Origin of the sequence: Micromonospora pattaloongensis (assembly GCF_900107255.1) — a bacterium.
In the GTDB taxonomy this organism is placed as follows: Bacteria; Actinomycetota; Actinomycetes; order Mycobacteriales; family Micromonosporaceae; genus Micromonospora_I; species Micromonospora_I pattaloongensis.
The window spans coordinates 1-42074 of record NZ_FNPH01000018.1 but is presented as its reverse complement, the minus strand read 5'-3'; the positions used below and the strand labels follow the sequence as shown (position 1 = coordinate 42074).

Sequence of the window (42074 nt, the reverse complement as noted above, 5' to 3'; positions counted from 1 at the left end):
TCATGGTCGTTACGGTCACCCAGGTGACCCAGGTTATCCAGCTTCGACTCCTGCAGCGACGTCGCGATCGCGATCACCCACGCCCGCGGCGGCAGATTCATCTGCTTACCCGCCTCAATGATCGCCTTCGCATTCGCCATCCGCTCCGGCGTCATCTCATACGTCGACTGATCAGCCGGCACACCGTTGGTCATCAACTGCTCCACCGACGGCGCCGCCTCCTTGTGCTCGGCCGGCTTGTCGGCCCGGGCCACGATCTGCTCGGCGGCCGCGGTGGTGCGGGCCGTCGGGTTGTCGAGCTGGGCGCTGGCAGCGGCCGCCGGGCTGGCGCCGGCGAGCGCGCCGAAGACGGCGAGGCTGGACACGGCCAGCGCGACGCGGTTCTTGTTCTCGATGACGTTCGGAATCCACTGCTTGAAAAGCTCACTGTTGATACCCACGACAAATCCAATCTCTCGGGGGGTTGAAGAAAGTCATCACCGCGCGCCGATCAAACGGACATCAAGGCACACGGGGCCCGGGGCAACGACACCCGGAAGAAAGTCTGATATTCGGCGGCGGGGACCATGTACAACGACGGCGACCGGCCGGCAATTCCCCCGCCGTCGTGCGGCGGGACGTGGCACAACCACCGCCGCTGCCCGGCTATTCCATCCGCCGGAAACAACGACGCCGACCGTGGTACACAACGACGACGGCGGCTGTGCCATTCCGCGCGACTCCGGGGTTCGAGAGCATTCGCCGTCGCCACGTCTGCGTCCGCCATGTCCCGGCACGGGCGAAATGCGAGGGCCCCACCCGCGGAATCCGCCTTTCCGCTGCGGGCTCATCGCTCGTCATCTATCGTTCGATCGACACGCCATGTGCGACGCGGGAGGCGGCATGCGCGACGAATACGGGCCTGTTTCGCGACGGCGGTTACTGGCCGGCGCCGGCGCCATCGGTCTGCTGTGGACGCCGGTCGGCGCCGTCGGCGTCGACCACGCCGATCCCGGGTGCCCCGTTCCACCGGGGTTTCCGGGCACCGTCCCGCTGTTGCGCCGCGTGTACGAGAACTGGTCGGGCGAGACGCGCGTGGATCCGGTGTGGACGTGCGTGCCGGCGACGCCGGCCGACGTGGTGACGGTCGCGAACTGGGCGCGCGCGCACGGGTACACGCTGCGCGCGCAGGGGTACCGGCACGGGTGGTCGCCGCTCACCGTCACGCCCGCGACGTCGTGCGCCAGCCGGGTCGTGCTCGTCGACACCACCCGGCACCTCACCGCGATGTCGATGGCGCCGGGCGACGCCCCGGCGGTCCGGGTGCAGAGCGGCGCGGCGCTGGAGGCGCTGCTGGAGTACCTGGGCACCGCCGGCTACGGCGTGACCGCGACCCCGGCGCCGGGGGACCTGTCGGTCGGCGGCGCGCTCGCGATCGGCGCGCACGGCACCGCCGTGCCGGCCGCCGGCGAGCGGCGGTTGCGGGGCGCCACGTACGGCTCGCTGAGCAACCTCGTCGTCTCCTGCACCGCCGTGGTCTGGGACGCCGAACGCGACGGCTACACGCTGCGCACGTTCCACCGCTCGGAACCGGAGGCCGCGGCGTTCCTGGTGCAGCTCGGGCGCGCGTTTCTCACCGAGGTGACGCTGCGCGTCGCGCCCGATCGCCCGCTGCGCTGTCTGAGCCGGGTCGACATCCCAGCGGCCGAGCTCTTCGCGCCGCCCGGCGCGCCGGGACGCACCGTCGAGCGCTTCCTCGACGACAGCGGGCGGGTGGAGGTGATCTGGTTCGCCTTCACCGACAAGCCCTGGCTGAAGATCTGGAGCGTCAACCCGGTCCGGCCGGCGACGAGCCGTCCGGTGACCGGCCCGTACAACTATCCGTTCTCCGACAACGTCCCGGAGCCGGTGGCGGAGCTCGCCGGGCGGATCGTCGCCGGCGAGCACTACCTCGCGCCGCTGCTGGGCCAGGCCCAGTACGCCGCGACCGCCGCCGGGCTCACCGCGACCGTCTCGGCCGATATCTGGGGCGCCTCCCGCAACGTCCTGCTCTACATCCGGCCCACCACGTTGCGGGTGCACGCCAACGGGTACGCGGTGCTGTGCCGGCGCGCCGACGTGCAGCGGGTGGTGCACGGCTTCACGCGGTTCTACGGCGAGCTGCTGGCGGGCTACGCGGCGCGGGGGCGTTACCCGGTGAACGGGTCGGTCGAGATCCGGGTGACGGGGCTCGACGAGCCGGGCGACGTGGCGGTGGCCGGGGCGGCGCCGGCGGCGCTGTCCGCGGTGCGACCGCGCGACGACCGTCCGGAATGGGACGTCGCGGTCTGGCTCGACGTGCTCACCCTCCCCGGCACCCCGGACGCCGCCGCCTTCTACGCCGAACTCGAGGCGTTCATCTTCGGCACGTACGACGGGTCATGGGCGGCCGCCCGCGTGGAGTGGTCGAAGGGCTGGGCGTACGGCCCGGCCGGCGCCTGGTCCGACCCGACGGTGCTCGACGAGACGGTACGGGCGTCGTTCCCGAGCGGCGGGGCGGGTTCCTTCAGCGCCGCCGCCGCGACGCTGGCGCGCTTCGACCCGCACCGGGTGTTCACCAACCCGTTCCTGGACCGGCTGCTGGACTGACCCGCACGAGGTCGGCGGGAATCTCGGCGATGCGCGCGCGGCCGCGTACCCGTCGACCGGTTCCACATCGCGGCACGCGTCGGCGGCGGCCCGGCTGCGGCGTCCGCAATTTTCGGTCTCGCCCCGGCGCGTGATCGACCCGTGCCGGGCCTGCGAACTCGGAGAACGTCCGATAAGTGCGCTTCGCTCCGCGACATCCGGTCCCCCGGTGTCGCGTTCGGGCTCGACTCCGACGCAGATTTCCGGAAACATATCGGAAGTAGCGCGAGTCCGCGGCGCGACGGGTGCGCCGTGCTGCGCCGCTGCCGCCCACCCCCGCAACACCGAGGACAGGAGGCTGCCTGTGAGCAGCAACGGCCACGCGTCCCTCGACCGGCCCGACACCGGCCCCGGTCAGGTCGCCGCGGTGCACGAGGCACCCGCCGTGGCCGGACCGGCCGCGCGCGACGGCAGCGGCGGGGCGCCGGCGCCCGGACGCGCGCCCTGGCAGGACCCGTCGCTTCCGGCTGAGGAACGCGTCGAGGACCTGCTGGCCCGGCTCACGCTGGAAGAGAAGCTCGCCCAGCTGTCCGGAATGTGGCTCGGCGCGACCGCGACCGAACACGACATGGCGCCGCACCAGCACGACCTGGTCGACGAGACGCTGGACTGGACCGAGCTCACCCGGTCCGGGCTCGGTCAGCTCACCCGGCCGTTCGGCACCGCACCGGTGGATCCGGCGGCCGGCGCGGCGGCGCTGGCGCGCCGGCAGGCCGAGATCGTCGCGGCAGGCCGGTTCGGGATCCCGGCGCTCGCCCACGAGGAGTGCCTCGCGGGCGTCATGACCTGGGGCGCGACCGTTTATCCGACGCCGCTGGCCTGGGGCGCGTCCTTCGATCCGGCGCTGGTCGGGAGGATGGCCGCGCAGATCGGCGCCACGATGCGCCGGCTCGGCATCCATCAGGGGCTCGCCCCGGTGCTCGACGTGGTCCGCGACCCTCGGTGGGGCCGCACGGAGGAGACGATCGGCGAGGACCCGTACCTGGTCGGGACGATCGGGACGGCGTACGTCCGGGGCCTGGAGTCCGCCGGGATCGTCGCCACGCTCAAGCACTTCGCCGGTTACTCGGCCTCGCGCGCGGGGCGCAACTTCGGCCCGGTCGCGGTGGGCCCGCGCGAGCTCGCCGACACGCTGCTGCTCCCCTTCGAGATGGCGCTGCGCGACGGGGGCGCCCGCTCGGTGATGCACTCGTACGCCGAAATCGACGGTGTTCCCTGCGCCGCGGACGAGACGCTGCTCACCGGTCTGCTCCGCGACGCCTGGGGCTTCACCGGCACCGTCGTGGCCGACTACTTCGGGGTGTCGTTCCTGCAGTCGCTGCACGGGGTCGCGGCCACCCCCGCCGAGGCCGCGGCGCTGGCGCTCACCGCCGGCGTCGACGTGGAGCTTCCGGCCGTCCGCTGCTACGGGCCGCCCCTGCTGCGCGCGGTCCGCGCCGGAGCGGTGCCGGTCTCCCTGGTGGACCGCGCGGCGCGGCGGGTGCTGCGGCAGAAGTGCGAGCTGGGCCTGCTCGACCCGGACTGGCAGCCGACCCCGCCCGCGCTCGCCGGACCCGACGGCGCCGACGGGGGCGTGGACCTGGATCCGCCCGCGCACCGGGAGCTCGCGCGACAGCTCGCCGAGGAGTCGGTGGTGCTGCTGGCCAACGACGGGACGCTGCCGCTGCGCCCCGGCTCCCGCGTCGCGGTGGTCGGCCCGCTCGCCGACTCGCCGGCCGCGATGCTCAACTGCTACTCATTCCCGAGCCACGTCGCCGACGCGCACCCCGGCCTGTCCGGCGCCGTGGCGATCCCGACGCTGCTGGCGGCGCTCCGCACCGAGCTGGGAGCCGCCGGGCTCGCGCACGTGGCCGGCGGCACGCTCGACGAGCAGGAGATGCCGGAGATCGTGCGGGCCGCCGCGGCGGCGGCGAACGCCGACGTCTGCGTCGCGGTGCTCGGTGACCGGGCGGGCCTGTTCGGCGCCGGCACCTCCGGGGAGGGGTGCGACGCGGAGGATCTGGAGCTGCCGGGCCGGCAGGCGGAGCTGCTCGACGCGGTGCTGGCCACCGGCACCCCGGTCGTGCTGGTAATGCTCAGCGGACGCCCCTACGCGCTCGGCCGGTACGCCGACCGGCTCGCCGCGGTGGTCCAGGCGTTCTTCCCCGGCGAGGAGGGCGGGCCGGCGGTGGCCGGGGTGCTCAGCGGGCGGGTCTGCCCGTCCGGCCGGCTGCCGGTCGGCGTCCCGCGCCGCCCGGGCGGGCAGCCCGCCGGCTATCACGGCCCCGCGCTGGCGCACCGGACCGAGGTCAGCACCGTCGACCCGACCCCGTTGTTCCCCTTCGGGCACGGGCTGTCCTACACCGCGTTCGCCTGGGAGGACGTGCGGGTCGACGGAGCGCCGGTGCCGGGCCCGGTGGAGCTCGGCACGGACGGGGAGCTGACGCTGTCGCTCGCGGTACGCAACACCGGCCACCGGGCCGGCGCGGAGGTGGTGCAGCTGTACCTGCACGACCCGATCGCCCAGGTGACCCGGCCGGTGCAGCGCCTGACCGGGTACGCCCGCGTCGCGCTCGGGCCCGGCGAGGCGCGCCGGGTCGAGTTTCGGGTGCACGCCGACCTGTCCTGCTTCACCGGCCGCTCCGGGCACCGGATCGTGGAGCCGGGCGAGCTGGAGCTGCGGCTCTCGGCCTCCAGCGCCGACCACCGGCACACGGTCCTCGTCCGGCTGACCGGTCCGGAGCGGCGCGTCGATTACCGGCGGCGGCTGACCGCGGCGGTGACCGTCCACTGACCGCAATGATGAGGGGCCTGGCGGACGGGTCCGCCAAGCCCCTCATCGACCGTCGAACGGGCATGGAACCCGCGGCGGCGGGGCACATCGACGGCATGATTCTGGTCGGCACCTCGGGATGGCAGTACCGCGACTGGCGCGACCGGTTCTACGGCGGCCTGCCGCAGCGGTGCTGGCTCGAGCACTACGCCGCGCGCTTCGTCACCGTCGAGGTCAACAACGCGTTCTACCGGCTGCCCGAGCGGGACACGTTCGCCCAGTGGCGCGCGCGCACGCCCGACGACTTCTGCGTGGCGGTCAAGATGAGCCGCTTTCTGACGCACATCAAGCGGCTGCGGGAGCCCACCGAGCCGGTCGAGCGGTTCCTGAGCCGGGCGACCGCGCTCGGCGACCGGCTCGGGCCGGTGCTGCTGCAGCTGCCGCCCACCCTGCGCGCCGACGTTGGCGCGCTGGACGCCACGCTCGCGCTCTTCCCGCCCGAGGTGCGGGTCGCGGTCGAACCACGGCACCCCAGTTGGTGGACCGACGAGGTGCGGGAGACGCTGACGAAGCGGGGCGCGGCCCTGTGCTGGGCCGACCGCAGGGGGCGGCCCGTCACCCCGCTGTGGCGCACCGCGGACTTCGGCTACGTCCGGCTGCACGAGGGCGCCGCCAACCCCCGCCCGCGCTACGGCCGCGCCGCGCTGACCTCCTGGGTCGACCGCATCGCCACCACCTACGATGACGCCACCCCGGTCTACGTCTACTTCAACAACGACCCCGACGCCGCCGCCCTAACCGACGCGTCAGCCCTGGCCCGAATCGCCACCCACCGCACCCACCGCACCCACCGCGTCACCCGCACCCCCTAACCCCCCAGATCCGCGTGATCAGGGACCAGCTCGCGCGCGGCGTCGGCGTGTCGCGAGCACGGTCCCTGATCACCGGGATCGACGATCACCGGGATCGACGGCCACCGGGACCGACGGTCACCGGGATCGTCACGGGATGCCGGGGCGCATGCTCGTGGCGTGCGCGGTGCTCACCAGCCGGTCACCCTGCTGGCCGTCGGGGGCGTAGACCAGCGGTGTGTCGACCAGGTGCTCGGCGAGCATCCACGCCTGCATCTCGCCGGTCCGGACCACATCGGAGATCAGCAGGTCGTTCGTGCCGTCGTCGCCACAGTCCGCCGCCTCCTTCGCGATGCCACGGGCAGCGATCAGGATCATCTCGTGCGCCTGGAGCAGCCGGGAGAGCATCGACGGGATCTCCTCGACCCCGTTCGGCGCCCGCGGGATCTGGGTGATCTCGGCGACGTGCCGGGGGTCGCCCACCGCGATCCCGCCGAGCGTCTGTACCCGTTCGGCGATCTTGTCGACGATGGCCAGCTGCTGCTTGGCGTGCTCGTCGAGGAGCAGATGCAGCTGATAGAAGGTCACCCCGCGCATGAGCCAGTGGTGCTTCTTGTAGAGCGAGTACAGGATCTGGGTGTCGGCGAGGACCCGGTTCAACCGCTCGCACGAGCGCATGCGGGTCTCGAAGCCCAACGCGATCGGCAACTGTCGGACGGTGCCGAAGGGCTGGATCTCCTTGCCGTACGAGTGCAGCCAGGGCTGGCTGCCGCCTGGGGCTGTCATCTCGGCTCCCGATGGTGGTGTCGACCCGCGCGGGTCGAGGTGGAGCGCCCGCCGGCCCGACGTGGGCGGCCCGGTCGGGCTCGGTCAGCGCCGACGTCACGCCGGCAACATCGACATCAGTTCCTTCGGCATGCTGGACTTGACGTCCTGCCACTCGCCGTCGGTGATGTACGGGCGCAGCGCCGTCAGGACGGTCTGCACCAGCCGTTCGATCCCACCGTCGATCTCGAAGCGGAAGTCCTCCCGGACCCGCGCCAGGAACTCGCTGCGCCCCATCTTCTCCGGCGCCTTGTCCGGCTCCCAGCCGTCGTAGTAGATGCCGCGGATCAGCAGCGGCAGCTGCGCGGAGAGCTGGACCGCCTCGCCGACCGGGAGCCGGTCACGCAGGCAGTGCAGCACCGCCCGCAACGCCAGGTACGACTGGTTGCGGCGCTCCCGCGGCCAGCCGTAGGCCTGCTCGATGTCCTTGAGGACCCGGTTGGTCTTCTCCACGGTGCCGTCCAGGACAGCTACTTGGGAACTTGTCATCTCTGCGGCCCTTCTCGAGTCAGTAATGCGGGAGGCGGCGTGCGCGACCCGCACCACTCGCCACCTCGACGTAGCCCGAGCGTTCCGCGAAAACGGGTGAGGGCGCCTCACCCCGTCAAGATGAGAAAGTCGTCAGCCGGCGTCGGCCAGCAGGGCCGCCAGCGTCGCCGCGTTGCGCTGGGCGGCGTCGCGGACGCAGTTGTTCATCAGCACGTGCGTCCGCTCGGTCTGCTCGGCCAGCGCCCGCAGCTTCGGCGCCCACCGCCGCAACTCGTCGTCGGAGTAGCGGTAGCCGAACTTCTCGTGGATGTCCTTGCTCGTCCAGCGCTCGCTGTGGCCGTGGAACCGCATCACCGCCAGCTCCGCGGTCGCCGCCAGCACGGGCGGCACCGACGAGCGGTGTCCCTGGGGCATGTCGACGCAGACGTACGGCAGCGTGTGCGTGCGCAGGAACTCCAGGGTCTCGGCGCAGTTGTCCCCGGCGAACCAGGAGGCGTGGCGGAATTCGAACACCGCCCGCAGCGGCCGGCAGCGCTGCTCCACCTCCAGCAGGTACTGCTTGTTCGTCCGCGAGATCGCGAACCAGGGCGGAAACTGGAAGAGCAGCGCGCCGAGTTTGCCGGCCGCCACGAGCGGGTCGAGCGCGGAGAGGAACCGCGACCAGATCTCCTCGTACGTCTGGGCGCTGAGGTCGTCCGGGTAGATGTTCTTCTTGTCGGTGACCGGCCGGAGGTCCCGGTAGAGCGCGGAGACCCGGGTCGGGTGACCGGTGAGCAGGCTGAACGCCTTCACGTTGAACGTGAATCCGGGCGGCGTGCGCGCCGCCCAGAGCGCCGCGGTCTGTTCGGCCGGGGGCGAGTAGTAGGTCGCGTCGACCTCGACCAGCGGAAACTGGCTCGCGTAGTAGCCCAGCCGCTTCTCGGCGGTGTCCGCCGAGGGCGGATACCACCCCGACTCCAGCAGCGTGCGATCGGTCCAGGACGCCGTGCCGACCTTGATCTCGCCCATCGGCCCCGCGGTTACGCCGCCCGCCGCTCGCGCGCCTGCTTGCACGTCACGCAGGACGTGGCCGCCGGGAAGATCTCGAGCCGCTCCACCGGGATCGGGTCCGCGCAGCCTTCGCAGAAGCCGTACGCCCCCTCCGCCAGCCGCGCCAGCGCGTGCTCGAACTGCAGGCGCCGCTCCAGAATGGTCATGATCAGCGACTGCGCCGTGTCCCGTTCGGCCGTCTTCGTGCCGCTGTCCGCCTGGTCGTCCCCCGCCGTGTCGCTGCGCTCCACGAGCCGCAGCACCTGGTTGTCCGCCACCACCCGCTCGTATTCGGCGGTCAGCTCGTCGTAGCGCGCCTGCAGCGCCTGCCGCACCTGCACGGTGTCCGCCGCCGAGCGTCCCCGCCCGAACGCCACCTGCTCCTCGCCGACGGTCGCGACCTGCGACCCCGCGACGACCGCACCATTGACCAGCATGTTCTGCCCCTTCCGTGGGACGACGGTGGCGCTTTCGCGAGCAGCGGACCGGGTGATCCGTACGATGCGCCGTGCGCGCGGGCAGATACCCGCGCGCCGAACGCGTCAAACCGTCGCATCGCGCGCGGCTAGCGTTCCTCCACGATCGCCGGATGCCGGGGGTCGTCCAGCCGCACGACCACGTCCGCGAAGAGCGCCGGGCACACCTCCTCGGCGTACCGGGCGAAGGCCGGCAACGTCCACGCCAGTTCGGGCGGGGTACGCCGGGCGAGCGCGCCGGCGGAGAGCACGAGGTGGACGGTGACGTCGAACGGCAGCGCGCCGCCGAGCAGCAGCGCCCCGCTGACCAGGACGACCGCGCCCGGCGGCAGCTCCCGGTACGCCGCGCGGCTGGCCCGATCGGTCTCGGGGTTCCACAGCGACGGCAGGATGCGGCCGGCGCCGCCCGGGGCGGTCGGGTCCAGCACTTCCCGGCGCAGTCCCGGCTCGTCCAGCCAGCCGGCGTAGAAGGCGTCGGGGTTCGCGCGGCCGAACTCGTAGCGCAGCGAGGCGGGCCGGAGGAAGTCGTCGGCGGAGATCCGTACCGCGGGGCGGCCCCGCTCCCGCAACGGATCGACCAGCGCGTCGGCGAGCCGCTCCGGCGCCGCCGCCGGCGGCCCGTCGACGGCGACCCGCAGCCATTGCCCGGGCCGCTCCGCGACGAGTCGCTCGGTGAGCTCGTCGACGAGCCCCTCGGGGGTGATCGGTCGAACCTGCACGCCACCATCGTGCCCGGCGCCGGCGGGCGCCCGCCGCGGTGGTCAGGCGTGGTGGTCGATCGTGATCACCACGTCGTCGGCGAGCCGGTAACCCACCCCATAGACCGTGGTGATCAGAGGCATCCGGTCACCGACCTTGACCCGCAGCCGTCGAATGTGGACGTCAACGGTGCGCACTCCGGTGTGTTCGTAGCCCCAGACCGCGGTGAGCAGTTGCAACCGGGTGAAGACCCGCCGCGGATTCTGCACGAAGTGCAGCAGCAGGTCGAACTCGAGCCGGGTCAGTGGCAGCGGCTCGCCGTCGAGCAGGACCGAGCGGGAGGCGGCCAGGATGTGCAGGCCGGCCGGCTCGGACGGCGCCGGTGGGGCCGGCGGGGGCGGCGCGGGCGTGGAGGCGGGCGGCCGCCGGGGCGCCGGCACGTACGCGTGCTCGCCGTTGGCCGCGGTCACCGCCACGGCTCCCTCGCCACGCTCGATCATCTCTCTGGCCGCCTCGAGCAGTCGCCGCGCCGCCGGCGTCAGCGCCTCCTCGCAGGCGAGCGGGATGGAGAGCGTGACGGTCAACGTCGGGGAAGCGTGACCGGCGGGACGCCGGGACGCCACGGGCGGCCGTCCCGGCCCGGCGGGTTGGGAGGTGTGCCATCCAGCACGCGACGACGCGGGGCTGACGGACATGCTCCTCCTTGGCAGATGCGGACATCTCAGCACGCGCACCGATACGCGTGAGCGACTCCCCAGGAAGCACGGCACCGCGGCGGGAAAAAGACGGGGAGACGCCCGCTGGCACCGCACTGTGACGATGCTTCCGGGCGCTCGCGCTCCGGTCAATAGTCTCGGCGTTGCATAAATGTGACAATCGACAAACGCAACGTAGTCGATCCCTTGCGGATTCAGGCGAGCATGCGGGCGGGTCCGAAGGCGGGCAGTCCGGCGAGCCGCCACGCGACGAACCCGCCGACGACGTCGGTGGCGCGGTACAGCCCCAGGTCCTGCAGGGCGGCGGCCGCCAGTGACGAGGTGTAACCCTCCTGGCAGAAGACGATCACGGGTAGGTCGTACCGGTCCGCGATCGGCAGCCGGGAGCCGCTGCGGGGGTCGAAGCGCCACTCCAGGACGTTGCGCTCGACGATCAGCGCGCCGGGCACGGCGCCGGTGGCGCCGCGCTGGGCAGCCGGCCGGATGTCGACCAGGACCGCGCCGAGCCGGTGCGCGAGGTGCGCCGCCTCGGGGTCGAGGCGACACAGCCGGGCGCGGGCCCCGGCGAGGATCGCGTCGATGCTCCGGGAGCCGGCCGGCGGGCGGGGGCCGCGACAGCTCGACCGCGGCTGCCGGAACGGGATCACCACGCGACCCCCGCCCGCGCCACCTCGGCGACCCGCAGCACGCCCGCGTCCAGCCGGTAGCGCGTCATGCTGCGCAGCGCGGGGGCGTAGACGTGCAGGCTGATCGCCGGGTCGGTGCCGCGGTTGGCGACCCGGTGGATGTGGTGGGCGCCGAACCGGCGCCCCGCGCCGGTGGCGAGCTCGGCGCCGACCAGCGCCCCGCCCCGCACCGTCTCCTCCACAATGGTTCCGGCCAGCACGACGAACGCCCCGGCGGAGCCCCCGTGATCGTGCAGTTCGGTCCCCTGCCCCGGCAGCCAGGTCAGCAGCCAGGCCTCGTGATCGGGCCGCTCGGCGAGCCGGGCGTACCACCGGTCGAGGGGATCGAAGCGCGGGCGTACGGGCCACCGTGCGGGCGAAGCGGCATAGCGGCGGGCGATGGCGAGCAGATCAGCGCGGTCGGCACCGGAGACGGTCATCGGGGTTCCTCTTTTGGTCGGGTGTCCACTGCGACCCCACATTACCCCAGCAACCCTATCGGGTTAATAGGGATTAGCGTGGGATCGCGCCGGGCCACGGGCGAGGAAGCCCGCGCGGCACGGTCAGGACGGGCCCCAGACCGCCCCCACCCGGGCGGCGCACTCCTCGCCCTGCGTCATTCCGGCCGCCAGCGACGCGGCCGCCCGCGACGGATCGAGCACGTTCGGCCCGATCGCCTCCCGGGCCGCCGCGTCCGGCGACACCAGCACCGACCGCACCTCCCCCAGCTCCCGCAGTTCCGCCTCGGGCGAGGTGCGGAAGAGCCCGTCCACCGGCGCGATGACCACCACCGCCTCGGCGCCGACCGCCAGATCCGCGTTGGTCACCGAGCGCACGCCGCCGTCCATGTACCGGCCGCCGTTGATCTCGACCGGTGGAAAGACGCACGGCACGGCGCAGCTGGCGGCGACGGCCCGGACCAGCGGGACGCCGTCGGCGTCGTCCCACGCGGCCGGCTCGCCCGTCTCGGCGTTGACGACCGTGACGACCAGGCGCGGCTGGGCCGGCCAGTCGTGCACCGGCAGCAGCGCAGCGAAGCGCTCGACCTGCACGCGGTCCTCCCCGACCGGGGCGGTGAGCGCCAGCCGGCCGAGCCGGGCCCGTGCCTCGGCCGGGTCCAGTGTCGCGTCCGAGACGATCCCGAACGCCTGACCGATCAACGTCAGGTCCAGCTGGAACGACAACTCCGCCTCCCCGTCGAGGCCCGCGCTCCGCAGGACCGACACCGCCTGATCGAGGTCGACCGCGGTGGCGACCAGCGCCCCGACCACCGACCCCGCCGACGTGCCGACGATCAGATCCGTGGTGCTCAGGTCGACGCCCGCGTGGCGCAGCCCGGCCAGCACGCCCATCTCCCAGGCGATCCCGGTCACCCCGCCGCCACCGAGTACGAGCGCCCGCGCCATGTCCCCTCCTCCGTCGACACCCCGGGTCCATTCCTACCCATTCGGGCGCGACCGCGGACAGTTCCGGCCGGATTGCCGCGTTCACCGCCGCAGGCCGGCACGAGAGCCACGCCCGCGTCACAGGTCACTGATGTTCGCGCCCGGCGTGGCGGGGAAACCCGGGCGTTGAGCCCCGGTCGATCCGAGTGCTTGAATGTCCGCGGGAGCTCGGGCCGGTCCGTCAACACCCCATCGCACCGTGACAGGAGACGACCATGCTCCGCAGACCCGCCCTCGGGGCGGCGCTGACCGCGCTCGCCACACTGCTCGGGCTGCTCGCCGCCCCACCGGCTCAACCCGCCGCGGCCGCCCCCGTACGGATCATGCCGCTCGGCGACTCCATCACCGGCTCCCCCGGCTGCTGGCGCGCCCTGCTCTGGAACCGGCTGCAGAACACCGGCCACACCAACATCGATTTCGTCGGCACCCTCGCCCCGCCGGGCTGCGGGCAACCGTACGACGGGGACAACGAGGGCCACGGTGGCTACCTGGCGACCACCGTCGCCAACCAGAACCAGCTGCCCGGCTGGCTGTCGGCGACCCGGCCCGACATCGTGCTGATGCACTTCGGCACGAACGACGTCTGGAGCAACATCCCGCCGGCGACGATTCTCGACGCGTACGGCAGGCTGGTCGACCAGATGCGCGCCAGCAATCCCGGCATGAAGATCCTCGTCGCCCGGATCATCCCGATGGCGCCGACGAACTGCGCGGATTGCGCGCAGCGGGTCGTCGCGTTGAACAACGCGATCCCGGCGTGGGCGGCGGGCAAGACCACCGCGCAGTCACCGATCACGGTCGTGGACCAGTGGGCCGGGTTCAGCACCGGCGCCGACACGTACGACGGGGTGCACCCGAACGCGGCCGGCGACCAGAAGATCTCGGACAAGTGGTATCCGGCCCTGGTCGCGGCGCTCGGCGGGACCTCGCCGACCACACCCCCGACGACCACACCCCCGACGACCCCGCCGGGCCAGGGCGCCGGATGCACGGCCAGCTACCGGATCGCGAACCAGTGGCAGGGCGGGTTCCAGGGTGAGGTGACCGTCCGCAACACCGGCGCGGCGCCGCTCACCGGATGGACGGTGCGGTTCACCTTCGGCGGCGACCAGCGCATCGGGCAGGCCTGGAACGCCACGGTGAGCCAGAACGGCGCGGAGGTGACGGCCCGGAACGTGAGCTGGAACGGCAACCTCGCCCCCAACGCCAGCACCACGATCGGGTTCGTCGCCAGCATGACCGGGAGCAACGCGACGCCGAGTCCCAGCTGCGCCACCGGATGAGACGCGACGACGGCCGGGCGCCCCAGGGCGTCCGGCCCTCGTCGGGCTACGACAGCGGTACGGCGTAGCCGGGCACGGACGGCCACCGCACGGTGAGCACGACTGACTGCTGTTCGGCGTACCACGAGTGGTCGACGCCGGGGCCCCAGATCACGTAGTCGCCCTGCTCGGTCAGCAGCACGGTGCGGTCGGGCAGCTCGACGCGGAAGCGCCCACTGATCAGCACCAGCAGCGCCGTGCGGCGCTCCCCGCTCGTCCACTGCGCCCGCCGGTCGCCCGGCGGGTGCACGCCCCACTTGATCTCGACCTCGGTGCTGTGCCGCGCCGAGGCCGGCGGCATGAAGTGCCCGAGCAGCCAGCCCCGTTCCAGCGGGGCGTCCACCCCCGCGTTGCCGACATACACCGCGTCCGCCACGCCAGCCCTCCCGCCACGCAAGATCCGCAAAGGATACGCGCCCGGAAAAGCGACCGGCCCGGCCTCCCAACGGGAGACCGGGCCGGTCGGTGGTGCGTCAGAGGACTACCGGTTGCCCCAGTAGCCCGGCTGGGTCTGCGCGTTGAAGGTGTCGAAACGCACCGCGTGCGCGGTGGCGACCCGCCAGTCCCGCAGCTCCAGCACGTCCAGACCCTTCTGGATGTCGCTGGAGTAGATGTGGCCGTTGTACCAGTAGGTCGACCAGGCCCCACCGAGGATCAGCCGGTCGTTGGAGAGCGGGCCCCGCTCCCAGTAGGCGATCTCGACCGGGTTGGCCGAGTCGGTGAAGTCCCACACCGACACGCCACCCTGGTACCACGCCTGCACCATGATGTCCTTGCCGAGCACCGGGATCAGCGAGCCGTTGTGGGCGACGCAGTTCTCGTTGTTGGTGTTCGTCCGGGGGATCTTGTAGTAGCTCTTGAACACCAGCTTCCGGGCGTCACCCTTACCGGTGATGTCGTAGATGGCGTTCGCGCCGCGGGTCGCCCCGACGGTCGGGTTGCAGGTCGGCGCGCCACCGCCACCGAGCTCGTCGGTGAAGACGACCTTGGTGCCCTTGTTGTTGAAGGTGGCGGAGTGCCAGAACGCGAAGTTGGTGGTGTCGCGGACCTGGTGGATGATCCGCGGCGCCTCGCGGTTGGAGATGTCCATCAGGACGCCGTCGCCCATGCAGGCGCCCGCGGCCAGGTCCTTCTCCGGGTACGCGGTGATGTCGTGGCAGCCGGTGGTGGCGGAGCTGCCGTTGCTGCCGGGGTTGCCGCCGTCCGGGAAGAGGTTCGGCGTGGCCACCACGGCGGCCGCGGTCGGGTTCTTCACCGGCACCTTGACGATCGAGATCGAGTCGTGCGGCGGCGCGCAGTCGGGGAACGACGCGTTCGGCGAGTACGACGACACGTACAGGTAGACCGACTTATGGTCCTTGCCCGGCACCAGGGTGTGCGTGTGCGAACCACAGGCGGTCTCAACCGACTTGATGTACTTCGGGTTGGCCTTGTCGCTCACGTCGAAGATCTTGATGCCCTCCCAGGAGTCCTTGATGGACGCGGACTGGGAGACGCTGGCGCACGAGTCGTTGTTGCGCGACGAATCGGTCGACAGGAAGAGCAGGTCGCCGTGGATGCTGACGTCGTTCTGCGCACCCGGGCAGACCACCTGCGACACGATGGACGGCTTGCGCGGGTTCTTGATGTCGTAGATGACGAACCCGTCGTAGTTGCCCACGAACGCGTACCGGCCCTGGAACGCCATGTCGGTGCCGAACGCCGCCTCGGTGCCGAACGGCCCCTGCTTCGGGATGTTCGCGATCTGGCGGATGTTGCGGCTGCTGGCGATCTCGTCGACGCCGAGGTCGGCGTCGGCATCATTCATCGTCGTGAGTTGCTGCTCGGTGAGGCACAGCTCGGCGAAATTGTCGCCCGCGCCGCGCAGGGCGGCACAGTCGTCGGACGTCGCTTGCGCGCTGCTCGGCGTCGCCGCGGCGATGCTGGTGAGCAGGATTGCGGTCGCGGCCAATCCGACGGTCTTGAGCTGCCGCCCCCCTCGGGGGGATAGGTTGATCATTGACGGCACCCTTCGAACGAAAGGGATTGACGATTGGGCAGACCTTACATGTGAATCCCACGCCGTGATGTGATCTGGGTCACAGTGGGGAACTATCGGGTGACAGTTAGCATCGCGGCATCCCAACAGGAGCGTGCCCATGAATTCCAGCCATCGACGGATCCTCGTGATCGGCGCCGTCGCGGCCGCCGTGCTCGCCGGCGGGGCCGGCGCGTACGCCCTCACGTCGACGTCGTCACGCCCCGCGACGGCACCCACTGTGGAGGCCAGTCCCACTCCGACGTCCACCGCGCCGGTCATCCTCCCCGGTCGCCCGGGCGAGACGGCCACGGTGAAGCGCGGCGACGAGGTGGCGCCCGCCGCCAGCCCGCGCTACAACACGCTGGACGTCTGGTACCTGCGGATGATGATCCCGCACCACACCCAGGCACTGCAGATGGCCGCGCTCGCCCCCGACCGGGCCGCCGACCCGAAGGTCCTGGCGGTCGCGGAGCGGATCAAGGCCAGCCAGGCCCCCGAGATCCTGCAGATGCGCGCCTGGCTGGACGCGCGCGGGCTCACCCTCGATGATCCCAAGGGCGGCCACGACCACGGCACGATGCGCGGCATGCAGAGCCCGGAGCGGATGAAGGAGCTCGCCGCAGCCAAGGGCGCGGCCTTCGACCGGCTCTTCATCGCGATGATGACAGAGCACCACGAGGGCGCGATCGAGATGTCGACCAATGTGCTCAAGGTGGGTTGGGACATCACCATCCAGGAGCTGGCCAACTCGGTCGCAACCGAGCAGGCTGTCGAGATTGGACGCATGGGCGCGCTGCTCAAGCCCTGATCGCCGGCCGCCACGCGTGACCTACCCTGGTCCGCGTGGCTGAGGAACTGGACGACGAGACGCTGGCGTTCGCGCACCGGATGTTCGACCTGGCGCGCGGGGGCCAGACGGACGAATTGATCGCGAACGTCGACGCCGGACTGCCGGTGAACATGACGAACGACAAGGGCGACACGCTGCTCATCCTCGCGGCGTACCACTCGCATCCGGACACCGTGGCCGGGCTGCTCAGCCGGGGGGCCGACCCCGAACGGGTGAACGACCGCGGTCAGACAGCCCTGGCCGCCGCCACCTTCCGACGCTCCGCCGGGTCCGTCACCGCGCTGCTCGCCGCGGGGGCCGACCCGGCCCACGGCACCCCGTCCGCGCTGGACACCGCCCGATTCTTCAACCTGCCCGACATGACCGAGCTGCTCACCGGAAATCGGCCGACGCCGCCGGCTCCGTTTGACCGGCGGCAAGCCGGGTAGCCGCCCGGTATGGCGACGTCCCAGGAACCCGACGCCGTGCTCTCCGGCGGCCCACGGGACCAGACACCGTTCAACGCCGCGGCATCGGCGCTGGTGGAGCTCGAGATCGACGGGCTGATCCACCGCTACATCGGGACGCACCAACGACGCGACCTGGACGGTCGGTCGCTGGCCGTCTACCGGTACGACGGTGCGGTGCGCAAACCCGGCCACCCGAAGGGCGCCGAGCCGCGCGACGGCGGAGATCGGCCGGCGCCGGGGGCGCCGTCGTGGTGACGGCGGGGCGGGTCGCGGCCGAACGCGGCGAAAGCGTATACAGGTGACGTGGACGTCGAATCGGTACCGGCGCAGATGCGCGCCGCCGCGACCGCGCTGCTGGGCAGCCTCGACGACGACCGGCGAGCCCTAGCGCTGCACCCGTTCGGCGACGAGGCCGCGCGGCTCTGGCTGGAGTACCGGCCGCGGCCACGTCCCGGCGCCTGCCTCGCGGATTTCGACCGCGTCGCCCGCAAGGCGGCCCACCGGCTGCTGGCCACCGCGCTGAGCCCGCACGCGTACGCACAGGCGGCGACCGTGATGGCGCTGGAGGAGGTGCTCGACCGGCGCGAGGACTGGCGGCGCGGCCGGCACAGCGACGACTACTGGGTCGCGGTCTTCGGGGACCCGGCCCGCGACGACGAGTGGTCCTGGCGGTTCGAGGGGCACCACCTGTCAGTGACGATGACGATCGCGGGCGACCGCGTCACGCCGGCCCCACTCTTCATGGGCGCGAATCCCGCCCGGGTCAGCTACGCCGGCCGGCCGGTGTCCCGCCCGCTGGGGCCGGAGGAGGACCTGGCGCGGGCCCTGCTCGACGCGATGGGCAGCACCGGACGGTCGATGGCGGTGATCGCCGACGCCGCGCCGGCCGACATCCGCACCGCCACGCACCCGCGCGCCGAGTCGCGGATCGAGCCGCTGGGCGTGGGCCGCACCCGACTGGGCCCGACCGCCCGCGCCCTGCTCGACCAGTTGGTGGCGCTCTACCTCGACCGGCTCCCGACCGAACTGGCCGCGCACGAGGCCGCCCGGCTCGCCGGCGCGGAGCTGCACTTCGCCTGGGAGGGGCCGACCGGTCCTCAGCAGCGGCACTACTACCGGATCCAGGGGCCGGACCTGCTGATCGAGTACGACAACACCAGCGACGACGGCAACCACGTGCACAGCGTGCTGCGCCGGCCGGCCAGCGACTTCGGCGCCGACGTGCTCGCCGCGCACCGGGCCCGGGCTCACCAGCCCGCGGGCTGACGCCTCAGCGGACGAACTCGCGCCCCGATTTGTACACGAGCCGGCCGCCGCGCGCGGTCCGCAGCGGCGCCCGGGTCGCCTCCGGCGCGCGGGTCGCCTCCGGCGCGCCATCCGTGTCCAGCTGCCGCAGCAGCCGGGTACCGAGCCGCAGGCCGACGACCCCGACGACGAGCGCGGCCAGCTCGACCAGGAGCAGCGCGCCGGTTCCGGCGTGTTGCGGGTTGCCGGCGCGGGCGAGGCAGACGAGGACGAAGAGCGCCGCCATGCCGGTCGTGGCGAGGGTGAACGCCAGCAGCGTACGGCGCGGGCCCCGGATGGGCCGGTCCCAGAGGTCGACCAGTCCGGCGAGGGCGGTCAGTCCCGCGCCGGACAGCCCCGCGATGATCGTCCAGTACGCCACGTCGCCGAAGAGCCGCAGCGCCGGGCCGGCGGCGATCGCGCCGACGTCGAGCAGCACCGCCGAGACGAACAGCCCGAAGGGGAGCGGGACCAGCATCGGCTGGATCGGGTGTCCGGAGACGGTCAGTCGGCTCTCCATCGCGCTCACTTCCCCTGCTGCTGCCTGCATCGACGGTGCAGGGGTTACCCCCGGGTCGGTACGCGAGAAACGTCCGCGTCCCGATCGGGTTATTCGGCGCGGTCCCGATCGACCGAGGCCACGAGCCGCTCGGCGACGTCGGGCAGCGGGATCGACAGCGCCTCGGCGGCGGTGCGCAGCACCTCGAGCGCCTGCGCGGCCGCGCAGCGCCGCTGGGTCATCACGACGCCGATCGCCTGGCTGATCACGTCGCCGTAGGCGAGCGCCTCGTCGATCTCGGCGGTGAGCGCGGCCTGCCGGGCGCGGTCGCGGACCGCGCCGAGCAGCAGCGCCGCGTGCTCGGCGAGCAGCATCGCCGTCATCTGCTGGGCGCGGGTGAGCGCCCGCGGCCGGGGCGCGTAGAAGTTGATCGAGCCGATGACGTGGTCGTCGATGTCGACGGGCGCGGAGAGCACCGAGTGCACCCCGCGCGCGAGCGCCACCCGGCTCCACCGCGGCCACCGGGGCTCGACGGCGAGATCCTCGGAGACCACGATCTCCCGCTGACGGATCGCGGTCATCCCCGGGCCGTCCGCGCCGTACTGCAACGCGTCGAGCTCCTTGACCCAGGGATCGGAGCCGGCGACGGACGCGGGCTCGCCGGCGCGCAGCAGCGTCACGCTGGACCACGCGATGCCGGGCAGGCCGTGCCGGCTCGTCTGGGCCAGGTGGTCGAGGGCCTGCTCGAAGTCATCACTGGCGATCATGCCCGCGGTCAGCTCACGCAGCAGCGCAGCGGTCTCCAGCACTCCGAGGCTCGCCCCATCCGCCTGGGACGGCGTCGGGCTCACCGTTCGCGCTCCCCCTCGCCCGTCGTCCCCGGCGCCATGCCGGAGTCGTCCGTCGTGAGGCCGCTCTCCTGCGCCATCCTCGTGCTCTCCCCCCGCTTCGACCCGGCTTCATACCCCGGCCGAAGGGGCGCAAACGCCGGCACCGGGCCGGTCACGAACGACCGGCGGAGATCAGCCGGCGACCGACGGCGGCGATCAACCGGTCGAGCTCGGAGCCGAACGGGTTGTCGTGCACGAGGTACGTCCAGGTGGCGCTCGGCCGGACCAGGCGCGCCTCGTCCGGCTGCCAGTCGGCGTCGAACTCGGTCTCCTCGAACGTGGCGACGGTGCGCGTCTCGATCTCCGGGATGAGCCGGTTGAACGCCGGCACCGCGGCCCGGTGGAACTCGTCGAGCGGGTCGAGACGGCCGAGCGCGCGCAGGTGCACGCCCTCGCGCACCTCGGACAGCTCCGCGAGATGCTCGGCCCACAGCCGGTCCAGGTGGAAGAGGGCGATGGTCCGGGCCGCGCGGGACAGCACGTCGGGATCGATCTCCTCGCACCGCTCCGGGAACTTCTCCCGCAGCATCTCCGCCGCGATGTCGCTGGTCAGCAGCCGCTCCCGCCGCTCGGCGAGCGCCCTGCGCTGCTGCTCGATCACGACGCTGTAGCGCCAGGTGTTGCGGTGCAGCTCGTGGTTGACGCCCTCGGCGATGCGCTGGGCGTGCTCGACCGCGAAGTCGACCTGCTCGTCCGTGACCAGCCCGTCGGCGTTCATCCGGGGCGAGGGGGGGATCGCGTCCGGCGCGTGCCGCAGCACCAGCTCGTCCTCCAGGCTGACGAAGAACACCGAGGCGCCCGGGTCGCCCTGCCGGCCGGCGCGGCCGCGCAGCTGGTCGTCGACGCGCCGGCTGTCGTGGCGGCCGCTGCCGATCACGTACAGGCCGCCGAGCTCGGCGACGCGGTCGCGGTCGGTCTGGTCGCTGCCGCCGAGTCGGATGTCCACGCCGCGGCCGGCCATCTGGGTGGAGACCGTGACCGCCCCGTACGCGCCGGCCTCGGCGATGATCGCCGCCTCCTCCGCGTCGTTCTTGGCGTTGAGCACCGAGCACGGCACCCCGGCCGCGGCGAGGCCGGCGGCGAGCCCCTCGGACTCCTTGACGTCCAGGGTGCCGACCAGCACCGGGCGGCCCGCCCCGTGCGCGGCCGCGATCTCGGCGATCAGCGCCTCTTCCTTCTCGGCGCGGGTCGCGTAGATCCGGTCCGGTTCGTCGACCCGCACGCACGGGGTGTTCGACGGGATCACCGCGACCTCGAGCTTGAAGAACTCGCGCAGCTGGTCGCCGACGAGCACGGCGGTCGCCGTCATGCCGCAGACGGTCCGGTAGAGCGCCACGAAGGCCTGCACGGTGATCGTGCCGAGCACCTCGCCCTCCGCGGTGGCCGACAGTCCCTCCTTGGCCTCGACCGCGGCCTGCAGCCCGTCCGGCCACCGTCGCCGCTGCGCGACCCGGCCGCGCATCTCGTCGATCAGCTCGACGCCGCCGTTGCGGACGATGTAGTCGACGTCGCGGTGCAGCAGGGCGTGCGCGTGCAGCGCCACGTTGATCGCCGAGAGCTGGCCGATGTTCTCGTCGGCGTAGAGGTTGATGTCGCCGAGCTTCGCCTCCACCGCGGCCAGGCCGGCCGCCGTGAACGCCACGCTGCGACCGTCGTCGGCGACCTCGTAGTGCCGGCCCGCGCGCAGCCCGCGAACCAGGGCGTCGGCGGCGTGCACCGGGTCCTGCTCCCCCGCCACCGCGCCGGCGAGCACCATCGGGACCCGGGCCTCGTCGATCAGGATCGAGTCGGCCTCGTCGACGATCGCCGTGGTGAGCGTCGGCTGGACCCGGTCGGCGACGTCGGTGACGAGCTGGTCGCGCAGGAAGTCGAAGCCGGCCTCGCTCACCGACACGTAGGTGACGTCCCGGTCGTACGCCTCGCGCCGCTGCTCGGGGGTGGACGCCTCGGTGACCCAGCCGACGGTGAGCCCCAGCAGGCGGTAGACCGGCTCCATCCACTCGGCGTCGCGGCGGGCCAGGTAGTCGTTGACGGTGAGCACGTGCACCGGGCCGTTGCCGAGGCGCACGTGCCCGTACGCGGCGATCACCGCGGTGAGCGTCTTGCCCTCACCGGTGGCCATCTCGGTGACCTTGCCGGAGAGCAGCGCCATCGCGCCGAGCAGCTGGACGTCGTACGGCCGCTGGTCGAGCCCCCGCCGGGCGGCCTCGCGTCCGATCGCGCAGATGTCGACGTAGTCGTCCGCCCGCCCGGCCGCGTCGGTCAGCGCCGCGTCGTCGAGCTCCTTCAGCTCCTCCTCGCGCGCCGCGATGGCCGGCAGCCGCTTCTCCAGCGGGGCGAGGTCGACCGTGGTGCCGGGACGCTGGAGGAAACGCCGGAACCTGCTCTTCAACCGTTGCGACACACCCATGTCGGGCAACGCTACGCGATGCCCGACCGTACCGGCTGCCCCGCCCGGCCGCATCCGGTATGTCCGGGTGCGACCGCGTGCATATCCGAGCGGATCCCGGGTAGGTCGCCGTGCCCCACCGCGCGGGCGGGGTTCGGCGGCGAAGGAGGACGCATGAAGGCACTGGTGTACGAGGGCCCCCGGCGGGTCGCGGTCAAGGACGTACCGGACGCCCGGATCGAACGATCCACCGACGTGCTGGTGCGGATCACCAGCACCAACATCTGCGGGTCGGACCTGCACATGTACGAGGGGCGCACCGACATGCAGCCGGGTCGGGTACTCGGGCACGAGAACCTCGGCGAGGTGGTCGAGGTCGGCGACGGAGTGGACCAGGTCCAGGTCGGCGACATGGTCGTCATGCCGTTCAACGTCGCGTGCGGGTTCTGCGAGAACTGCGAGCAGGGCCTCACCGCGTTCTGCCTGCTGAGCAACCCGGACCCGAAGATCGGGGGCGCCGCCTTCGGCTTCGCCGACATGGGGCCGTACCAGGGGGGCCAGGCCGAGCTGCTGCGGGTGCCGTACGGCGACTTCAACTGTCTGAAGCTGCCCGAGGACGCTCGGGACGTGCGGAAACAGCGCGACTACGTGATGCTCGCCGACATCTTCCCCACCGGCTGGCACGCCACCCAACTCGCGTGCGTGCAGCCCGGCGACAACGTCGTCATCTACGGCGGCGGCCCGGTCGGGCAGATGGCCGCCCTCTCCTGCAAGATCAAAACCACCGCGCAGACCATGATCGTAGACCGGCATCCGGACCGGCTGGCGCTCGCCGAGAAGGTCGGCGCGATCCCGATCAACGACGCCGAATGCGACCCGGTCGAGAGGGTCATGGAGCTGACGAACGGGAAGGGCGCGGACCGGGGCTGCGAGTGCATCGGCTACCAGGCACACGACCCGCAGGGCCACGAGGACCCGAGCATGGCCCTGAACCGGCTGGTGAATTCCGTGCGCTTCGCGGGCACGATCGGGGTGGTCGGCGTCTACGTGCCCCAGGACCCGGGCGGCGCCAACGACCTGGCCAAGCAGGGGAAGGTCGGGTTCGACTTCGGCATGTTCTGGTTCAAGGGACAGACGATGGGCACGGGGCAGTGCAACGTCAAGAACTACAACCGCCGGCTGCTCGACCTCATCTCGGCCGGCAAGGCCAAGCCGTCGTACATCGTGTCGCACGAGCTTCCGCTGACGGAGGCGCCCAATGCCTACCAGCACTTCGACAGCCGCGAGCCGGGCTGGACGAAGGTGATCCTGCACCCCGACGGCGGCGGCTCCAACCCGTCGGTCTGACGCAGGCCCCGCCGGAAGGAAGGGCTGCGCCTGGAGGGGAAGCCCTTCCTCACTTCGAGCTGGCCGGCTTGGTCAGGTTCCAGACGAGCAGGGCGACGACGAGGCCGAGAAACGCGAGCGCTCCGGCGCGGGAGGAGTTGTCGCCCCCGCCGGAGACGCCGAACGCGAACGTGGCCGCGCCGGCGGCCAGGGACAGGATCACCCTCGTTCCGTGAGTCACGCCAACAAATTACATTTAGTAGCCATATGACTACTATCCGCTAACCGGCGATGACGCGGTCGTCCCGCGACCGCGTCCGTTCGCATGAACGTCATCGCCGGCTGGGCCGCCCGGTGACGGTCCGCGCGCAACGCCTGAGCGCTCGGCTCCGACACGCCGGAGCAGTCCTCGCGTTTGCGCCAAAGGGAGTCGGGAACGCGGTACCGATTCCTTCCACTGGAGGTGACGCGAGATGGTGAGTAGAACCGGCGCGACGATGGCCGGCGGGCGCACGGCGACCCGACCCCTGGTCTCGACCATGGCGACCGTCGTGGGCGCGACCTTCCTGCTGGTCGGCATCCTCGGATTCATCCCCGGCATCACCACGAACTACGGGGACATGTACCTCGCGGGTCACGAGTCGGGCGCGAAGCTGCTCGGTGTGTTCCAGGTGTCCGTGCTGCACAACCTCGTGCACATCGGCTTCGGCATCGCGGGCCTGGCGATGGCGCGCCGCGTCGTGACCGCCCGCACCTACCTGATCGGCGGCGGCGCCGTCTACCTCGTGCTCTGGCTGTACGGGCTGGCGGTGCACCAGACCAGCCCCGCCAACTTCGTGCCGTTCAACACCGCGGACAACTGGCTGCACCTCTTCCTCGGCGTCGGCATGATCAGCCTCGGCATCCTCGGCAGCCGGGAGCGCGCCGGAGGGTGAGCCGACCCGGGTCGGCACGCCCGCCACCGCTGGCGCGAAACGCGCCGGCGGTGGCGAGGTGGCGTCACCCCGTCGCGCCCCGACTTGGGTAACCTTGCCTCCCGTTACCGCTCCGAGGTGAGGGTGAGATGACGCTCGATACGCGCACCGAGGTCGACGGAACCGGACGCCTGATCCTGCACGTCCACGGCGACGTGGACCTGGGCACCGAGACCCTGCTGGGCCAGGCGTTGACCGCGGCGCTCGCCAACCGCGGTGTGCGTGAGGTGATCGTCGACCTCGCGGGCGTGCCCTTTCTCGACTCCACCGGCGTGCGGGTACTGCTCGAGGGGCGGCGCGCCGCGCTGGCCCGTGGCGCCGCGCTGACCGTGCGCAACCCGCAGCGCGTCGTGAACCACGTCCTGCAGGTCACCGGCGTGGCCGAAGCGCTCGGCCTGCCCGGCGACGTCGACCGGCATGACGGGCGGCACTAGCCCCACCGCCGTTTCCGGCCAGTGGCGCACGGGTAACGAACGGCCAGCCGCTAGGGGGAGGTGCGCGATGCCGAGCCGGATGGAATGCCAGGTGAACGAGCGACGGGTCAACGAGCGGCTGCCGGTGACCGTCGCACGGTTGTCCGGTGTTCTGGACACCTCGACCACGGCCGCCGTCCGCACCCGATTGCAGCGGTGCCTCGCCGATCAGCCTGAGGCCCTCGTGATCGATCTGGGTGGGCTCACCGTGCGCCACCCGTCGACGCTGGCGGTCTTCGGCGCGCTGGCCCGCCAGGCCGCCGCCTGGCCCGCCGTGCCGGTCCTGCTCTGCGCCCCCGACCACGTGACCGCCCAACAGCTGGCCGGCTCGCCGGTGCGCCGCCTCCTGCCGGTCCGGGCCACCCTCGACGCCGCGCTGCGCGACGCGCGGAGCGCCGGTGCCGCCCCACGACTGCGCGCCCGCCTGCAGCCGGTCCGCGACGCGTGCCGGCAGGCCCGCGAACTCGCGACCGAGGCGTGCGGCCGGTGGAAGCTCCCCGAGGTCGCCGACGCCGCCCGGGTCGTGGTCAGTGAGCTGGTCGCCAACGGCGTACGCCATGCCGGCACGCCCCTGGAGGTCACCCTGAGCCTGCGCCAGCCGTACCTGCACGTCGCGGTCCACGACGGCAGCGTCGCCGCGCCCCGGACCGTGGCCCCCGACCTGACCGACACGGGAGGCCGCGGGATCCTGTTGATCCGGCAGCTCGCGCGGTTCTGGGGCAGCCTGCCCGCGGCGGACGGCAAGGTGGTCTGGGCGAGCCTCGCCGCATAACGGCCGAGCGCCCCGGAAAAGTCGCCTTCTCCGGGTTTCAACCCGGCTTCGCCGGGTAGCCGCGCCTCGTTTCTGATCCGGCTGTGACGGGGTGAGGCCAATGGTCAAGCGAGTGGCGCCAGCGCCGGATCAAGAACGGCGTCCGATCGTCGTCACGCCCGGGAGCATGCCGGGCTACCCCGGGCCGATCCGGCGGATGCCCCGCGGCGGCGTGCTGACCAGTCTGCTGCGCACCACCGACGCCAAGCAGATCGGGCTGCTCTATCTCGCGACGTCGTTCTTCTACTTCATCGCCGCGGGTTTCATGGCGCTGCTGATGCGCGCCGAGCTCGGCCGTCCCGGGCTGCAGTTCCTCTCCCCCGAGCAGTACAACCAGCTGGTCACCATGCACGGCACGTTGATGATGTTCCTGTTCGCCACGCCGCTGGTGTTCGGCTTCGCGAACTACCTGGTGCCCATCCAGATCGGCGCCCCCGACGTGTCGTTCCCGCGCCTGAACTCGCTCGCCTTCTGGCTCTACTTCTGGGGCGGGCTGATCGTCCTCGGGTCCTTCTTCACCCCCAGCGGCGCCGCCGACTTCGGCTGGACGGCGTACCCGCCCCTCAGCCGCTCGGAACACGTGCCCGGCATCGGCGGGCACTTGTGGGTGGTGGGCCTGGCCGTCTCCGGTCTCAGCACGATCCTGGGCTCGGTCAACCTCATCACCACGATCGTCACGCTGCGCGCACCGGGCATGACCATGTTCCGGATGCCGTTGTTCACCTGGGCCATGCTGGTCACCACGCTGCTGGCGATCCTCGTCTTCCCGCTGCTGTCGGCCACCCTGTTCGCGCTGCTGGCCGACCGCCTGCTCGGCGCCCAGGTCTACAGCGCCGACCACGGCGGGCCACTGATCTACCAGCACCTGTTCTGGTACTTCGGTCATCCCGAGGTCTACATCGTGGCGCTGCCGTTCTTCGGCATCATCAGCGAGGTCATTCCGGTCTTCAGCCGCAAACCGCTCTTCGGCTACAAGGGCATGGTGTTCGCGCTGGTCGTGATCACCGGCTACTCGCTGATGGTGTGGGCGCACCACATGTTCGCCACCGGGCTCGTGGTGTTGCCGTTCTTCTCCATCGCCACCTTCATCATCGCCGTCCCGACCGGGGTGAAGTACTTCAACTGGATCGGCACGATGTGGAAGGGGCAGCTGACCTTCGAGACCCCGATGCTGTTCTCGATCGGCTTCCTGGTCACCTTCCTGCTCGGCGGGTTGACCGGGGTGCTGCTGGCCAGCCCGCCCATCGACTTCCACGTCCACGACAGCTATTTCGTCGTGGCGCATTTCCACTACGTGCTGTTCGGGACCATCGTCTTCGCGGCGTTCGCCGGAATGTACTTCTGGTTCCCCAAGATGACCGGCCGCATGCTCGACGAACGACTCGGGAAGATCCACTTCTGGACCATGTTCGTCGGCTTCCACATGACCTTCCTGGTCCAGCACTGGCTCGGCAACCGCGGCATGCCCCGCCGGTACGCCGACTACCGCCCGACCGACCAGTTCACGACCTGGCACTACATCTCGACGATCGGCTCGTTCATCCTGGCCGTCTCCACGCTGTTCTTCATGTGGAACGTCTGGAAGTCCTGGCGCTTCGGCCGCGTCGTCACCGTGCGGGACCCCTGGGGCTTCGGCAACTCTCTGGAATGGTCGACGCCCACCCCGCCGCCCCTGCGCAACTTCGACCGGATGCCGCGGATCCGCTCCGAGCGCCCCTCCTTCGACGACAAGTACGGCCACCTCGTGTCGGACCTGGGGCACGACCTGCCGCAGCGGGAGACCACGCAGACGCAGAAGCTCTCCGACGAGCTGCGCCCGCAGCTGGGCCGGTCCAACCCGTCGGACGTGCCGAGCGAGGAGGGCGCGTACGGCGCCCCGGAGGCCGCCGAGCACCGGCCGCCGCCGGACTCCGGCGCCCGCCCGGTCCGGGTGCCCCGACCCGAGGAGGTACGGCGACCGCAGTACGACGAGACCGAACTGCCGGACAACCCGATCGACAGCGAACGCGGCGGCCGGGAGACGAACAAGCGGTGGCGCACGGGCCGGCCATCGGACGAGGGCAAATGAGGGGACGGCGCCGGCGGCGGAGCCGGCGCCGTCCGCGCCGCCGTTGACGCCCGCCGTCGCGCCCTCACTCCAGAAGCGGGGCCAGGCCCGCCACCGTGAGGCTGCGCCGCACGTACGGCTGGGCCTTGGCGACCCGCAGCCGCGTCGTGCTGCGCCGCGCCGCCTCGTGACTGGCCAGCAGCGCACCGATACCGGCCGCGTCGATGAACGGCACGCCCTCCAGGTCGATCACCACGTCGTTCGACTCCGCGGCGGTGACCGTGTCCACCACCACCTCGCGGAGCTGGTCGGCGGTGTCCCGGTCGACCTCGCCGCCGACCGCCACCACCACCCAGCCGCTCGGATGCTCGCCGCACCGCTGCACCGAGAGCCGCAGGCCCTGGCCGTCGAGCTGGCCGCCCGACTCCCACCGCGGCGGCGTGTCGGTGAGCATCGCCTGGCGCAGCCAGGTGAGCGTGCGCGACAGCAGCCGGGAGACGTGCATCTGCGAGATGCCGAATTCGGCCGCGATATCGGACTGGGTGTAGTTGCCGTAGAACCGCATCGCCAGGATGCGCCGCTCCCGCGCCGGCAGCCGGTAGAGCAACCCGCTGACCGTGAGCCGGTCGTCGACGGACTCCAGGTCGGCGTCGAGCGCGCCGAACATGTCCCCCAACTCCGCCGGCCCGTCGTCCCCGACCGGCCCGTTCAGCGAGGCGGGGGTGTAGCCGGCCGCCGATTCGAGCGCGGCGAGGATGTCCTCCTCGGACGTGTCCAGCCGCGCGGCCAGCTCGGCGACGGTCGGCGACCGGGACAGCTCGGTGGTCAGCACCGCCGTGGCCTGGCTGACCTCGATCGTGAGGTCCTGCAGGCGACGCGGCACGTGCACACCCCAGGTGCGATCCCGGAAGTGCCGCTTGATCTCACCCGTGATCGTCACCGCCGCGTACGCGGTGAACGACCCACGCTCCGGGTCGTAGCGGTCGACCGCCTTGACCAGTCCGAGCCGCGCGACCTGTTCGAGGTCCTCCAGCGGCTCCCCCCGTCCGCGGTAACGACGGGCCAGCCGACCGGCGAACGGCAGCGCCAGCTGCACCAGGTCTTCGCGGAGTGCCTGCCGCTCGGCCGCCGGGCGGTCCGCGATCTGTGCGGCGTACGACAGCGCCGCGCCGTCCAGATCCTCGAGTACGCCCTCCGGCCGTGTTACTGCCCGCTTGTGTCCGGACATTCCGCCCCTCCCGGGTAATCCGGCTCCGAGCTCGCGCGCATCCGGTGGATGAGGGTGCACAGCGGCGAACGCCCGCGGTAGGGAACCGGGCAGCGACCCCCCGCTACCAGTCCGCGCCGTACGCGCTGCTTCCCTACGCCGGACCCTACTGCCCCGGCTCGGCCGCCCCAATCCATCGGGCCGAAAAAGGCAGGTGAAATTTCCACAGCGGGTGATTGCGCGGAAACCGTCAGCACACGAGCAGCCCCAGGGGCGTCCCGCTGTCGCGCAGTCCCGCCAGCGCGGCCGGCAGCGGCAACGGCGCCGGACGGGGCAGGTCGTACGGCTGGCCGCGGAGCACCTCGGTGGCGCGCCGGGTCGGCACGGGACTGCCGGGATAGCCCCGCACGGCCACCCGGTCCAGCGCCGCGCGCCGCCGGCCGAACGACGCCACCGCCCGCCACTGCGCCAGCCCGGCGACCGCCTCCGACTCCAGTCCGGGCGGCTCGGGCAGCACATCCACCGAGCTGAAGGCCGCGCTGCCGGCCAGCCACCACTCCGCGGCCGCCACGGTGCGCCGGGCCGCGTTCTCGCACCAGTACGGCACCATCCCCGCCCGCACCACCTGCCACGGGTCGATCAGCCGGCCGCACTCCACGACGCACCGGTTACCGGTCTTGCCCGCCGCGCGCAGCCAGCCGCGATACAGGTCGGCGGTCGCGGCGCTCAGCGCCTCCGGCCGCGGGAACAGCACCCGGTGCAGCGCGCTGCCCGCCGCCTCCGCCCAGCCCCGCAGGGACTCCTCGAACGCCGGCTCCACGCTGTGCTCCGCGAAGCCCGTCGGGCACGCCAGCGCCGGAGCGCGCCAGCGCGCGCGGTCCCCGCCGGTGTGCCGCAGCACCTGCCCGAACCGCTCGCTGCCCGGCACGTAGTCGTCCGGGTCCAACCCGCTGGCCGGCGCCCCGACCTGGAAGCTGTGCCGCGTGCCCGCGTCGAGCACCGGCCAGGTGCGCGCGTCACGCAGCATCAGCATCGGCGCCGCCGGGGCCAGACAGGCGCCGAGGAACCGCCGGTACGGATCGGGTAGCCGGCGCCACCGGGCAACCAGGGTGATGGTGCAGCCCACCAGGTGACCGCGGCCGGCCGGGTCGTGCACCTGACGCACCGCCAGTGCCGGGTTGGGCGGGAGGAACCGGTCGGCCATCGTGCCCCCGTACACCAGCGCGCCCGCCGCGTCGTCGACCGACCCGTGCGGCCAGTGCACCGCCATCTCGAACTCCGACGGCAGCCAGGGCACCCCCATCGCGGTCGCGAGGTGCACCGCCCCGCCGTGCGGCGAGCCCACCACCACGCCCGGGTACCACCGCTGCGGGTACTGCTCCACCACCCACTGGGCGATCCGGTCGGCGTCGACGTCGCCGACCCGGTCCGGCGCGACCGCCGCGCGCGCGGCCGCCCGGGCGAGCGCGGCCCGCCGCAGCGGCTCCGGCGTGCTGCGGAACCGGGACAGGGTCGGCAGATAACGCAAGTCGTCACAGTCCCGGCCGTGCAACGCGCGGGCCGCCGCGGCGAGCAGCACCCGGGAATGGCTGTCCGGCGAGACGATCTGCTGCGGCGCCGGCACGCCGCCGGTCGCGAGCCACCCGGTCTTCTCCCGCACCCGTCCCGCTCCCCTCATCCGTGACCACGGACGGCTTCCCGCCCTCGACGGGTCCAAACGGCACATCAGGCGCGTCGCGGTCGGACAATCGGACGCTCTCCGCCGGCACGGCGGTCGACCGTGACGCGGTGCGGTGGCACGGCGGTCGACCGTGACGCGGTGCGGTGGCGTTTCGAGACGGTGGGGTCCGGGCACTTGCCGCCCATGCCCGAACCGCTCCCCCCGCGCCCCGCCGCCACCGTGACCCCGTACGAGGACGGGCCGCTGCTGGTCCGCGGTGACTTCGCGGTGGTGACGCCCGAGGGCGAACGCATCGAGACGGGACGCCGCACGGTCGCGTTGTGCCGGTGCGGGAAGTCGGCGATCAAGCCGTTCTGCGACGGGACCCACAAGGTGATCGGGTTCCGGGCCGGAGCCGCGCCGCTAGGCCGCGACGAGCAGTGACCCGGCGCCCCGCTGCCAGGACGTCAGCAGGTGGGTGGCGAAGAGGCGGTCGAGCGCCAGGCAGCACGCCGCCCCGAAGATCACGTCCCCCGCGCGCTCGGGCTCGGCGGCGGCGAAGCTGCCGCACAGGTCGTGCGCCGCGATCTGCTCGTGCACCGCGTCGGCGGCGACGTGTTCGTCGTAGAAGCGCGTCGCCACCGCGTCGCCGCCGAGGCGCCGCAGGCCGTTGCCGTACCGCCGGTTCGGCAGCGACGACGTCATCTCGAAGGCCGCGAGGTGGCCGAGGAGCGCCCCGCGAAGCCGCCGGTGCAGGCCGAACAGTGAGATCAGATTGCTGGTCGCGAGGGTGACCGCCGGCGCCACGGGCACGTACGCGCCGTAGGTCGCGTCGAGCTGCAGGCAGCGCATCGTCGTGGCGAACAGCTCGGCGTGCATGTCGGGGAGTTGCCCGCCGCCGTACTCGTCCATCTGGATTTCGACCAGCGCCGCCTTCGCGCGCCCACCGAGCCGTGGAATCCCCCAGCTGTGCGGGTCCGCCTCCTTGAGGTGGTACACCGAGCGGTGCATGACGAACTCCCGGAACTGCTCCCGGGTGGCGCGACGCTGGAGGTGACCGGCGAGCGGGGGCCCGTCGTCGGCCGCGACGAGCGCGGCGAGCGCCCGCGGCACGTCGCGCGGCGCGGCCTGCGGCAGCGGCGCCACGAGACGGCGCAGCGCGCGCTCGAACCGCGCCTCCGCCGCGGCCCGCAGCGCCAACAGCGACGGCTGCCACTCCCACGCCTCGTCGACCCCGTCGAAGCCCCGGTAGTGCAGCTCGTAGGCGACGAAGAGCGTCAGCTGCAGATCCTCGTCGGTGAGCGGATCGCCGTCGGTGAAGCCGTCGGCGAGGGCGGCGGGCAGGTCGTGCGGCGCGGCGCGCAGCGCGGTGAGCAGGGCGGCCGAGACCGGCCCGCGCGGCGGTGGCGGCTTCATCGCGCGCTGCCGACGATCGCGATCATGGGGGGCTCCCTCGGTCGGAGTGTGCTCGGGCGCCCGACCACGGCCCCACCCGGGCCGTGATCCACGGCTGAGCACTGTTGCCCCCACCGGTCGCGCCGCAAACCGCCCGTTCCCACCGGTCGCGCGGCAACCGACCGGCGTCGCTACCGGTTACGCCGTTGTCCGCGCCCCTGGTGGTGGCCCTGCGCGGTGACGTTCGCGACGTCGCGATCGCCGCGGCCCGGCGTCGATCGGTCGGCGTAGCGCAGCACCGCGCCGACTCCCCCGTCGAGGTCCACGTCGTCCGGTCCGACCAGCACCAGGCTGGCGTGCGTGCCGGTCAGGGCGCGCAGCAGCGCCGCGTCGCCCCGCACCTGCTGCGGTTCCCGCACCCCCATGTCCGCCAGCTCGTCGGGGTCCACGCTGATCTGCGTCGGATCCGGGCCGATCCAGAGCCGCTCCGTCGACGACGGGTCGTCGACGAGCAGCAGCGTGTCGACCTGGTTGCGCTGCAGCGCCTGCACCACCGCGGGCAACCCGTTGCCGATGCCCTCCTGCGCGGCGTACCGGTCGAGCGCCTGCCGGGTGTGCTCCGCGGCCACCTCGGCGATCGCCTGGATCGTCACCTCGTTCAGCGGCTCCGGGTCGGCGCCGACCGCGCGCGATCCGGCGTCGGTCTGCACCAGGCGGCGCTGCCAGCGGGTCGGCAGCTGCGCGATGAGCTGCTGCCTCGCCTGCGGGTCGCCGGCGACGACCAGCACTTCCGCGCCGATCATGTCCCCCAGGTCGGTGACCGCCTTCGCGGCGTCCCCGCCGTTACGGTGCCATGTCATCTCCGCGGCCCGCTGGAACCGCGACTGCGACCAGCCCCCGGGCTTCACCTTGCGCAGCGGGAAGTCCGTTCCGCCGTCCACCGTCGCGTGCCGCGGCACGCAGCCCGCGCTGACCGCGTCGATGTCGGCCCCGGTCCGGTTGACCAGCACCCGTAGCCAGGAGATCTCCTCGCCACGCTGCGCGACCAGCGGCATCGCGTGCGGCAGGGGCTCGTAGGTCGCGACGTCGCGCAGCGGCGGCGCCGCGAGGTAGTGGGTGAGCACCACCTCGCCGTCCGCGGCGGTCAGCGCCAGGCCGTACTCCCCGGGACGGGGGTCGTGCCGGAGGACGGCGTCGCCGAGGGCGTGCACGGTGTCCGGGCTGGTGCCCTGCTCCGCGAGGTTCTCGCGCAGCGCGCGCCAGCGCAGCTGCAGTTCGGTGTCGGCGTTCGCGGTGTTGTGCGAGGCGTCCAGGTAGACCGACGCCCACGGCCCGGAGCGGGCGTAGAGCGGGCTCAGGAAGGTCAGGTCCATGGTCACCCCCCTCTCCATGTCTGGGCCGCATACCCGGACTGCGCCGCATCTCACCTGACCCGCGACGGGCGTACCGCCGTGACCGCGATTCACTCACTCCGGTCATCCGACATCGTCGATACAATCTGCGCACGAATCGGAACTGGCGGGTGGTGACGCATGGAGAGTGAGCTGTACGCGGCGCGGGCGGCCCACCGCGCCGGGCCGATCATCACCGGGCACGTTGTGCGTCTCGCCGAGGGCTACGCCCGCGAGCTCAGGGTCGGCCAGCACGTCCTGGTCGCCGTGCTGTTCGCCGCGGGGATCGCCCGGCTGCTCGGCCTGGCGCTGGCCGCATTGCGCCAGGCCGGCGGCGCAGGGGGCGCGCGGCGGCGGTGGCGCGAGCTGCGCAAAGGCCCGGAGTTCCTGGTCACGCCGCTGCAGCTCCGCGACACCCGCGGCGTGCTCTGCGAGGTGGAGATCCACGGGCACCTGCCGCAGAGCGCGCTCGACCCGGGCGACCACATCCAGGTGACCGTCCGGCGGCAGAAGGATCACCAGCTGCCGCCCCGCGCCGACCGGATCGTCAACATCACGACGGGTCAGCTGCTCACGCCGCGGATCCCCACGCTCTGGTCGCATCTGGGTCCCGCGCTGCTGCTGCAGGCCGTGCTCGGCGTGGTGCTGCTGGCGGTGGCGGCCTGGCTCCTCACCCGGTGACGGGCGCCGGCGGCGGTTTGGCGCCGCGTGGGTCGGGCACGGTAGCCGGAGGACCGACGAGGCGTGAGGTGATGGACGTGAGCGAACCGGTAGATCCCCGGCGCAATTCCGCGAACCGCGGCGACGACCCGATCAATCACGGCGAGTACGAGCCCGGGGCCGTCAACGACGTGGTCGAGCCGCCCGCGGACCCGTTCAGCGAGGAGAAACGCCAGGACCCGTACGATCCGGCCGACGCCCGGGTGGATCCCGAGGTGCTGCGCAACGGCGGGCCGACCCGCGCGGGCGGCGCGGTGACCACCACCGGCGGCACCGCCGGTCGGGCCAGCGTGCGGCGGGTCGCGCGGCGCGGACGCGACGTCGCCCCGACCACCACGGGCGGCGCGGAGACCGGCGGCATGCAGACACCGGCGCGCGGCAACATGACCGACACGAACACCCCGGCGCCCACCTCCGGCGTCTTCACCGACGAGTAACGCCGCCGGGCGTTGCGCGGCGCCGGGGAGCGGTGCGTCGGGCGGACCCGGTCGTTGGCGCGCCCGCGGCGGCGGCACGGATCCCCGGGCGGGCGGGACGTCAGCGCGCGGCGGCCGGCACCGGCTCGGCCGGCTCGGGTTCGAGGAGCCGACGGCGGCGCGCCCACCGCTCGAAGAACACGGTCGCGAACGGCGGCACCGCGCAGATCAGCGCCACAAGCGTGATCCACCAGCGCCACCGCCCGAGCCGGGCGACGGCGAGCACCAGCAGCACGTACGCGATGAACAGCCCGCCGTGGATGGGGCCGAAGATCTTCACGCCGATCTCGTTCTGCGGCGGGCCGTACTTGACCACCATGCCGGTCAACAACGCCAGCCAGGAGATCGCCTCCGCGATCGCCGCCGCCGCGAACAGCGACATGGCCGTACGACGCATGCGTTACCTCCCGAGCCGATGCCTCCGCGGAGCCGATGCCTCCGCCGAAGCCCCGGCCCGTGATGATATGCCGGCGCCCGCCACGGCCCGGGCGGGGCGGGTCGGCGGTGCGGGCCCGGTCACCCGACGCGCCCGGACCGGCCGACCACGCGAAGACCGCGCAACGCTCCCGCGGCGACGGCAGGGGCGCATCATCGGGAAGTGGTCAGGGGGTGGCGACGACGACGGCGGACTCGGGTGGGAGCTCGACGACGTCGCGCATGACCGTGACCCCGGTGCCGGTCGCCAGCAGGACCGAGCGGACCACGCCGGGCAGGGTGACGCGTTGCGCCTTCGGCGCGAGGTTGGCGGCGACCACGCACCCGCCGCGGCGCATCACGAGGAACCGGTCGCCGTAGCGCACGTCGACCCGGTCCAGCCGCGGGTCCGACAGATCGGGCCGGCTCTTGCGCAGCGCGATCAGCCGCCGGTAGAAGTCGTACAGCTCGCGGTGCTCCGGCTTCTCCAGCTCGCCCCAGTCCAGCCGGGACCGGGCGAACGTGGCCGGGTCCTGCGGGTCGGGCACCTCCCCCTCGGGCCAGCCGTGCGCCGCGAACTCCTGGCGCCGGCCGGTCGCGACCGCGGTGGCGAGCTCCGTCTCCGGGTGGCTGGTGAAGAACTGCCAGGGGGTGCGGGCACCCCACTCCTCCCCCATGAACAGCATCGGGGTGAACGGCGCGGTGAACAGCAGGGTCGCGCCGACGCGCAGCAGCCCCGGTGACAGCGTCCCGGTGATCCGGTCGCCGGTGGCACGATTGCCGATCTGGTCGTGGTTCTGCAGGTAGGCGACGAAGCGGTGGCCGGGTACGCGGGCGCGGTCGACGGGGCGGCCGTGGGTGCGGCCGCGGAAGGACGACCAGGTGCCGGCGTGGAAGAAGCCGCCGGCGAGCACGTCGGCGAGGCACTCCAGCGAGCCGAAGTCGGCGTAGTAGCCCTGCCGTTCGCCGGTCAGCAGCGAGTGCAGCGCGTGGTGCGCGTCGTCGTTCCACTGGGCGTGCAGGCCGTACCCGCCGGCCTCGCGGGTGGTGATCAGCCGGGGATCGTTGAGGTCGGACTCGGCGATCAACGACAGCGGTCGGCCGACGTGCGTGGAGAGCGCCTCCACCTCGGCGGCCAGCTCCTCGAGCAGGTGGGTGGCACGGTGGTCGACCAGCGCGTGCACCGCGTCCAGCCGCAACCCGTCGACGTGGTAGTCACGCAGCCACATCAGCACGCTGTCGACGATGAACCGGCGCACCTCGTCGGAGTGCGGGCCGTCGAGGTTGACCGAGCGCCCCCAGGTGTTGCGGGCCTCGGCGAGGTAAGGGCCGAACTGCGGCGCGTAGGCCCCGGAGGGGCCGAAATGGTTGTAGACGACGTCGAGGATCACCCCCATCCCCCGTCGGTGCGCCGCGTCGACGAAGCGTTTCAGGGCGTCCGGTCCGCCGTACGACTCGTGCGGGGCGTACCAGCAGACGCCGTCGTAGCCCCAGTTGTGCACGCCGTTGAAGGCGTTGACCGGCAGCAGCTCGATCAGGTCGACGCCGAGTTCGGCGAGGTGGTCGAGGCGCTCGGCGGCGGCGTCGAAGGTGCCCTCGGCGGTGAAGGTGCCGATGTGCAGCTCGTAGAGGACCGCGCCGGGCAACTGCCGGCCGGTCCAGGCCTGATCGCTCCAGACGAACGCGCTGTCGTCGTAGACCCGGCTCGGGCCGTGCACGCCGTGCGGCTGCCACCGCGACCGCGGGTCGGGCAGCGCCGCGTCGCCGTCGTCGATCAGGTACGCGTAGTCGGTGCCGGGTGGCACGTCGGGCAGGTCGACCCGCCACCAGCCGTCGGCGTCGCGGCGCAGGTCGAGGTCGGGGCGACCGGTCAGCCGCAGCCGCATCCGGTACGCGTCGGGAGCCCACACGGCGAACTCGGTCATCGTGCCACCTGAGGATCGACGGGAGTCAGGAGTGCGACGGGATAGCGGTCGAGCAGCTCCGCCATCGTGACCCGAGGGCCACTGTAAACCCGCTCTGTGAAGACATCGAGGTAATCGTTAACGGAAAGTGACAGGGCGGTATCCCGCCAGCCACCGGAGACGGTCAATCCGACCGGCAGCCGGGTGGCGACCGCGATCGCGCCGCCCCGGTCGAACGCGACCACATGGTCGGCGGCCGGGCCGGTGGCGGTCAGCGGCGCGTACCGCCGGAACAGCTCCGGCCGGGAGCGCCGCAGCCGCAGCGTACGGGCGACGACCAGCAGCTTCGCCGCCCCGGTCTCGTCCACCGGCGGCTGCCAGCCGCCGTCGATGCGGCCCAGCAGCTCGCGTCGCGCCGCGAAGTCCACCGGGCGCCGGTTGTCCGGGTCGACCAGCGAGTTGTCCCACAGCTCGGTGCCCTGGTACGTGTCCGGCACCCCCGGCATGGCGAGCTGCACCAGCTTCTGCCCCAACGAGTTGAACCATCCGGGCGGCGTCACCTGCGCGGCGAACCGCGCGACGTCGTCGCGCAGCGCCGAGTCGTCGTAGATGCGGTCGATGACGCCGTGCAGCGCCGACTCGAAGGCCGGATCGGGGTCGTCCCAGCTCGTCGCGGTGCCCGCCTCCCGGGCCGCCTTCTCGGCGTACGCGTGCAGCCGCTCCCGCTCGATCGGCCAGGCCGCGACCACGGTCTGCCAGAGCAGGTGCGCGAAGGCGGCGTCGGGCAGTGGCGCCGTCGCCGTCCACCGCTCGAGCGCCGCACTCCACCGCTCCGGCACCTCGGAGAGCACCGCCAGCCGGGCACGCACGTCCTCACCCCGTTTGGTGTCGTGGGTGGAGAGCGTGGTCATCGCCGCCGGCCAGCGGCGCTGCCGTCCCGCGGCGGCGGCGTGGAAGCGCTCCGGGTCCACGGCGAAGTGCGCCGGATCCCCACCGACCTCGTTGCGGGCGATGAAGCGCGACCAGCGGTAGAAGGCGGTGTCCTCCACGCCCTTGGCCATCACCGCGCCGGTGAACTGCTGGAACCGCAGCGCCAGCTCGTCGGCGGGGTCGCGCAGCCGAGCGGTGAGCGCGTCCAGGGTGGCGGCCAGCTCCGGGCGACGGCGTCCGGCCTCCGCGCGCGCCTCGGCCAGGTGCCGCAGCCCGTCCGGCAGATAGGAGCGGTAGACCGGGAAGCACGCCGCGAGTTCGGCCAACGCCGCCGCGGCGTCGGGCAGCTCCGGGGCGAGCCGGGCCAGCCGGGCCAGCTCCGCGGCGAGCAGCCGGGTGGCGGCGGCGAGCTTGGTGTCGTGGGTCAGCTCGGTCCAGCTGGTGGCGTGCCCGGTGAACCGGGTGTCGAGCTCGGTGAACGCGGTCTCGGCGGCCGGGTCGACGAAGAGCCCGCCGACGTCGGCGAGCGCCTCGTAGCCGGTGGTGCCGTCCACGGGCCAGTCCGGCAGGTCCTCGCCGTGTTCGAGGATCTTCTCGACCACGAGCCAGGCGTCGGGGGCGGCGTCACGCAGCCGGGCCAGATAGCCGACGGGGTCGCGCAACCCGTCGGGGTGGTCGACGCGCACTCCGTCGAGCTCGCCGGCGGCGTACCAGCGCAGCAGCTCGGCATGGGTGGCCCGGAAGACGGCCTCGTCCTCCACCCGCAGGCCGGCGAGCTCGGAGACCGCGAAGAACCGCCGGTAGTTGATCTCGGAGTTGCCGCGACGCCAGCAGACCAGCTCGTAGTGCTGCCGGTCGTGCACCTGGCGCGCGGTGCCGCCGGAGGTGCCGGGCGCGATCGGGAACCGCAGCGGCCCGTGCCGCAGCTCGTCACCGACCACCGTCAGCTCGGCGTCGTCGTCGGGCAGCACCGGCAGCAGCAGCCGGCCGCGCGACCAGTCGATGTCGAACCAGCCGGCGTACGCCGAGTCCGGGCCGTGCCGCAGCACGTCCCACCAGGCCGGGTTCGCGGCCGCCGCGCCGACCCCGGCGTGGTTGGGGACGATGTCCACGACCAGGCCCAGCCCGGCCGCGCGCAGCGCCGCGATGAGCCGGCGCCGGGCCGGCTCGCCGCCGAGTTCCGGGCCCACCGCCCGGTGGTCCACCACGTCGTAACCGTGCGTCGAGCCCGGCGCGGCGGTGAGCAGCGGCGCCGAGTAGAGGTGGCTGACGCCGAGCGCCGCCAGGTAATCGGCGAGGCCGGCGGTGGCGTCGAGGTCGAAGTCGGGCCGGACCTGGATCCGGTACGTCGAGATCGGAGGGCGGGGCACCTCACACCGTCCGTTCGAGCACGACGAGCGAGCGGTCCGGGACGGTGATCGTGCCGGCGGGCTCCACCACGACCGCCTCCCCCGGCAGGGGATCGGCGGTACTGATCACCACCTCCCACTTCTGGCCGTACTCGTCGGTCGGGACGGTGAAGTCGATCGGCGCGTCGTGGGCGTTGAAGCAGAGCAGGAAGGAGTCGTCGACGTGACGCTGGCCGTAGTGGCCGCGCTCCTTGATCCCCTCCCCGTTGACGAAGAGCGCGACGCTGCGCCCGAAGTCGTTGCCCCAGTCCTCGCCGGTCATCTCCCGGCCGTCGGGGGTGAACCAGGCCAGGTCCGGCAGGGGCGCGCCGGCGGCGCGGGTGTGCACGGGCAGCCCGGTGAAGAACCGCCGCCGGTGGAAGACCTGGTGGCGGGCCCGGAAGGCCGACAGCGTCCGGACGAACTCCAGCAGCTGCTCGTCGGCGGCCTCCCAGTCCACCCAGCTCAGCTCGTTGTCCTGGCAGTACGCGTTGTTGTTGCCCCGCTGGCTGCGGCCGAGCTCGTCGCCGTGGCCGATCATCGGCACGCCCTGTGACAGCAGCAGCGTGGCCAGCAGGTTGCGGCGCTGCCGGGCCCGCAGCGCCAGGACGTCGGGGTCGTCGGTGGGGCCCTCGACGCCGCAGTTGAACGAGCGGTTGTGCCCCTCCCCGTCGCGGTTCTCCTCGCCGTTGGCCTCGTTGTGCTTGTCGTTGTACGACACGAGGTCCGCGAGGGTGAACCCGTCGTGGCAGGTGACGAAGTTGATGCTGTGGAACGGGCGGCGACCGTCGTCCTGGTAGAGGTCCGCCGAGCCGGAGATCCGGGACGCGAACTCGGCCAGGGTCGCGGGCTCGCCCCGCCAGAAGTCCCGGACGGTGTCGCGGTACTTGCCGTTCCACTCCGTCCACAGCGGCGGGAAGTTGCCCACCTGGTAGCCACCCGGGCCGACGTCCCAGGGCTCGGCGATCAGCTTGACCTGGCTGATCACCGGGTCCTGCTGGATCACCTCGAAGAACGTCGACAGGCGGTCGACCTCGTAGAACTCCCGCGCCAGCGTCGCGGCCAGGTCGAAGCGGAACCCGTCGACGCGCATCTCCTGCACCCAGTAGCGCAGCGAGTCCATGATCAGCTGCAGCGTGTGCGGGCTGCGCATATTGAGGCTGTTGCCGCAGCCGGTGTAGTCGACGTAGTACTCCGGCGACTCCTCCGACAGCCGGTAGTAGCTGGCGTTGTCGACGCCCTTGAAGCCGAACGTCGGACCGAGATGGTTGCCCTCGGCGGTGTGGTTGTAGACCACGTCGAGGATGACCTCGATGCCGGCCGCGTGCAGCGCCTTGACCATCGCCCGGAACTCCTGCACCTGCTGGCCACCGCGACCCGTGGCCGCGTAGCCGTGGTACGGGGCGAAGAAGCCGATCGTGTTGTAGCCCCAGTAGTTGCGCATCCCCAGGTCGGCCAGGCGGTGGTCGTGCACGAAGTGGTGCACCGGCATCAGCTCGATCGCCGTCACGCCCATCTTCGTCAGGTGGTCGATCACCGCCGGGTGCGCCACACCCGCGTACGTGCCGCGCAGCGGCTCCGGCACGTCCGGGTGACGCATCGTCAGCCCGCGCACGTGCGCCTCGTAGATCACGGAGTAGTGGTATGGGACGCGTGGCGGCGCATCGTTGCCCCAGTCGAAGTACGGATTGACCACCACGGACTTCGGCAGGTACGGCGCGGAGTCGGCCTCCGACATCCGCGCCGGATCGTCGAACTCGTACCCGTAGACCGCCGGGTGCCAGTTCACGTCGCCGTCGATCGCCTTCGCGTACGGGTCCAGCAACAGCTTGTGCGGATTGCACCGCGCCCCGTTCGCCGGATCGTACGGCCCGTACACCCGGAAGCCGTACCGCTGGCCCGGCTCCACCCCCGGCACGTAGCCGTGCCAGACGTACGCGTCCACCTCCGGCAGCCGCACGCGCCGCTCGGTGCCGTCGGCGTCGAACAGGCACAGCTCCACCGCCTCGGCGACCTCAGAGAAGATCGCGAAATTGGTGCCCGTCCCGTCGTACGTGGCCCCCAGCGGGTACCGCTCACCCGGCCAGACCTGCATGCCGTTTCCTCCCCGATTGCGACAGCGCGCCCGGCCGGTCCCGGCCAGCGCGCCCGCCGGATATGCCCAGCTGGGACCCGCGCCGAAACTAGTTGATCTCCAATGGGTGTTTCCGGTCACGATCGCGGCCTACTGGGATGCGATTTGCGCCCGGGTCCCTTTTCCTAATAGAGGGCCACACGACGCACCGATGCGAACGCGGTCCTTACCGGCCGATCGGCCACCTTCTACCTCGTACTGCCGTCAGTGGCGCCGGCGCGCACGCCCTTTCGCATGGATGGAGACGAATGTGACCCTGGGGGTCAGCGAACCGCTCGCCAACGCATCGGTCAACCCGGACGGTGCCCGCCGTCCCACCACCCCCTCCCGGCAGACCGTCCCCGGTCTGCCCGCCGCCGGCGGTCTCGCCCCGGACGGCAAGCGCCGGATCCTGATGCTCTCCTGGGAGTACCCGCCGGTCCTCGTCGGTGGCCTCGGCCGCCACGTGCACGCGCTGTCGGTCGCGCTGGCCGCCGCCGGCCACGAGGTCACCGTCGTCACCCGGCACGCCGAGGGCGCGCCGCTGGA

Annotated in this window: 40 protein-coding genes and 1 pseudogene; 17 read left to right on the top strand and 24 right to left on the bottom strand. The window is 72.4% G+C overall.

Annotated features, from left to right (window positions below; genetic code table 11):
* Positions 1–440 (bottom strand): annotated as a pseudogene (locus BLW47_RS24110) (hypothetical protein); the annotation flags it as partial.
* A gap of 442 nt (positions 441–882) precedes the next feature.
* On the opposite strand from BLW47_RS24110, the gene BLW47_RS24105 reads away from it, so the two are divergent.
* The 3 genes from BLW47_RS24105 (at position 883) to BLW47_RS24095 (ending at position 6270) form a co-directional block, all read left to right on the top strand.
* Positions 883–2607 carry a cholesterol oxidase substrate-binding domain-containing protein gene (locus tag BLW47_RS24105; protein ID WP_091562902.1) on the top strand — a complete coding sequence of 575 codons (1725 nt, stop codon included), beginning with the start codon at positions 883–885 and terminating at the stop codon, positions 2605–2607.
* A 343-nt stretch (positions 2608–2950) separates the two neighbouring features.
* Positions 2951–5419 (top strand): beta-xylosidase/alpha-l-arabinosidase, encoded by a 2469-nt coding sequence (locus BLW47_RS24100; protein ID WP_245737058.1) that lies wholly within the window; start codon positions 2951–2953, stop codon positions 5417–5419.
* Between the two features lie 62 nt (positions 5420–5481).
* Complete coding sequence (locus BLW47_RS24095; protein ID WP_245737056.1) at positions 5482–6270, top strand: DUF72 domain-containing protein; 789 nt, start codon at positions 5482–5484, stop codon at positions 6268–6270.
* A gap of 129 nt (positions 6271–6399) precedes the next feature.
* Here the strand turns inward: BLW47_RS24095 and BLW47_RS24090 are convergent, their stop codons facing one another.
* The 9 genes from BLW47_RS24090 to BLW47_RS24050 all read right to left on the bottom strand — a co-directional run bounded on the left by BLW47_RS24090 (position 6400) and on the right by BLW47_RS24050 (position 12554).
* The gene (locus BLW47_RS24090) at positions 6400–7035 is read right to left on the bottom strand and encodes a Dps family protein (protein ID WP_091562898.1); all 636 of its coding nucleotides are present in this window, start codon (positions 7033–7035) and stop codon (positions 6400–6402) included.
* Positions 7036–7131: 96 nt separating this feature from the next.
* A complete protein-coding gene (locus BLW47_RS24085) occupies positions 7132–7563 on the bottom strand; it encodes a DUF2267 domain-containing protein (RefSeq protein WP_091562894.1) in 432 nt (143 codons plus the stop codon).
* A gap of 132 nt (positions 7564–7695) precedes the next feature.
* A complete protein-coding gene (locus tag BLW47_RS24080) occupies positions 7696–8571 on the bottom strand; it encodes a DUF72 domain-containing protein (protein ID WP_091562890.1) in 876 nt (291 codons plus the stop codon).
* 11 nt (positions 8572–8582) lie between these two features.
* Complete coding sequence (locus BLW47_RS24075) at positions 8583–9029, bottom strand: TraR/DksA family transcriptional regulator (RefSeq protein WP_091562885.1); 447 nt, start codon at positions 9027–9029, stop codon at positions 8583–8585.
* A 128-nt stretch (positions 9030–9157) separates the two neighbouring features.
* Positions 9158–9787: a nucleoside/nucleotide kinase family protein gene (locus BLW47_RS24070; RefSeq protein WP_091562882.1), complete on the bottom strand. Its 630-nt coding sequence runs from the start codon at positions 9785–9787 to the stop codon at positions 9158–9160.
* A 42-nt stretch (positions 9788–9829) separates the two neighbouring features.
* Entirely contained in the window at positions 9830–10462 is a 633-nt protein-coding gene (locus BLW47_RS24065) for a winged helix-turn-helix domain-containing protein (RefSeq protein WP_091562878.1), read from the bottom strand.
* 215 nt (positions 10463–10677) lie between these two features.
* Positions 10678–11127 carry a rhodanese-like domain-containing protein gene (locus tag BLW47_RS24060; protein WP_091562924.1) on the bottom strand — a complete coding sequence of 150 codons (450 nt, stop codon included), beginning with the start codon at positions 11125–11127 and terminating at the stop codon, positions 10678–10680.
* Positions 11127–11588, bottom strand: a complete 462-nt coding sequence (locus BLW47_RS24055) for a cysteine dioxygenase (RefSeq protein ID WP_091562874.1) — start codon at positions 11586–11588, stop codon at positions 11127–11129. Before BLW47_RS24055 ends, BLW47_RS24060 begins: the two co-directional genes overlap by 1 nt.
* A 123-nt stretch (positions 11589–11711) precedes the next feature.
* Positions 11712–12554: a patatin-like phospholipase family protein gene (locus BLW47_RS24050; RefSeq protein ID WP_091562871.1), complete on the bottom strand. Its 843-nt coding sequence runs from the start codon at positions 12552–12554 to the stop codon at positions 11712–11714.
* A gap of 254 nt (positions 12555–12808) precedes the next feature.
* Between BLW47_RS24050 and BLW47_RS24045 the strand changes: the two genes are divergently transcribed.
* Positions 12809–13876 (top strand): cellulose binding domain-containing protein, encoded by a 1068-nt coding sequence (locus tag BLW47_RS24045; RefSeq protein WP_091562869.1) that lies wholly within the window; start codon positions 12809–12811, stop codon positions 13874–13876.
* A gap of 46 nt (positions 13877–13922) precedes the next feature.
* Here the strand turns inward: BLW47_RS24045 and BLW47_RS24040 are convergent, their stop codons facing one another.
* Entirely contained in the window at positions 13923–14291 is a 369-nt protein-coding gene (locus tag BLW47_RS24040) for a cupin domain-containing protein (RefSeq protein ID WP_091562865.1), read from the bottom strand.
* A 105-nt stretch (positions 14292–14396) separates the two neighbouring features.
* Positions 14397–15914 (bottom strand): LVIVD repeat-containing protein, encoded by a 1518-nt coding sequence (locus BLW47_RS24035; protein ID WP_091562861.1) that lies wholly within the window; start codon positions 15912–15914, stop codon positions 14397–14399.
* A 139-nt stretch (positions 15915–16053) separates the two neighbouring features.
* Here BLW47_RS24035 and BLW47_RS24030 point away from each other — a divergent pair, with 139 nt between their 5' ends.
* From BLW47_RS24030 to BLW47_RS24015, 4 genes are all read left to right on the top strand, one after another.
* On the top strand, positions 16054–16743 hold the full coding sequence (locus BLW47_RS24030; RefSeq protein WP_091562858.1) for a DUF305 domain-containing protein: 690 nt from the start codon (positions 16054–16056) through the stop codon (positions 16741–16743).
* Between the two features lie 35 nt (positions 16744–16778).
* The gene (locus tag BLW47_RS24025) at positions 16779–17213 is read left to right on the top strand and encodes an ankyrin repeat domain-containing protein (protein WP_091562855.1); all 435 of its coding nucleotides are present in this window, start codon (positions 16779–16781) and stop codon (positions 17211–17213) included.
* A gap of 9 nt (positions 17214–17222) precedes the next feature.
* Positions 17223–17489, top strand: coding sequence for a hypothetical protein (locus BLW47_RS24020; RefSeq protein ID WP_091562851.1), 267 nt, complete (start codon positions 17223–17225; stop codon positions 17487–17489).
* A 75-nt stretch (positions 17490–17564) separates the two neighbouring features.
* Entirely contained in the window at positions 17565–18500 is a 936-nt protein-coding gene (locus tag BLW47_RS24015) for a DUF3500 domain-containing protein (protein ID WP_091562919.1), read from the top strand.
* 4 nt (positions 18501–18504) lie between these two features.
* On the opposite strand, the gene BLW47_RS24010 is transcribed toward BLW47_RS24015, so the two are convergent.
* The 3 genes from BLW47_RS24010 to secA2 form a co-directional block, all read right to left on the bottom strand.
* On the bottom strand, positions 18505–19038 hold the full coding sequence (locus BLW47_RS24010) for a DUF2231 domain-containing protein (RefSeq protein ID WP_091562848.1): 534 nt from the start codon (positions 19036–19038) through the stop codon (positions 18505–18507).
* Positions 19039–19127: 89 nt separating this feature from the next.
* On the bottom strand, positions 19128–19784 hold the full coding sequence (locus BLW47_RS24005; protein ID WP_091562915.1) for a GAF and ANTAR domain-containing protein: 657 nt from the start codon (positions 19782–19784) through the stop codon (positions 19128–19130).
* A gap of 235 nt (positions 19785–20019) precedes the next feature.
* On the bottom strand, positions 20020–22317 hold the full coding sequence (gene secA2, locus BLW47_RS24000; RefSeq protein ID WP_091562845.1) for an accessory Sec system translocase SecA2: 2298 nt from the start codon (positions 22315–22317) through the stop codon (positions 20020–20022).
* Positions 22318–22470: 153 nt separating this feature from the next.
* Between secA2 and BLW47_RS23995 the strand changes: the two genes are divergently transcribed.
* Positions 22471–23643, top strand: a complete 1173-nt coding sequence (locus BLW47_RS23995; protein ID WP_091562842.1) for a glutathione-independent formaldehyde dehydrogenase — start codon at positions 22471–22473, stop codon at positions 23641–23643.
* A gap of 49 nt (positions 23644–23692) precedes the next feature.
* On the opposite strand, the gene BLW47_RS25290 is transcribed toward BLW47_RS23995, so the two are convergent.
* Positions 23693–23863 (bottom strand): hypothetical protein, encoded by a 171-nt coding sequence (locus BLW47_RS25290; protein WP_175543784.1) that lies wholly within the window; start codon positions 23861–23863, stop codon positions 23693–23695.
* A 232-nt stretch (positions 23864–24095) separates the two neighbouring features.
* On the opposite strand from BLW47_RS25290, the gene BLW47_RS23990 reads away from it, so the two are divergent.
* The 4 genes from BLW47_RS23990 to ctaD all read left to right on the top strand — a co-directional run bounded on the left by BLW47_RS23990 (position 24096) and on the right by ctaD (position 27948).
* Positions 24096–24557 carry a DUF4383 domain-containing protein gene (locus tag BLW47_RS23990; protein WP_217634939.1) on the top strand — a complete coding sequence of 154 codons (462 nt, stop codon included), beginning with the start codon at positions 24096–24098 and terminating at the stop codon, positions 24555–24557.
* Positions 24558–24685: 128 nt separating this feature from the next.
* Positions 24686–25030, top strand: a complete 345-nt coding sequence (locus BLW47_RS23985; RefSeq protein ID WP_091562835.1) for an STAS domain-containing protein — start codon at positions 24686–24688, stop codon at positions 25028–25030.
* Between the two features lie 91 nt (positions 25031–25121).
* Positions 25122–25841 carry an ATP-binding protein gene (locus BLW47_RS23980; RefSeq protein ID WP_245737051.1) on the top strand — a complete coding sequence of 240 codons (720 nt, stop codon included), beginning with the start codon at positions 25122–25124 and terminating at the stop codon, positions 25839–25841.
* Between the two features lie 100 nt (positions 25842–25941).
* On the top strand, positions 25942–27948 hold the full coding sequence (gene ctaD / locus BLW47_RS23975) for an aa3-type cytochrome oxidase subunit I (RefSeq protein ID WP_091562828.1): 2007 nt from the start codon (positions 25942–25944) through the stop codon (positions 27946–27948).
* 64 nt (positions 27949–28012) lie between these two features.
* Here ctaD and BLW47_RS23970 read toward each other — a convergent pair whose 3' ends face one another.
* Together BLW47_RS23970 and BLW47_RS23965 are read right to left on the bottom strand one after the other, a co-directional pair.
* The gene (locus BLW47_RS23970) at positions 28013–29155 is read right to left on the bottom strand and encodes a SigB/SigF/SigG family RNA polymerase sigma factor (RefSeq protein WP_091562825.1); all 1143 of its coding nucleotides are present in this window, start codon (positions 29153–29155) and stop codon (positions 28013–28015) included.
* 229 nt (positions 29156–29384) lie between these two features.
* Positions 29385–30812, bottom strand: a complete 1428-nt coding sequence (locus tag BLW47_RS23965; protein WP_425435450.1) for a hypothetical protein — start codon at positions 30810–30812, stop codon at positions 29385–29387.
* A 186-nt stretch (positions 30813–30998) separates the two neighbouring features.
* On the opposite strand from BLW47_RS23965, the gene BLW47_RS23960 reads away from it, so the two are divergent.
* Positions 30999–31238, top strand: a complete 240-nt coding sequence (locus tag BLW47_RS23960) for a CDGSH iron-sulfur domain-containing protein (protein WP_091562907.1) — start codon at positions 30999–31001, stop codon at positions 31236–31238.
* Here the strand turns inward: BLW47_RS23960 and BLW47_RS23955 are convergent.
* Entirely contained in the window at positions 31218–32210 is a 993-nt protein-coding gene (locus BLW47_RS23955) for an iron-containing redox enzyme family protein (protein WP_091562821.1), read from the bottom strand. The genes BLW47_RS23960 and BLW47_RS23955 overlap by 21 nt on opposite strands.
* 170 nt (positions 32211–32380) lie before the next feature.
* A complete protein-coding gene (locus BLW47_RS23950) occupies positions 32381–33562 on the bottom strand; it encodes a baeRF2 domain-containing protein (RefSeq protein WP_175543785.1) in 1182 nt (393 codons plus the stop codon).
* 159 nt (positions 33563–33721) lie between these two features.
* Here BLW47_RS23950 and BLW47_RS23945 point away from each other — a divergent pair, with 159 nt between their 5' ends.
* Together BLW47_RS23945 and BLW47_RS23940 are read left to right on the top strand one after the other, a co-directional pair.
* On the top strand, positions 33722–34261 hold the full coding sequence (locus BLW47_RS23945; protein WP_091562818.1) for a hypothetical protein: 540 nt from the start codon (positions 33722–33724) through the stop codon (positions 34259–34261).
* Between the two features lie 77 nt (positions 34262–34338).
* Positions 34339–34737: a hypothetical protein gene (locus BLW47_RS23940; protein ID WP_425435449.1), complete on the top strand. Its 399-nt coding sequence runs from the start codon at positions 34339–34341 to the stop codon at positions 34735–34737.
* A gap of 100 nt (positions 34738–34837) precedes the next feature.
* On the opposite strand, the gene BLW47_RS23935 is transcribed toward BLW47_RS23940, so the two are convergent.
* The 4 genes from BLW47_RS23935 to glgX all read right to left on the bottom strand — a co-directional run bounded on the left by BLW47_RS23935 (position 34838) and on the right by glgX (position 41507).
* Positions 34838–35173 (bottom strand): DUF3817 domain-containing protein, encoded by a 336-nt coding sequence (locus tag BLW47_RS23935; protein WP_091562809.1) that lies wholly within the window; start codon positions 35171–35173, stop codon positions 34838–34840.
* A 205-nt stretch (positions 35174–35378) separates the two neighbouring features.
* Positions 35379–37115 carry a malto-oligosyltrehalose trehalohydrolase gene (treZ, locus tag BLW47_RS23930; RefSeq protein WP_091562804.1) on the bottom strand — a complete coding sequence of 579 codons (1737 nt, stop codon included), beginning with the start codon at positions 37113–37115 and terminating at the stop codon, positions 35379–35381.
* Positions 37112–39394 (bottom strand): malto-oligosyltrehalose synthase, encoded by a 2283-nt coding sequence (gene treY / locus BLW47_RS23925; protein WP_091562799.1) that lies wholly within the window; start codon positions 39392–39394, stop codon positions 37112–37114. Before treY ends, treZ begins: the two co-directional genes overlap by 4 nt.
* Before the next feature lies 1 nt (position 39395).
* On the bottom strand, positions 39396–41507 hold the full coding sequence (gene glgX, locus BLW47_RS23920) for a glycogen debranching protein GlgX (RefSeq protein WP_091562795.1): 2112 nt from the start codon (positions 41505–41507) through the stop codon (positions 39396–39398).
* A gap of 289 nt (positions 41508–41796) precedes the next feature.
* On the opposite strand from glgX, the gene BLW47_RS25740 reads away from it, so the two are divergent.
* The coding region (locus tag BLW47_RS25740; protein ID WP_245737047.1) for a glycogen/starch synthase at positions 41797–42074 on the top strand (278 nt) is incomplete at its 3' end.

Bases quoted from the DNA above. Each gene is read 5' to 3' on its own strand.
- ctaD (WP_091562828.1), top strand. From the start codon at position 25,942: ATGGTCAAGCGAGTGGCGCCAGCGCCGGATCAAGAACGGCGTCCGATC.
- BLW47_RS24045 (WP_091562869.1), top strand. From the start codon at position 12,809: ATGCTCCGCAGACCCGCCCTCGGGGCGGCGCTGACCGCGCTCGCCACA.
- BLW47_RS24090 (WP_091562898.1), bottom strand. From the start codon at position 7,035: ATGACAGCCCCAGGCGGCAGCCAGCCCTGGCTGCACTCGTACGGCAAG.
- BLW47_RS23960 (WP_091562907.1), top strand. From the start codon at position 30,999: ATGCCCGAACCGCTCCCCCCGCGCCCCGCCGCCACCGTGACCCCGTAC.
- BLW47_RS24005 (WP_091562915.1), bottom strand. From the start codon at position 19,784: ATGATCGCCAGTGATGACTTCGAGCAGGCCCTCGACCACCTGGCCCAG.
- BLW47_RS24050 (WP_091562871.1), bottom strand. From the start codon at position 12,554: ATGGCGCGGGCGCTCGTACTCGGTGGCGGCGGGGTGACCGGGATCGCC.
- BLW47_RS24085 (WP_091562894.1), bottom strand. From the start codon at position 7,563: ATGACAAGTTCCCAAGTAGCTGTCCTGGACGGCACCGTGGAGAAGACC.
- secA2 (WP_091562845.1), bottom strand. From the start codon at position 22,317: ATGGGTGTGTCGCAACGGTTGAAGAGCAGGTTCCGGCGTTTCCTCCAG.
- BLW47_RS24035 (WP_091562861.1), bottom strand. From the start codon at position 15,914: ATGATCAACCTATCCCCCCGAGGGGGGCGGCAGCTCAAGACCGTCGGA.
- BLW47_RS24055 (WP_091562874.1), bottom strand. From the start codon at position 11,588: ATGACCGTCTCCGGTGCCGACCGCGCTGATCTGCTCGCCATCGCCCGC.
- BLW47_RS24020 (WP_091562851.1), top strand. From the start codon at position 17,223: ATGGCGACGTCCCAGGAACCCGACGCCGTGCTCTCCGGCGGCCCACGG.
- BLW47_RS23985 (WP_091562835.1), top strand. From the start codon at position 24,686: ATGACGCTCGATACGCGCACCGAGGTCGACGGAACCGGACGCCTGATC.
- BLW47_RS24015 (WP_091562919.1), top strand. From the start codon at position 17,565: ATGCGCGCCGCCGCGACCGCGCTGCTGGGCAGCCTCGACGACGACCGG.
- treZ (WP_091562804.1), bottom strand. From the start codon at position 37,115: ATGACCGAGTTCGCCGTGTGGGCTCCCGACGCGTACCGGATGCGGCTG.
- BLW47_RS23945 (WP_091562818.1), top strand. From the start codon at position 33,722: ATGGAGAGTGAGCTGTACGCGGCGCGGGCGGCCCACCGCGCCGGGCCG.
- BLW47_RS23955 (WP_091562821.1), bottom strand. From the start codon at position 32,210: ATGAAGCCGCCACCGCCGCGCGGGCCGGTCTCGGCCGCCCTGCTCACC.
- BLW47_RS23950 (WP_175543785.1), bottom strand. From the start codon at position 33,562: ATGGACCTGACCTTCCTGAGCCCGCTCTACGCCCGCTCCGGGCCGTGG.
- glgX (WP_091562795.1), bottom strand. From the start codon at position 41,507: ATGCAGGTCTGGCCGGGTGAGCGGTACCCGCTGGGGGCCACGTACGAC.
- BLW47_RS24080 (WP_091562890.1), bottom strand. From the start codon at position 8,571: ATGGGCGAGATCAAGGTCGGCACGGCGTCCTGGACCGATCGCACGCTG.
- BLW47_RS24030 (WP_091562858.1), top strand. From the start codon at position 16,054: ATGAATTCCAGCCATCGACGGATCCTCGTGATCGGCGCCGTCGCGGCC.
- BLW47_RS23995 (WP_091562842.1), top strand. From the start codon at position 22,471: ATGAAGGCACTGGTGTACGAGGGCCCCCGGCGGGTCGCGGTCAAGGAC.
- BLW47_RS23935 (WP_091562809.1), bottom strand. From the start codon at position 35,173: ATGCGTCGTACGGCCATGTCGCTGTTCGCGGCGGCGGCGATCGCGGAG.
- BLW47_RS24075 (WP_091562885.1), bottom strand. From the start codon at position 9,029: ATGCTGGTCAATGGTGCGGTCGTCGCGGGGTCGCAGGTCGCGACCGTC.
- BLW47_RS24010 (WP_091562848.1), bottom strand. From the start codon at position 19,038: ATGGAGAGCCGACTGACCGTCTCCGGACACCCGATCCAGCCGATGCTG.
- BLW47_RS24065 (WP_091562878.1), bottom strand. From the start codon at position 10,462: ATGTCCGTCAGCCCCGCGTCGTCGCGTGCTGGATGGCACACCTCCCAA.
- BLW47_RS23990 (WP_217634939.1), top strand. From the start codon at position 24,096: ATGGTGAGTAGAACCGGCGCGACGATGGCCGGCGGGCGCACGGCGACC.
- BLW47_RS24095 (WP_245737056.1), top strand. From the start codon at position 5,482: ATGGAACCCGCGGCGGCGGGGCACATCGACGGCATGATTCTGGTCGGC.
- BLW47_RS24105 (WP_091562902.1), top strand. From the start codon at position 883: ATGCGCGACGAATACGGGCCTGTTTCGCGACGGCGGTTACTGGCCGGC.
- BLW47_RS23970 (WP_091562825.1), bottom strand. From the start codon at position 29,155: ATGTCCGGACACAAGCGGGCAGTAACACGGCCGGAGGGCGTACTCGAG.
- BLW47_RS23965 (WP_425435450.1), bottom strand. From the start codon at position 30,812: ATGAGGGGAGCGGGACGGGTGCGGGAGAAGACCGGGTGGCTCGCGACC.